We start from the raw sequence: 55847 nt of genomic DNA, 5'->3' as shown, positions 1-55847 counted from the left end.
ATCTGGAGCGCTTCTTCCACTACCGCAATCTCGACGTCAGCACGCTGAAGGAACTGTGCCGCCGCTGGCAGCCGGCGATCTACAAGGGTTTCCAGAAACGCGCCATGCATACGGCGCTGGCCGACATCCATGAATCGATCGACGAACTGAAGTACTACCGCGAGCACTTCCTGATTCCGGCGGCCTCGCAGGTGCCGGAAACGCCGGCCGCGGAATAATCCATCAGCCGTCGTTTCAGCTTCAACCCTGCCGGGGCGCGCGCACCGCGTTCTTCGGCCGGAACGCTTTCACCACGTCGGCGTTCGTTTCCACATACGGGCCGCCGATCAGGTCGATGCAGTAAGGCACCGCGGCGAAAATCCCCGGCGCCTTCACGGCGCGGCCAGCGTCTGCGTCACGCAAACCTTCCAGCGTTTCCTTGATCGACTTCGGCTGCCCTGGCAGGTTGATGATCAGCGCCGCGTGATCCGCGGTTTCGCGGATCACCGCCACCTGGCGCGACAGAATCGCGGTCGGCACGAAATTCAGGCTGATTTGCCGCATCTGCTCGCCGAAACCCGGCATTTCCTTGGTCGCCACCGCCAAAGTCGCTTCCGGCGTCACGTCGCGGCGCGATGGGCCGGTGCCGCCGGTGGTCAGCACCAGATCGCAACCCACTTCGTCGACCAGTTCGATCAGCGTGGCGGAAATGGTGGGCGCATCGTCCTGAATCAGGCGGGTGACCACCTGGAACGGCGAGGTCAGGGCGGCGCCGAGCCATTCCTGCAGCGCCGGAATGCCTTTATCCTCGTAGACGCCTGTCGACGCGCGATCGCTGATCGACACGAGGCCGATCACGATTTCGTCCGGATGATTACGTGTAGCCTTACGCGTCGCGGTCGTCATCGTCGTCTTCCAGCGCGTCTTCCGCTTCGGAATCGGTCTCGGCAGACGGGCCGTCGGCGTTCTTGATCCACTGGAACAACTCGCGGAAGTAGCGCGGCGGCTTGCTTTGCTGCGCTTCCTTGCGGGCGTTGCGGATCAGCGTGCGGCCCTGCTGCGGATCGGCGTTCGGGTGCTGGCGGATGAATTCGGTCAGCGCGGCGTCGTCGGCGAGCAGTTTCTCGCGGGTGCGCTCGATCCAGTGCAGCTTGGCCGTTTCCGCCTTGTTGACGCCGTTATAGGTGTCGAGCGCGGTGCGCAGGGCGGCGGTTTCCCCGTCCAGCAGCGAGCGCATCACGCGCCCGACGTACTGCACCTGGCGGCGCTTGCCTTCGTGATCGGTGATGCGGCGCGCTTCGCGCACGGCGTCGTCGAGCTTTTCGGGCATCGGCATGCGCTTGAGCGCGTCTTTCGGCAGGGCGATCAGCGCCGAGCCCAGTTCCTGCAGCTCGTGCATTTCGCGCTTGAGCTGGGACTTGCTGGGACGGTCGTAGCCGTTCTCGTCGACTTCCGGCTCGGCGGATTCGATGGGTTGAATGCGGGTTTTGCGTGTCATACCGATATTGTAGCGTGCCGCGCACGCCGGGCCCGCCGTGCTGCTGTGCACAAGTGCGCTCGCCGGCTCCGGCGGACGCGGCGAATGCCAGGTACGGCTTCGCAACCCTTGCTATGATCGCGGGATGCGTGACTACGCAAACGCGCACGCGAATGCACTTGCAAATGCGCACGCACGTGCGTGGCATGGGCGAACACACAGGGCCGCTCGGCCCCGAACAGGACGGCAACGACAATGGCAGCAGACATGGACGTCAAGCAGCGCTTTTTTCCGCATACCCAGGATGAACTGAAGGAAATCGCCTCGGACATCCTTCGTCACGCGAAGTCGCTCGGCGGCACCGACGCGGCGACCGAGATCTCCGAAGGCGACGGCCTGTCCGTCTCCGTGCGGCGCGGCGAAGTCGAGACGATCGAACACAACCGCGACAAGATGGTCGGCGTGACGGTGTTCATCGGTAACAAGCGCGGCAACGCGAGCACCTCGGATTTTTCGTCGCAGGCCTTGAAGGATACGGTTGCGGCGGCGTACAACATCGCCCGCTTCACCGCGGAAGACGACTGCGCGGGTCTCGCCGAAGCAGACTTGCTCGAAACCGCGCCGCGCGATCTCGATCTGTATCACCCGTGGAATCTGTCGGCCGACGAAGCGGTGGAAATCGCCCGCCGCTCGGAAGACGCCGCGTTCGCCACCGATCCGCAGATCAAGAACTCGGAAGGCGCGAGCGTCTCGGCGCAGCACTCGCAGTTCGTGCTGGCCACTTCGCGCGGCTTCCTTGCGGGTTATCCGTACTCGCGCCACTACATCGCCTGCGCGCCGATCGCCGGCAGCGCGCGCAACATGCAGCGCGACGACTGGTACACGTCGACCCGCAGCGCGGCCGACCTCGCCGATCCGGAAGCGGTGGGCCGCTACGCCGCGCAACGGGCGCTGTCGCGCATCGGCGCGCGCGGGCTCGACACGCGCAAGGTGCCGGTGCTGTTCGAAGCGCCGCTCGCCGCCGGCATTCTCGGCGCGTTCGTCCAGGCCACGAGCGGCGGCGCGCTGTACCGTAAGACCTCGTTCCTCGTCGATAGCCTCGGCAAGCCGGTGTTCGCGCCGCACGTCCAGGTGGTCGAAGATCCGCACGTCGCGCGTGCGATGGGCAGCGCGCCGTTCGACGAAGAAGGCGTGCGTACGAAACAGCGTTCGGTGGTGAAGGACGGCGTGGTGGAAGGCTACTTCCTGTCCACCTATTCGGCGCGCAAGCTCGGCATGCAGACAACCGGCAACGCCGGCGGTTCGCACAATCTGTCGCTGCGCAGCTCGAAGACGCGCCCGGGAGACGACTTCGAAGAAATGCTGAAGAAGCTCGGCACGGGCCTGTTGCTGACCGAACTGATGGGGCAGGGCGTGAACTACGTGACGGGCGACTATTCGCGCGGCGCGTCGGGCTTCTGGGTCGAGAACGGCAAGATCCAGTATCCGGTCGAGGAAATCACGGTGGCGAGCACCTTGCAGGAGATGTTCCGCCATATCGTCGCGATCGGCGCGGATACGATCACGCGCGGCACCAAGGAAACGGGCTCGGTGCTGATCGAACGGATGACGATCGCCGGGCAGTAAGCGGTTCGATCAAGCGCCGACCGGCTGCGCAGCAGGGCTGCACAACGGCGCTGCAAACAGAAACGCCACGCGAGCAACCGCGTGGCGTTTTTTTATGCGTGCGTGTTGAGTGACGGTGAATGACGAATGCGCGAAGCGCAGACCGTCATTCAGGCGCGCTGCAACACTCTCAAGTGCCCTTACGCTTATACGTCACGAACGCGTAATCGAAGTCATTCGGCGCGTCCGCGCGATGCGTTTCATGCGCGACTTCTTCCCACTCGCCTTCATCGAGCTCGGGGAACGTGGCGTCGCCTTCGAAGTCGGCGGAGATCTCGGTGATGATCAGCTTGTCCGCCTGACGCAAACCTTCCGCATACAACTGCGCGCCGCCGATCAGAAACGCCTCCGGCGCCTGATCCTGCGCGGCGAGCTTCAGCGCGTCTTCGAGCGTGGTGGCCGCGTCGCAGCCCTGAAAGCGCCGTGCGGCATCCCGTGTCACGACAATGTTGCGGCGTCCCGGCAACGGCCGGCCGATCGATTCATGCGTCTTGCGGCCCATGATGATGGGCGCGCCCATCGTGGTGCGCTTGAAGAACGCGAGGTCTTCGGGAAGTCGCCAGGGCAACTGGTTGTCGCGGCCGATCACGCCGTTATTGGCGCGAGCGACGATCAGGGTGAGCGTCGTCATCGAATGGAAAGGGGAACGTAACCAGGATGATTCTACCTGAGGTGCAACACGGTGCCGCGCGAGGCGCCCCATCATTCATGGGCAGCCTCGTCGGCGGCGCTCGGTTCAAACGACGCCTTCTCGTCAACGGCGCTCAGCTCCCGCAAGCCGTGGTGACCCATCAGCCGGTACAGCGTGACGCGCGAAATATTCAGATCGATCGCCGCCTCGTTCAGTCGGTGGCGATGCCGTAGCAGCGCTGCTTCGATCGCGCGCTTCTCGGCGGCCTCGCGCGCCTGCGAGAGGCTCATGGTCTCCTGCTCGGTGAACTGCGCGAGGTCGAGGTCTTCGGCGGAAATCAGCTTGTTTTCCGCCATCACGATCGCGCGGCGCACCCGGTTGATCAGTTCGCGGACATTGCCGGGCCAGCCGTAGTTGTACATTGCCTCGATCGCCGACGGCGTAAAGCCACGGATCTTGCGCGCGCTGTCGGTCTTGAACTTGTGCATGATGTGATGCGCAAGAATCTCGATGTCCTTGCCGCGGGCGCGCAGCGGCGGCTCGTCGACACGCAGCACGCACAGGCGGTGGAACAGGTCGGCGCGGAACCGTCCGTCGCGCATCGCGATCTCGAGATCCACGTGGGTCGCCGAAATGATTCGCACATCCACCGGGATCGATTCGCGGCCGCCGAGCCGGTCGATCTTGCCTTCCTGCAAAAAGCGCAGCAGGCTTGCCTGGCTTTCCATCGGCAGGTCGCCGATTTCGTCGAGCAGCAAGGTGCCGCCGTCCGCGGCCTCGACCCGGCCGATCTTGCGCTGGTTCGCGCCGGTGAACGCACCGCGTTCGTAACCGAATAGTTCGGATTGCAACAGATGGTGTGGAATCGCGCCGCAATTGATGGGGATGAAAGGCGCCTTGCGGCGCGGCGAGCGTTCGTGGATCGCCAACGCCGTGAGTTCCTTGCCGGTGCCGGATTCACCCGAGATGAACACGCTGGCGTCGGTGTTGGCGACTTTGCGAATCGTGCGGAAGAGTTGCTGCATCGCTTCGCAGGTCCCGACCATCTCTTCTTCGTCGTCGGCGGCGGGCGCGGCAGGCGGGATCTCGTCGGCATCGCACAACGTCACCATGCCGAATGCGTGACTGGCGAGGTAGTCGATCGTGGCGTTGGCCACCGGTGTCTTGACGTAGTCGAAGCAGTAGTGGCGGATCAGACGCCGCACGTTGACGTCGGTGAGGCGTTCCGCAGTGGCGAGCGCAATCCAGCCGATCTGCTGTTGACGCAGGCTCGTTTCGAACCCGCCAAGGTCGCGCGGCGCAAAGCTGGCCAGGTCGACGATGCCGGCGCATATCACGTCGGGCTTGAGCAGGCGCGAGACCTCATGCGCCGAGCGGGCTACCATCACGTGCCAGCCGCGGCTCTTCAGATGGGCGCTTAGCGCCTCGTCCGGCGAGCGTGCGACGTACAGCAGCGCCCGATCGGTCCGCGCGTGCAGCAGACCGCTCCCATTCGCTGCGACGGAGGCCTCGTGCAAGCATTCCGGAGCGGCCTCGTGAGGTCGCGCCAAAGAGACTTCCGACGGCCGCCCCACGAGGACTTCGGCTGCTCGTGTCGCAGAAACGTCTGACGCTCGGGCAATCGACAGATGAGCGCCGGAGGGCGGTGTAACGCTGCTCAGATGGGGTGATTCGCGCACGATCAACCTCGTATCGTTGGCACGTCAAAAAGTGTAGGGAAAGCGCAAGCCGATCACGAAGTTCGGCGTGTCGGGCGTGAGGCCGACAGATACCGAACCGTTGATCGTCAAGTGCTTGTTCACTACGTGATTCAAGCCGAAGGTCAGTGCGGCAGCGGTGGTCTCGCTGCCCGGCACTTTCGAATAGGTTCCGCCTGGCGCCTTGGTCTGCGACTCGGGTTCCAGCGCCATGGTGTACGAAATGCTCGCTGAGTCCTTGTCCGAGAACGCCAGCGCCACGCCGCCGCCGAACTGCACGACGTCGCCGATCTTGACCGTCGCCGGTTCGGTCTGGCCGATCACCGACGAGATGTCCGAGAACGAGCGGGCAATGTTGTAGGTGTACGAAACGCTGCCGAACAGCACGACCGGGTCGTAGGTCTTCAACACCGACAGGCCCGCCGTGATGTTCCAGAAGCCGGTGCCGGTGGGCAGCTTCGTGGGGGCGACGAGGTTGGTGTTGTTGGCATCGACCTGCGCCAGCTTGATGCCGAACGGCGACGAACCGGTCGGCGCCTTGATGCGCAGGCTGCCGACCAGGTCCGGCAGATTGTTGGTTTCCTTCAGGAACTGGTAGTAGATCCCGAAGTTGACGTCGCCAATATCGCTCGAATTTGCCGAGGCGTCCGAGACCGAATTTGCCGCACCGCCGGCTCCGCCGACGATGAAGTTGCTATGCCGGTAGATATAGGGCACGTCGACGTCGACGCTGATGCGGTCGGTCAGACCGTAGCGCGTGTCGAGGTCGGCCATCACCTGGTGCGACTTGGTCTCGCCGAGGTTGATGTTGCCGAGGAAAATCGCATCGAGCGCGAGGAAGCCGGACAGTTGCAACTGGCGGCGGTCGTAGTAGGTATCGTTGATACCCCAGTCGAGGGTCAGCTTGTGCTCGAACAGAGGCGTGTGCTGCTGGCTCTGCACCACCGCGTCTTCCGATTGGGTGCGCACCGGTTGCGCGGCCTTCTGCGTCTGGCCGATTGCACCGCTGCCGTCGGTCGCTGCCGGCAGGCCGCCGCCACTGCTGCCTTCCGGCACCGGCGGAGTGACCGGCACGCCTGTCGCGGTACCCGTGGCGCCCCCCGGCGCGGGGGTGCCCGGGTTCACCTGGGCAAGCGGCGGCAGCGGCACAGGCAGGCCGTCTGCGCCGGGTTGCTCGGCGACCGCGCCGTTGCCGGCCGGCTCACCGTAACCCGGTGCGCCGCGGCCGCGCTGCGACATTTCGAGGTTCGTGACCTGCCGTTCGAGTGAGATGATCTGCTTTTGCTGCTCGCTGACGACACGCATGAGCGTGTTCAGCCGTTCTTCGATCGATTGATCGGCGAGCGCCTGCGCGCCGGCCCCCTGCGATAGCGCGAAAAGCATGACGGCGGCTGGAATAGCCGCCAACGCCATGCGCGGCGCCCCAGTCTTTGAAAATCTGATCATTTTTGTTCCCCCGGTATTCTGACTGCGCGTCGCATGTCTCCTTGTGCATCACGCGGTCGTTTGGTACTTCGGTCTCCTACCTGGTCGGGCGGCGGCCCGTGTTATCTCCTTACGGTGTTTTGCAGGGCTTGTAGTACGCCAATCTGGCGCAGCATCGGGGCCGACATCTGCTGCGTCTGCAAATGCAGTTGCAACTGGTTGGCGACTTGCTGGTTATTGCCTGCGATCTGCAAGAGTTGGGCAATCATGCCGGCCTGTTGCGCGCTGGACGGCGCGATGGTTTGGGTGGCGATACCGCCCGGCGTCTGCAACGAAATCGAAATGCCGCCGTTGGCGAGACTGACGGAGGCTTTCACCGAGCCGTTCGCATTGCTTGCTGCGGCCGACGTTGCGTTGTTATAGGACCCGCCCGCGAGGCTGCCTGGCGAGGCGTCGAAATCGATCAGCGCCTGGTTCGTCCCGAGGTTGCCGTTGCCTGCCACCTGGGTAATCTGCGAGACGCCGTTGACGTTGACGTTCTGCCCGCCGGTCGCGCTGGCGTTGCGGTTGGCGCCGCTGCCCTCGCGCACGTTCGGGCCGGTCACCGAGGCCGCTGAATTGAACTTGACGTTCGGCTGGTTGGACGTGTTTGTACCGATCGCGAGCGAGCCCGAGGCGACAGCGGTGGCGCCGTTCGGCAACTGCCATTGCGACAGCAGGGTGATAACGGCGCCCGAAATGATGTCCCCAGCAATGCCTTTGCCGGTCTGGTTGGCAAGGATGGCGTCGTCGACAGGTTGCAGCTTGAGGGCGCCGACGTCTTCAAACACCGTAGATGTCTGCTCGGCAGCGTGTGCGACTGATGCGAGGCCGCACGTTGTGAAACACAACGCACAGCCTATGGTGAGTAAGTTTCGGTCCATGATGAGTCAGAACAACTCTGCCTTGATCAAACCGTATTCAACAAAGGGAGTCGCTGCCGTACCGTTTTCCAGCGCACGTTCGCGCAGCTTTAGCGCGAGCGACTCGTTGCCTTGCAAGAGCGGAGAATCCTCCATAAATGGCTTGCCGACGACCGCGAACACGAGGCCGTTCCATTTCTTGACGAAGTCGTCTTCCATGACGATGCGGTTGCCGAGCGCCGGGTCGGCAATGAAGACACGGCTGTCTTCCGCGTGCTTGACGATCACGAAGTGCTCGTAGCCGTCGCTGTTCATCAGCACGAGCACAGGAATCTGCAGGTGATAGAGCGCTTCAGGGGTGACGCGGAAACCGCGGCCACGCAGGCCGATCGTTTCGACGAACTTCTTCATGTCAAGCATCGAGAAGCCGTTCTTGACCACCACCTCTGGTGTCGAAAACACCATCATGCGTTGGATCATTTCGGGTTCGGGAATATCGATCCCGTAGCCGTACTTCAGCAACGTGGCCAGAGCGGCCGAGCCGCAGCTATAGTCGTAACGCTGCGAAACGATGTGGTTGTAGCGGATCTCGCGGATCGAGCGCACGTTCACGTCGAACGGCACGCCCGCTGCTGCGTTCATGGAAAGGGCACTCTGCGCGTGACCCGTTTGCGACAGCACGAGTCCAGCGAAGAGTGCCAGAAAAAAGCCAGGCGTTACCCTGCTCACCCCGAACATGGTCTATTCCCCCCTGGGGAGACAGCCGGTCAGTACGAAGGCTGACCGGCGTCTTCCTGCGATGCAGCTCTACTTACTGATGCGACACGCTGGCGACTGCAAGGCCGTTGTGTTGCAGGTTGCCTACACCCGACGCGATGTTCACACCGATGTTGCCGGTAGCATTGGCGAGAGCACCCGCGCCAAGCATCGACGAGCCGGTGAACTGGCCTTTGACACCTGCTTCCGCGGTCTGGCAGTTCTGGTCGCTTGCGATGACTTCGCCACCTTGCTTGCCGCCCTTGTTATGCTCCCAGCCCATCCCGCTGCTGCTGCTGTCTGTCGTAGCCGATGCTGCCAGGCTGTTGTTTTGCACGTTGCCCGCGCCCGAGGCCACGTTCACCCCGATATTGCCCGTCGCATTTGCCAGCGCGCCTGCGCCGACGGAAGCAACGAAGTTGAAGTCTCCCACTTTCGCCTTGCCGCTCGACGATTGAGTCGAGTAGATCTGTGCAGTGCCGAACACAGGGCCGACATCCATGTTCGACAGGGCGGCGTCGTTGGACTGGGCGTTGTCTACGCCGGTGGCGATGTTGACGCCAATGTTGCCGCTCGCGGTATCCAGCGCGTGATCGCCGATGCCGGCGGACATCGTCGTCGGCGTTTCGGTGTTGATGTGCTGGGTCACACTGCCCGTGACCGTGACGGAGCCCTTGCTGTCGTCGTAGTTATGGGTCCATCCGTAGGCGTGGCTGTTTGACGAGTAGCTGGCGCTGACCTTTTCGCCATGGCCGCTGCTGCTTTCCGTCGCCGTGCTCGCGCTGGCTGCTGCGGTGCTGCCCCACTCCACGCTGTAGCCGGCTGCCTGGCCAGCGAAGCCGCCGCCGTAGTTGTCCGAGGCGTGCGTGTTCAGGGCGGCGGCGAAGCCCGCTGCGACGCCGCCGAAGATGACGCCGGGGCCGCTGCCGAGACCAGCGATAAAGCCTGCTGCGATGAAGCCGTTCGCGGAGGCATGTGTGTTCACGTAGTCGTAGCCCTTATACGACGACGCGATACCCGCAGCGGAGCCGCCGCCTTGGCTAAACGAGGAGCTCGACGAGGCCGTGCTGGTTTGCGTGTTGGTCTTGTTATAGGCCCAGGCGTGGTCGCTATACGACTGGCTCACACCCCAGCCGCTGCCACTGCCGCTCGCATGATTCCAGCTATCCGTCGTGTTGACGGTTGTGGTCACGTTGCCGGAGACATAGCTCTGCGGAGGCGTTTTCATGTCGACGCCGCCGATGTTCACGCTTTGCGTGTTGTTGACCGTGGCGCCGGAACTGCTCGACACGTTAACCTTGCCGTGCAGCGTAATGAAGCCGAATTCGCCGATTTCGGTGTAGACGTTCGTTGCCGTAAAAAGCTCAGCCGGGTCGCAGCCGGCCGTGCATCCTTCTGCATAAGCCGAACTTGCTGCCATCGTTGACAAAACAGCCGCTGCAATGATTGTGCGCTTCATGATGACGCTCCGATAAAGAGTGTGGCTCGTTAGAAAAAGGTGCCCGCCGGGGGACGGAGCACAAAACTATTTGAACTGACGTTACCTGAGCCGGCTGTCTGGTTGATCTGGACGATCCCACTGACGTTTTTGAGCGCGTCCGCACCGATGGATACCTCGCGTGCGTCGTGGTTTTCGCCGGACCTTCCCAGGCCACCGCCTTTGGCGGTCGTAGCGGATAGCACCCCATCCGCTACGATCTCCCCTTCAATCGGCCCAGTTCCGATAACGGCGCTGTTCCGCTGAAGATTCCCTACACCCGCCGACTGATTCACTTCGATAAGGCCAGAGGTGTTTGAAAATGCATTACTACCGATCGTGCTCCTAGCGGCCGTCGTCCTGGCGTTCGTGGACGCGCTCTGCGAGCTTCCGATCAGGTTGAGAGGGACTTTGCCGTTGGTGAGCACGCCCTGGTTCGCTTGTACGTTATCGAGGCCTGATGCCTCGTTGATGGCGATAACCCCGGTGGCGCCGATGACCGCGCCGTTGCCGATCAGCGACTGCGCGTCGATCTGGGCCGGCACCGTTTGGGCATGGGCCGCGAAGCTCGCACAGCCAAGCAATGCCCAGGCGAGCAGGGGCCAGCGCGACTGTTTGCGTGACGGAAGGCGCTTGGCCGGCGCGCGTGAGGTTGTCATTTCATGGCTCCTAGAGCGGCGCCCAGGGGGGCGAGTGCACCGTTGACCGACTGGGCAATCGAGCTGCCGATTCCACCTGCGCCGCCGAAGCTGGCGCCTGCGCCGACCGGAACGTTGTTGCCGTTGCCCGCCAGCATGTGTGTAATACCGTTGGCGCCGACTAGCGCAGGCATATAGCCGTTGCCGGAGATGCCGGCGGTGCCGTGCGCGCCGTTCAGGTCGAGGTCGCTCGCCATCGTGCCGATCGCGCGATCGAAGGTCGCCCTCGGGAAGGTTTGAACCTGGACTGCGATCGGGTCCTGGCTCTTCGGCACCGGCACGAACGCATCGCGTGGCGTGATGTCGCGCTCGATGACGAGGTTGCCCGGCTGGCTCACCTGCTGCGCGGTGGCACTCGTCACGGCGCCGGCAGCGAGCACGCCGAGCAGCGCGGACAGCAAGGCTGCGCAGCGGTGGCGGCTGCCCGCCTTCTGGGTTGAAGCGTTCATGTCAGTTCCTTGCGGGCGGACGATCGGTCGGTGCGGTCTTCGGCAGCGAGCGGGTCGTTGCGCTAATTTCTCTGGTAGCTCGTGATGTTGCCTTGTGCGGAGCGGGCGACGTCGACGGGAACCGGCAACTGCGACGGCGGGGCGATTTCGTCCCACAGCGTCACGCCGTTGCCACCGGTGTTAAAGCCGCGCATCAGTTGCGGCGTCGCGGAGACCATCAACATGCCGCCGAAGCCGCCGCGTTGGTGGGACAGCGCCTGATCGTCCAGCACGAGATCGGTCACAGACGCGGCGTCGGCGGGAATGCTCAGCGCGTTGCCGGCCAGATCGTTGCGGGGCGCGGCGCTGTCGTTCGTGGCGGCCACGGTGTTGTCCACCGCGGCGACGCTCGCCGTATTCGTGACATCCGTGGCCGTCGGGTTCGGCGAGGCCACCGCTGCGAGCGTCGTGCTCGCGAGGGTGGCGGAACCGGCATCGGCGGTTTCGGCCATCGTGGCGGATTGAGGTTGTGCGGATTCCTGTGCATTGACGCCAGCGGACAGCACGGTCAAGGTCACCGCGGCGGCGCATAGTGCGGCGCAAGGTGCCATGATGCTCAGGTCGATGCGGAAAGCGAGTCGCATGATGTGTCTCCTTGGTGCACAGCATTTAGCGAAACATGTGCCATGAGTCGCAATCCATTGGTGCGTCTGGATGTGACCCGCATACCGCGGAGTAACAGGGAAGAAATCGGACAAAAACGTTTCAGCGCTGAAACGGCAGGCAGAAAATACCTGTAATTCGTTAAATCCGAAGGTATGAAGTACCTTGGGGTGAACGCCAGGAAAAGCGCTTCCACAATGCTTTTATTCATAAGCTGAATAACTATTCATCGGCCGCTTGGCCTTGCTGGACAAGGAGTCTCCGATTAAATTCGCATAATTGTTTTCCAAGCGGCGCGTGTATAGTAAGCTCTCGAAAACAGCTTCAGATTTAAAAAAGCCCGCTAACGGGCCGTCTCAAACACACACGCCGCTTTCTTGGGGATCAGCTGTCCGCACGGAATGGAATGGCCGTTCGGTTTTTGCTATATCGCGAATCCCGAACGAGTCAGCGTGTCTGAACTGAAGTTCAGGTGCGTGCGTCATCCTTAACGTTCGTTGACGAGAGGATCTGAATAATGGAACCCGCAACGCGGCAACTGATTTACGTTTCACGCGATCCGAGCGCGGAACTGAATACTCGCTTCCATCAGCGCGGCTGGCATGTCGAAGTCGTTGGGTCGGCGCGCGATGTGCGCCGTGCTGTTCGCGCCGGAATGGCGGCGGGCGGCCTGCTCGATCTGTCTAGCGATTTTCAGCCACACGAGATTGCCGCCTTCGAGTCCTGCCTTACCATGCCGAACGTCGGCTGGGTTGCGGCGACCACCCCCGGACAATTGCAGGACGCGGCCTTGCGCCGGCTCGTGCGGGACTATTGTTTCGACTATGTAACGGTGCCTTACTCGGGCGACAGGATCGTCGATTCGGTCGGCCATGCATACGGCATGATCTCGCTCGGCGAGCCGGCATCGAACGATGGGTCGCAAGGCGCGGAAGGCGAAATGGTCGGTTCGTGCGACGCGATGCTCGCGCTGTTCCGCTCGATCCGCAAAGTGGCCATGACCGACGCGCCGGTGTTTATCTCGGGCGAATCGGGCACAGGCAAGGAGTTGACCGCGGTCGCGATCCACGAACGCTCGGCGCGCCGCAATGCGCCTTTTGTGCCGATCAACTGCGGCGCGATTCCACCGCATCTGTTGCAATCCGAACTATTCGGCTATGAGCGCGGCGCGTTCACCGGCGCCAATCAGCGCAAGATCGGCCGCGTGGAAGCGGCCAACGGCGGCACACTGTTTCTCGACGAAATTGGCGATCTGCCGCTCGAAAGCCAGGCGAGCCTGCTGCGCTTCCTGCAGGAACGCAAGGTGGAGCGGCTCGGCGGCCACGGTTCAATCGACGTCGATGTGCGTATCATCTCGGCGACCCACGTAGATATGACGGCCGCGATGATCGAAGGGCGGTTCCGCTCCGACCTTTATCACCGTTTGTGCGTGCTGCAAATCGACGAACCACCGTTGCGTGCACGTGGTAAGGATATCGAACTGCTTGCGCGGCACATGCTGGAACGTTTCAAGAAAGATGCAAGCCGCCGTCTGCGCGGTTTCGCGCCCGACGCTATCGCGGCGCTGCATAACTACGGCTGGCCGGGTAACGTGCGCGAGTTGATCAATCGCGTGCGGCGCGCCATCGTGATGTCGGAAGGGCGCGCGATCACGGCCCGCGATCTCGAGTTGGCCGAGTATGTGGAGATCGTGCCCGTCTCGCTCGCGCAAGCGCGCGAAGCGGCCGAACGCCAGGCCATCGAACTCGCGCTGCTGCGTCATCGCGGTCGTCTCGGCGACGCCGCGCAGGAACTCGGCATTTCGCGCGTGACGCTGTATCGCCTGCTGTGCTCGCACGGCATGCGCCATATGGAAGGCGAACCGCTGGTCACGCCGCACGGCGAATTGCCGGCCTCGGTACCGCATCTCTGACGGGCTTGGTCGCCCACTTAGTTGCCCACTTAGCCACCGATATTTTCTCGGCGACGCACCTTGACCGGGCGCCGCCCGGCTGCGCTTGTTAAAATCGGGTTTTCCGCTCAATCTCCGTGGCGCATGCACCTGACCCAAGGGCGCGCTTCGTCGAAGGAACCCGCATGAAACAATACCTCGACCTCGTCCGCACGATTCTCGACACCGGCACGTGGCAGGAGAACCGCACCGGCATCCGCACCATCAGCATGCCGGGCGCCATGTTGCGCTTCGACCTCCAGCAGGGCTTTCCCGCCGTCACCACGAAAAAACTGGCGTTCAAATCGGCGGTGGGCGAGCTGGTCGGCTTTCTGCGCGCCTCGCGCAGCGCCGCGGATTTTCGCGACCTCGGCTGTAAGGTGTGGGACGCGAACGCCAACCAGAATCCGCAATGGCTCGCCAATCCGTATCGCCAGGGCCCGGATGATCTCGGCGACGTGTATGGCGTGCAGTGGCGCCAGTGGCCGGCCTACAAGGTGCTGGACGCAGGCGCGAGCGCGCAATTGGCCGACGCCACGGCGCGCGGCTTCCAGGTGGTGACGGAATTCGAGGAAGACGGCAGCCCCAAGGTGCTGCTGTACAAGGCGATCGACCAGTTGCGGCAGTGTCTCGACACGATCATGCAGAACCCGGCCGACCGGCGAATTTTGTTTCATGCCTGGAACCCCGCCGTGCTGGACCAGATCGCGCTGCCGGCTTGCCACCTGCTTTATCAGTTCCTGCCGAATGTTGCGCGGCGCGAAATTTCGCTGTGTTTGTACATTCGCAGCAACGATGTCGGCCTCGGCACGCCGTTCAATCTGACCGAAGGCGCGGCGTTGTTGCATCTGGTTGGCCGGCTGACGGGTTATACGCCGCGCTGGTTCACCTACTTCATCGGCGACGCGCACATCTACGAGAATCAGCTCGACATGCTGCAGCAACAGCTCACGCGCGAGCCGTATGAAAGCCCGGCTTTCGCGATCTCGGACCGTGTGCCGGACTACGCGAAAACCGGTGTGTATGAGCCGGAATGGCTCGAGAAGATCGAGCCGTCGGACTTCTCGCTGGTCGGCTACCGGCATCACGAGCCGCTCACGGCGCCGATGGCGGTCTGAACGCGCTCTGAGCGTCTGCTCGCAGCCCGCTCAAAGAAAAACCCCCGCGATGCGAATCGCGGGGGTTTTTTCTTGCCGCTTTCCGGCTATCGGGTTGTCAGCGCATCTAGCTGCGCGCGTAACCTTTAGCCTTTGTGATGCTCGTCACGATTGCCGCCGCTCGAATGCTGGTCGGCGTGCTGCGGTTGCGGCTGGGGGCGCGGCTGCTGCGCCTGCTGCGGACGCGGTTCAGGGCGCGGCTGCTGCACCTGTTGCGGTTGCGGTTGAGGGCGCGGCTGCTGTACCTGTTGCGGTTGCGGTTGAGGGCGCGGCTGCTGCACCTGTTGCGGTTGCGGTTGCGGGCGCGGCTCAGGGCGCGGCTGCTGTACCTGCTGTGGTTGCGGGCGCGGCTCAGGGCGCGGCTGCTGTACCTGCTGCGGTTGCGGGCGCGGCTCCGGACGTGGCTGCTGCACTTGCTGCGGTTGCGGTTCAGGACGCGGCTGCTGTACCTGTTGCGGCTGCGGACGATATTCCTGGCGCGGTTGCTGCTGCGCCTGCTGCATCTGTTGCGGCTGGGGCGCCTGCGGCTGGGCGCGCACTTCAGGTGCTCGCGGCGGCTGCGCTTCTGGCTGGCGCTGAACCTGTTGCTGCGGCCCAGGACGTGCCTCCGGCTGGCGAGCCTGTTCCTGCGGGGCACCATGCTGCTGCGCCTGCTGGGCCATCGGCGTATGCGGTTGCGTCCATGCAGGCTCGTGCCGTCCTTCCGCACCGGGTTGCTGACCGGCTTGCGCCGGTGCGCCGTGCTGTTGCGCGAAAGCGTTCGGGTTGGCGCCGTTCGCTTGCGGCGGACGGGGCACGCCATTGGACGGATGAGCTGCCTCGCCGGGTTGCTGATGCACGTTGGCCATTTGCGGCGGCATGCCTGGCCGCGCCTGCGGTTCGCCGCCACGTTGCGGTTGACCGTTGAGCGGCGCTTCGCCCGGTCGCTGACCGGCCTGTTGCATGCCATTAGGCGTACCCGGTGCACCCGGCGCTGCGCCCGGCGTCCGTCCGGCCATATGCGACTGCACGACCCGCACGTTCTGCGCCGGCATGACCCCCGGACCGCCTGCCATGTGAGCCGGCACCGAGGTTCGCACGATCGGCTCGCCCGCGCCCGGCACACGTCCGCCGCTCTGCGCAAAACGTTGCGCGAGACTGTCGTGGTACGCCGCCGGCACGGCCGGACTGCGCGTCGCGACGACCGGACGCGCCGTCACGCCGGCCGGCGGACGGTAATTCGCGTTACGCAGGCCCGGTCCAAAGCTTTCCTTCACCGGCGCGATCCCCGGACCGCCCGGATTGATCTGCGCGTTGCGCCACTGTTGCGGATCGACCTTCTGCGCGAAGCGGCCAACCGATTGACCGTGCACGAAGGCTGTCGCCGGCACCGCGGTCACGCCGCCCGGCGCGCGATAGTTGATGTACGTGTTGTGAATGTTGGTCACATTCACGTTCGTCACGTTGCGGTTGTAGTTGTTGACGACCGTGGTGTTGTTGACGCGGTTGTAGTAACCCGGGCTCCAATGATCGTGATCGCCCCAGTGCGGATGCCACGGTTCGCCTGGGCCCAGCGGGAACCACGCGACGCCGGCCGCGACGGCGCCGCCAATCGCGAGACTCACGCCCCAGTTGACTCCGTCGCCACCGCCGCCCACGAAGGCGACCAGCGCCGGTGCGTAGACGGGCGGTTCGCTTTCCACCACCGGTCCCGGCACCCATGCCCACGAGTCGTCATCGTAGGCCCAGCGGCCGTAGTGGTAGGGCGCGAAGCCCCACGGTGCGTCGTCGACCCAGGTCCAGCCCCACGGCGCTTGCCATACCCAATGGCCGTCGTGATAAGGCGCCCAGCCGGCGGGTGTCTCACGCGGCACCCACACTTCACCGTACTGCGGGCTGCTGCGCCACGTGCCGTTGGCGTCGAGATCCTGATAGCCGGGGATGTCGCGCGACACGTAGCGCGCCGATACTGAGCGGTCTTCCGCAGCGTCGCGGCTCGCCGCCCATTGATCGAAGCCGTCGAGGCCGGGCGCGCCGTTGTCGCCGACCTGTTGCAGGTTGGTGCCGGCAAAGCGGATCTGCTGGCCGGCCGCGACCGGCACCTGGCCGCTGTCGCCGTACACGGTCGCGCTGCCGCTGCGCACGGTGACGGTGGTGCTGCTGCCGTCCGGCGCTACGTCGACGCGATAGTCGCCAGGGCCGTTCAGGCCGAGCGCCAGATTCGGCGTGTCGATTTCATAGGAGGAGCCGGGCGCCAGTCCGCGCACCCGCGCCGACAACGTACCCTGAGCGACCTTCAACTGCGCGCTGTTGTCATCGAGATTGAGGATGTCGAGGCTGGTGGACTGGCCGAGGCGTACCGCGGTCGAACCGATGTGCAGTTCGGAGCGCGCATTCTGATCGTTCCACAACTGATCGCCGGTGGTAAGCGGGCGATTGATCTGTGCGTATGACCAGTCGGTCGCGCCGGCTGGTTCGGTGGTCACGGCGCCGGCGGTGTAGTTCAGACGCGCAACACGCCCAGGCGGATCGGTGTTCTGTGAAGCAGCCCCTGGCGGCGCCTGTTCGGCTTCCTGCGCGAGGGTGGCTTGCGCCGCGAACAGGAACGCCGCGGCGGCGATCAGCGTGTAACCGGTGATCCGGCGTTTCGATTGTTGCGGTGTGGTCACTGTTCTCATGATTTGGCTCCGACGGACGCGCATTGTGCAGCATCCGTGAGAACCACTCTACCCGTACGGATTGTTTCAAGGCCCCCACTTTTGTAAGGCTCCCTCACGAGCGTGTAACAAAAGGTCTCGATGGAGCGTTTCGTAAGCTGAATGCGCAAATTTTGTAATCACGTCAATCAGTTAAGCTTGTTTCAAGCGGCCAGGAACGCGTCGAAATGGCGGTGGCCTGCCGGGGTGATGCGCAAGATCCGTGGCCGCTCAGTGCGTTCGACCCAGCCATGCGCCGACCACGAATCGAGCAGCGCTGCGCCGAGCGCGCCGCCCAGGTGCGGACGCCGTTCGCTCCAGTCGGGACAGGTACAGGCGAAGCGGCGCCGGCGGCTCTTCTGGGCGGACATGTCGATGCCCCACTCGGCGAAGCGGGCGGCGCCGTCGGTAGTGGCTTCGAGCGACGAACCGTGCAGCGTCAGCAGACCGCGCTCGACCAGCCGCTCGAACACCCGTACCGACAGTTCGCCCGCCATATGGTCGTAGCAGGTGCGGGCGTAGCGCATGTCGACCGGCACGGTGCGCACCGGTCGCGGCACGGCCCGTTGCGGGGCGCTGACCTGCGCAACATTGGCGAGCGCTTCGATGGAGGCAGCGATATCCGGCGAGGCGATCCGGAAATAGCGATGCCGGCCGCGCACTTCGAGCGCGAGCAGGCCGCCGTCGGTCAGACGCGCCAGATGAGCACTGGCCGCCGACGGCGAGAGCCCGGCGATCATCGTCAGTTCACCGGCCGGGCGGGCGCTGCCGTCCATCAACGACCACAGCATGGCGGCGCGGCCAGGGTCGGCGAGCAGCGCACCGATGCGGCTCAAGCCGGGGAAGTGATTCTGTTCGTCGGTGAGGGTGGTGGGCATCAGGCGTCTCCGGTTGGCGGCGCGGGCAGGGCGCCATGCAGTCCACTGTATCTGGCTGCTGTATTCGATGTTTCAGATTAGCGTGAATCGTCGAATGCAGTGGCTACGAAAATCCGGCGGGAAGGGCAGGCTAGTGCGTGCTTCGATAAGACGCTGTTTCTGCGTTTCGGTGCGGCGATGCCGCTTTGGCGTCGCGTAAGCCCGTCAGGCTAGAATCGAACCCTGTCTTTGCAGGAACACGCCGTCATGAAATTTCTTCTTGCCGCCGCGGCCGCGGCCGCGGCCGCGGTTCTGCTGTTCAGCGCGTGCGCGCAGGGCGGTTCCGGCTCGAGTTCGGGTGCGGGCACCGGCAGTATCACGATGTACGGCACGATCGACGAAGGCGTGACGGTCCGCAAGTAAGTGCGAGGCGCACGCGGCAACATTTTCAGGTGGACGAGTGCGGTGACTGGCTGGAATTGATGCATCATTGGCATTCCTGCCACCTCCGGCCATGTGACGATCCAGGCATCGCCACTTTCGCCGTCCGAGGCCTACCGATGCCGCCACCCGCTGCTCCCTCCGCCGTTTCTTCCTTTGCCGCCACCCAAACCGGCTCCGGCCACGCCGACCCTCATAACCGGCGCGCCGCGCGCGTGCTGGCGGTCTGCCAGGCGCTCTACACTTCATCGGTCTCGATCGATCTGACCTTGACCGGTCTGGTCGGCTACACGCTTGCCGACGACAAGGCGCTCGCGACGCTGCCGTTTTCGCTGATTACCGTCGCCGCCGCACTCACCACCATCTTCGCGTCGTTCCTGATGGCGCGCATCGGACGGCGCGCGGGCTTCATGCTCGGCGCGGGTGTCGGCGCGCTGGGCGGGGCCGTCTCGGTGTGGGCGATCTTTCATCACAGCTTCTGGGCGTTCTGCGCCGGCACGGCGACCGTCGGTGTGTTCCAGGCGTTCGCGCAGTACTACCGGCTGGCGGCCGCGGATGCCGTCGGAATCGAAGGGAAAAGCCGCGCGATTTCGACGGTGCTCACCGGCGGCGTGGTGGCAGCCGTCTGCGGGCCACTTCTTGCCACATGGAGCAAGGACTGGCTCGCGCCGGTGGCGTTCGCCGGCTCCTATGCGCTTGTCACCGGCTTCGGGCTCGTATCGATCGCCATGCTGGCGCTGCTGTATCGCGACGCCGCACCGTCCGCGAGTGCGGCCGTGACGCACGAACCGGCGCGGCCGCTCGGCGAAATCGTACGGCAGCCGATCTTTGCCGCGGCGCTCGCCAATAACGCGCTCGGCTACGCCGTGATGATGTTCGTGATGACCGCGACGCCAATTGCGGCGGTCGCGTGCGGTCACACGATCGGCGACGGCGCGGCGATCATTCAATGGCACCTCGTCGGCATGTTCGCGCCGTCGCTGTTTTCCGCGCGGCTGATCCGGCGCTTCGGCGTGTTGCCGGTGATCGGTGCGGGGATCGTGCTGTCGGCGCTGTGCGGTGTGTTGGCGCTGCGCTCGACCGATCTGCCGCACTTCTACGCGGCGCTCGCATGTCTGGGCGTGGGGTGGAATTTCATGTTCGTCGGCGGCTCGACGCTGCTCACGCAATCGTACCGGCCGTCCGAGCGGGCCAAGACGCAGGCAACCAGCGAATTCACGACGTTTGCGTTTTCCGCGCTGGGCTCGCTGTTCGCCGGGCAATTGCTGGCGCGCTTCGGCTGGGCGACGATCAATGCCGCGATTTTTCCGCTGCTGGGGTTGGCGGCGTTGGCTACGCTCGGGTATGCGTGGTCGAACAAGCGGCAACTCGCCCAAGGGGTTTCTTGATGGCTGCACGTCATATCGTTTTCGCGGTCGCTCCCGACCTCGTGCTGCTCGATGCGTGCGGGCCGCTTGAGGCGTTCTGGCGCGCAGAGTTGACGATGGTGGCTGCGGCGGGTAAGTCTGGCAACGCTGCCGAGCCGGTCGCCTATCGCACGACGGTCGCGTCGATCGACGGCGGCGTGCTGCAAACCTTTCCTGGCCTGCCGGTCGTCACGCAACGGCTCGATTCGCTCGACGACCAGCCGATCGACACGCTGATCGTCCCCGGCGTCCCGATCGACGACCACTGCACATTACAGCCGGAACTCGTCGCGTGGATCAGGCGTCGTGCGCCGGAGGCGCGGCGCGTCTGCTCGGTCTGCACGGGCGCCTTCTATCTGGCTGCGGCGGGCCTGCTCGACGGCCGCCGGGCGACCACCCATTGGCGGGAAGCGCCGCATCTCGCGCGCCGCTTTCCCAACGTACAGGTCGACGCTGATCCGATCTTTATCCGCGACGTGGGCCATGGCGAAGAAAGGCGCGTCGTCTGGACATCGGCGGGCGTGACGGCGGGAATCGATCTGGCATTGGCGCTGATCGAAGAAGATGTCGGCCACGCGGTCGCGATGCAGGCGGCGCGGCGGCTGGTGGTGTTCATGAAGCGGCCCGGCGGCCAGTCGCAATTCAGCGCGGCGTTGGCAGCGCAGGCCTCGGCAGGCGGACCATTCGAGGCGTTGCATAGCTGGATGGCGGGCCATTTGCGCGACGACCTGTCGGTCGAGCGGCTGGCCGAGCGCGCGCAGATGAGTCCGCGGACTTTCGCCCGACGCTACGTCGACGAGGTTGGCCGCACGCCGGCTAAAACGGTGTCGGCACTGCGGCTGGAGGCGGCCGCGCGGGCGTTGGCGGAGTCGCGCCGGCCGCTGAAGCGGATTGCGCTCGATTGTGGCTTCGGCAGCGAGCAGAATTTGAGGCGCGCCTTTGTGCGGCGCTTCGGCGTATTGCCGCTGGAGTATCGGGAGCGTTTCGAGTCGGCGGTCGTGCCGCAGCGCGCGGCGGTTTCTGCGGTTGTGGCGGCGGGTTAAGCGGGTTCCTAAACGAAAGCTCGACGAAAGCATTGCGCTCGTCCAGGCCGACATTCGGCTACATAACCCCACCCAATCCGCGACGGGGTCAATATTGCGCTCGTATAATCGCCTCCTTTAAATGCGTCCGATTGACCGGAGTCAAGATGAGCACCCCTGCCTTAGCGCCCCTGGACCGTTCCGAAACCACCTTCCGCTTTCTCGCCGAGCCCAGCTCGGTCAACTTCGGCGGCAAGGTGCATGGCGGCGCGTTGATGAAGTGGATCGACGAGACCGCGTACGCGTGCTCGGCGGTGTGGTCGGGGCGCTACTGCGTGACGGTCAGCGTGGGCAATATCCGATTCCGTCGACCGATTCTCGTCGGCAACCTGGTTGAGCTGCGCGCGCGCGTCGTGGCGACGGGGCGTACCAGCATGCACATCCACGTGTCGGTGCAGGCAGGCGATCCGAAGGGCGGCGAGCTGCTGCAAACCACGGACTGCCTGGTGGTGATGGTCGCGGTCAACGAGAACGGCCACCCCGTGCCGGTGCCGGCGTTCGTACCGGAAACAGATGAACAGAAGCGCCTTGCCAGGTACGCGATGGACGTGAAGGAAGCGCTCGACGCGATCGTCGAACTGAAGCCGGAAGAAGTGGCGCAGGGGAAGGTTTAAGGGGCGCCTCGGTCGGCATCGGCACGCCTTGCGGGGACGTGCCGCCGCTTGCCAGGGGCATGCACAACAGGACGCGCGAACATTGCGTCCGCGCGGCCTGCTGTTTGCATTCACGTCAGCCAATCTGCCGGATCGGCCAAGCTCCGGCCGATCCCATCGGCGATCACCCCGCCGAATGCCCGACCATATCCTTCGGCTGCACCCATTCGTCGAACTGCTGCTCGGTGACATAGCCGAGCTTGAGCGCCGACGCCTTCAGCGTCGTACCTTCCTTGTGCGCCTTCTTCGCAATCTGCGCGGCCTTGTCGTAACCGATGTGCGGATTGAGCGCCGTTACCAGCATCAGCGATTCGTTGAGCAACGTATCGATGCGCTCGCGATTCGGTTCGATGCCCACAGCACAGTTGTCGTTGAAACTGTGCGCGCCGTCGGCGAGCAAACGGACCGATTGCAGCACGTTGTGCGCAATCATCGGCCGAAACACATTCAACTCGAAGTTGCCGCTCGCACCGCCGATATTCACCGCGACGTCGTTGCCGAACACTTGCGCGCACAGCATCGTCAAGGCTTCGGACTGGGTCGGATTGACCTTGCCCGGCATGATCGAACTGCCTGGTTCGTTCTCCGGAATCGACAGTTCGCCGAGGCCGCAACGCGGGCCGCTCGCGAGCCAACGGATGTCGTTGGCGATCTTGTTCAGGCTCGCCGCCACCGTCTTCAACGCGCCATGCGCGAACACCAGCGCATCGGCCGCGGCCATCACTTCGAATTTGTTGGGCGCGGAGACGAACGGCAAGCCGGTCAGTTTGCCGATTGCCGCCGCCACCTTGTCGGCGAACTGCGGATGCGCGTTCAAACCGGTGCCGACTGCCGTACCGCCCTGGGCGAGTTCGTACAGATGCGGCAGCGCCGATTCCACGTGACGGATGCCGTGATCGAGTTGTGCGACATAGCCTGAAAACTCCTGGCCGAGCGTCAGCGGCGTGGCGTCCTGCAGATGCGTGCGGCCGATCTTGACGACGTCCGCGAAGGCCTTCGCCTTGCCGTCGAGCGTCTCGCGCAGCGTCTTCAGCGCGGGCAGCAGATGCTTGACGATCGCGTAGGCGGCGGCCACGTGCATCGCCGTCGGAAACACGTCGTTCGACGACTGGCCGCGATTCACATCGTCGTTCGGATGCACCTTGCGCGCTTCGCCGCGCTCGCCGCCGAGCAGCTCGCTCGCGCGATTCGCGATCACCTCGTTGAGGTTCATGTTGGTCTGCGTGCCGGAGCCGGTTTGCCAGACCGCGAGCGGAAATTCTTCAGGGTGCTTGCCGTCGATGATCTCGTCGGCCGCCTGCATGATCGCCTTGGCCTTGTTCTCGTCGAGCACGCCCAGACCCTGGTTGACCTCGGCGGCGGCGCGCTTGATGACGGCCAGCGCGGTGATCAGTTCGGGCGATTGTTTTTCAGACGAAATGCGGAAATTCTGCAGCGAGCGCTGGGTCTGCGCGCCCCATAGACGAGCGTTCGGCACAGCGATTTCACCGAACGTGTCGCGCTCCATTCGTACGTCTTCAGTCATGGTTCAACTCCGCTTTTCAAAGTTCTGCGTTGACAGGCAATAAGGAGAATAGACCCGTTAGCGCGTTCCGGTAAAAACCCGCTTGGGGGTCGAAGATATAGGTGCGGCGCGCGCCGTCTTCGACGTCGGTCCAGACGAGCGGCGAGAGGGGCGCGCCGATCGAGCGCAGATAGGCGAGTTGCGCCGCGTCGGCGAGCGTGACCTGGTAGCTTGCTTCGGGCGCGATGGCACGTTCGAAGATCTGTGCAACCTGCTCGGCGAGCGCCGGGCTATGGATGACCAGCGTCTGCTCGGTGTTCAGATTGGCCGAGCGCGGATCGAGATTCATCGAGCCGATCACCAGAATCTTGCGGTCGATGACATAAGTCTTTGCGTGCAGGCTGGCTCGCGAGCTGGATCCGGCGAAACCGACACGCCGCGCCTTCTGCTGCGGTTTGAATTCATACAATTCCACGCCCTGTTGCAGCAGCGGCACGCGGAAGGGGCTATAGCCGGCTTGCACCGCTACCGCGTCGGTCGCCGCGAGCGAGTTGGTCAGCACGGCGATGCGTACGCCACGATGCGTCAGTTCGCCGGCTGCCTTGACGCCGCTCTCGTGCGGTACGAAGTAGGGCGAAATAATCAGAAAATCTTTCTGCGCGTCGTGCATCAGCTCGCCCAGTCGCTGCATTGGCGGACTGACGTAGTCCGGCGAGGGATGTTCGATTTTCTCCGGCAAGTCCGCTTTGAATTCGGCCGGCGCCCACGTCAAGCCAAGTTGATCCTGGGCAATCTGCGTGGCGAGCGGCGAAGCGTTCAGCGGTTTCGCGTTGTACGGGTCGGCGTTGGTGCGCCAGTGCTGGCGTAAATCGTCGCGCGTCTGGTCGAGTTCTTTCGCATCGAACTTCTGCTTGTTCAGCGCCCGCAGCGGATAGGCGATGCTGCTGTTCCAGTAGTCGTCGAAACTGGCGGAGACGTCGGCGACTACCGGGCCGGCGGCCAGCACGTCGAGGTCGCGGAACTGCAGCGTTTCGCTCGCACTGAAATATTCGTCGCCGAGATTGCGGCCGCCGACAATGGCCAACTGGTTGTCGGCGATCATCGACTTGTTGTGCATGCGGCGCGTGAAGTGGCCGATCTGCGTGAACACGTTCGTAGTGCGTTCGAATACGCCTTCCTGCGCGCTGCCGAATGGATTGAAAACGCGGATCTCGATGTTGTCGTGCGAGTTCAGACCCGCCATCGTTTGGTCGATGTCCTTGAAGTTCAGATCGTCGACCAGCATGCGCACTCTCACGCCGCGATCGGCTGCGTAGAGGGCGGCGCCGAGCAGCAGCTTGCCGGTGGTGTCCTCGTTGGCGATGTAGTACTGCATGTCGAGGGTTTTCGTCGCCGCACGTGCGAGCGCAATGCGCATCTGCAAGGCGTCGGTGCCGCTCGACAGTATCCGGAAACCGGACTGATTCGGATGCGCGGCTTCGAGCGGCGCGAGGGCCGTGTGAAGCGGCGTTGGTTGAGTGGCGGACAGTGCGTGGGTGACCGGACGGTCGAATGCGGTGGCGGGCGGCTTGGTCGCGCAAGCGGTCAGAAATGCCGTTGCGCAGCACAGCAGGAAGAAATGTCTCGTCGTCTCCCAAGGGGTCTTCCTGCGGGCCGTGCTGAACGCGCACGTGCGGTGCGGTGCAGTCTGATCCTGATTTTGATGCCACGACACGCCGGCTCTCCCTTGATTGCACGCTTCTCATGGCGGCAGCGCGCGTAGCGTGCTCACGCTGTCGAGAAATGCATTCTAAGGGGAATCAGGCGTGTGGGCTTTCGATCTTCCGTGTGACTGCGACGTGCATCGCGCGGGTGCGCGCGGTTTTGCCAGAGGGTGCATTTTATCGTTCGCGGTGTGTTTGCCGGGAAACGATGGTTGCGCCCGCAACCATCCGCGAAATGGCGGGTTAAGGTCGACCGCAGGCCGACCTCAGGCCGACCTCAGGCCGAAGGGGCCGGCGGCGTGCCGGGCATAACCGGCACGCGCCGCAAGCTCAGTTTGTGAAAGCGCAGCGTCATCAGAAGCGCAACGCTGGCAAGGCCGGCCGCGAGTCCCCACCACAAACCGCGCGCCCCCAGCCCGAAGTGAAATGCCATCACGTAACCGGTCGGAAAGCCGATGACCCAGTACCCGAACGTCGCCGCGATCATCGGCACGCGCGTGTCCCTCAGGCCGCGCAGACAGCCTGAGCCAACCGTCTGCATGCCGTCGACGATCTGGAAGATCGCGGCCACGCCGAGCAGCGAACTTGCCAACGTCACCGTGGCGGCGTTGGCTGGGTCGTCGAGATGCAGATACAGGCCGACGATCCAGTGCGGCGCGGCGATCAGCACGATGCCCGACAGCGTCATGAAGCCGACGCCGAGCGCGAGCGCGACGAAACCCGCGTGGCGTGCGGCAAGCGGCTGGCCGGCGCCGGACCAGTAGCCGATCCGCACATTGGCTGCCTGACCGATCGCGAGCGGCACCATGAAGGCCACCGAGGCGACGTTCAAGGCGATCTGATGCGCGGCCAGTTGCGATTCGCCGAGCAGGCCGACCATCAGGCCGGTGGCGAGGAACAGCGTCGATTCGACGCCATAGGTGATCGCGACCGGCCAGCCGATGCCGAACAACTCGCCCATTAGCGGCACGTTCGGCCGCGTCGCGACGACGAAATGCTTATAGCGTGGCCGCAGATGCAACAAGGCCATCAGCACGAGCGCGCTCAGCCAAACGGTGATCGAGGTGGCCGCCGCCGAACCGAGAAAGCCTAAGCGAGGCAGTCCGTGGACGCCGTGAATCAGCCCGTAGTTGAGAAAGCCGTTGACGAACACGCTGACGAGCGACACCCACAGGAGTCGCTTGGCCGCGCCGATGGCCGGCAGAAACGAGCGCATCAGGCCGACGCCGATCAGACTGCCGAGCGAGCCCCAGCGCAGCACCGCCGCGTATTCGCCGACGTTGTGCGCAAGCAGCGCGGGTTCGCCGAAGGCCAGCAGGATCGGCGTGGCGAACGACAGCAGGAAGAACGCAGGCACCGACAGCAGCACCGACAACACGAGGCCGGTCCAGTAGATATGCGGCACGCGACCTTCGTCCTGCGCGCCGCGCGCATGCGACACGCTCACGCTGACGGAGGTGAGCACGCCCTGCAGCAACGTGACCACGACGAAGAACAGGTTGGCGCCGAGGCCGCCGGCGGCGAGCGCGTCGGGGCCGAGCGAGCCGAGCAGGATCGTGTCGGTGACGCCCATCGCCATTTGCGACAGTTGCGCGATGGCGAGCGGCGCGGCGAGCCTGGCGGTGTCGGCGGCGTGGCGGGTCAGGGTCGGCGGCCGGGCGGCCACCCGGGTGAAGCCGGATTGAGTCATGGAGCGCTTGGAAGCGGAAGGGGCGACAGCGTGGCGGAGGGCGCAGCCCGGCCGATTCGCGGGGCTTGCGTGCTGCCGGTGAGGCGGCGAAATGCGGTGGCTCACCGGAGCGTAGGGCGGCTGTCAGCCGATTGTTTGTCTGTCGAAACTAACAGCTTATTGCTTAGGCGCGGGGATGTCGATGGAAGAGGCACGATTTTGGTGCGTGCGGTCCCCCGAGTTTTCGGACTTGGCGCGTCAAGCCTCGTGCACCGCGATGCGCGTATCGCCCAACAGCACGACCTGGCCCGCGCGGATTTTGCAGGTTTTACGCGTTTCGACCCGGCCGTCGACGGTCACCGCGCCGTCCGCGACCATCATTTTTGCCGACCCGCCGCTGTCCGCAAGCCCCGTTATCTTCAGGAGATTGTGCAGTTCGACGTAGTCACCGGTCAGTGTGAAATCGAGGTTGGGCATGGCGTTTGCGCCTTGAAGCAAAGGGTTCGCATGATAAGCCAGAAGCTTGCCCTGAATGAATAGTCCCCCGTGCTCCCGGACCGGATTCGGGCGATTGCAAGCAGATGTTATGTAGTTGTCAGAAAATGAAACGTTCCGTAACACGGGTCGCATATCACGAACTTCACTCGTAAAGTGCGGGTCTGTAGGAAAGCTTGCTGGATTTTTCCAGCGACGAATAGACCGGGCGAGGTGCGCATTGGATGAAGCGCACGTCAATGTGCCGCGCCGGATACGGCGCCCGCGTCACAACAACCTTAGAGAGGATTTAGCCATGACTCAGATTCGTACGCTCCTGATTGGTACCGCCCTGACTGCTTTTGCCGCTACCGCGGCGTTCGCGCAGACCGCGCAACCGGCCGCCGGTGTGAACGGCCAGGCACAGGTCCAGGCCCAAGGCGCCGATGTCGCACCCGCAGCACCGGCCGCGCAAGGTGTGCAGCCGGTGACGCCGGCGCCGACGCGTCTGACGGCATCGGGTTCGACCGATCCGCTGGTCCAGAAGCGCGACGCCAACGCACAGGCTAACGCCGAGTACAAGGCGTCGAAGAAGGCGTCCAAGGCGGAATTGGCGCAGCAGCAAAAGGCTGCCAAGTCGCAGTACAAGGAGCAGGTGCGCGACGCCAAGGTCAACCAGAAGGCTGACAAGCAGGCAGCCAACAACGAAATGAAGATAAATATGCAGGGTCAGGCTTCCGATCAGGACAACGGCGCCGACGTGAAGCACTAAGCCAGAGTTCTTCTGAAACACAAGGCGCTTCGACAACAAGCTTAGCCGTTGCCTCAGCCAACCTTGCTGCGGGGCTTCGTCAAAGTCTCGCAGTGCCCTCGCGAAGAAATGGCCCGGAGCGCGTAAGCGCCCGGGTCATTTCTTTTGGGGGCGGCAGGGAAAAAAGGGCCGCTTGTCTCTGATACTTGTATGGATATACAGTATGCGTCGCCGCGTCAATTCCACCTCAGGCCCGAATCCACTGTGCTCTCCGTCGCTGAATCTTCGCCACCGTCTGCTTCCGGTACCGATAACGATACCGATACCGCCTCCTGGCTCGCAAAGCTCAACGACGCGCAACGCGAAGCCGTCGAATACGGCGCCGACAGCCCCAACGCGCCGCCGGGCGCGCTGCTGGTGATCGCGGGGGCCGGCTCCGGCAAGACCAACACGCTGGCGCACCGGGTCGCCAATCTGGTGGTGAAGGGCGCCGATCCGCGCCGTATTCTGCTGCTCACTTTCTCACGCCGCGCCGCGCTCGAAATGACCCGCCGCGTCACGCGCATCGCTGGTGCGGCGCTCGGTACGCGGGCTGCGCTGGCGCAAGGGCTGACCTGGTCAGGGACCTTCCATAGCGTCGGCGCGCGGCTTTTGCGCGAATACGCCGACCTGATCGGCCTCGCGCCCGCCTTCACGATCAACGACCGCGAGGATTCCGCCGACCTGATGAATCTCGTGCGCCACGAGCTCGGTTTGTCGGCGAAAGAGCGGCGCTTCCCAGCCAAGGGGACCTGCTTTGCGATCTATTCGCGCGTGGTGAACACCGGCGCGTCGCTTGCCGACGTGCTCAACAGCGCGTTTCCGTGGTGCCGCGAGTGGGAAGCCGATCTGCGCATGCTGTTCGCCGCGTACGTCGAAGCCAAGCAGAAGCAGAGCGTGCTCGACTACGACGACCTGCTGCTCTACTGGTCGCATATGGCCGCGGAGCCGGCGATCGCGGCTGATCTGTCGGCGCGCTTCGATCACGTTCTGGTCGATGAGTATCAGGACACCAACCGCCTGCAGGCGTCGATCCTGCTCGCGCTGAAACCCGACGGCCGCGGCTTGACCGTGGTCGGCGACGACGCCCAGTCGATCTATTCGTTTCGCGGCGCGACCGTGCGCAACATCCTCGACTTCCCGGCGCACTTCAATCCGCCCGCGCGGCAGATCACGCTCGAGCGCAACTACCGCTCGACCGGGCCGATTCTGGCGGCGTCGAATGCGGTGATCGAGCTCGCCAGCGAGCGGTATACGAAGCATCTGTGGACTGACAAAGCATCGGCGCAGCGCCCGCGTCTGGTGACGGTCGCCGACGAAGCGGATCAGGCGCGCTATATCGTCGAACAGGTGCTCGAAGCGCGCGAGCAGGGCATGAAGCTCAAGTCACAGGCGGTGCTGTTCCGCGCCGCGCATCACAGCGCCGCGCTCGAGATCGAACTGACCCGGCGCAACATTCCGTTCGTGAAGTTCGGCGGCCTGAAGTTTCTCGATTCGGTGCACGTCAAGGATGTGCTCACCGTGCTGCGCTGGGCGGAGAATCCGCGCGACCGTGTCGCGGGTTTTCGCGTCGTGCAATTGCTCCCGGGCGTCGGCCCCGCCACCGCTGCTAAGGTGCTGGACGAGGTCGTGGCCCGGGTGGGCGCCGGCAATCCGGCCGATTTCACCCATAGCGCCGGTGGCGCGCTGGCCGCCTTTGCGCCGCCCGCTCGCGCGCAGGAGGACTGGCATCCGTTCGTCAAGCTGATGTCGAGCGTGTACGGCCGGCAGACGCCGTGGCCGGCGGAGTTCGAAATGGTGCGGCGCTGGTACGAGCCTCATCTCGAGCGCAACCATGAGGACGCGGCGATCCGTCATGCGGACGTGCTGCAGATGGAAAGCATCGCGGGCACCTATGCGTCGCGCGAACGCTTCCTGACTGAGCTGACACTCGATCCACCCGACGCGACGAGCGACGAATCCGGCGTGCCGCTGATCGACGAGGACTACCTGATCCTGTCAACGATTCATTCGGCGAAAGGGCAGGAGTGGCGCAACGTGTTCGTGCTGAATGGCGTCGACGGTTGCATTCCATCCGATCTCGGCACCGGCAGCGAAGAGGAAATCGACGAGGAACGCCGCCTGTTGTACGTGGCGATGACGCGCGCGAAGGAAGACCTGCATATCGTCGTGCCGCAGCGCTTTTACGTGCACAACCAGACCCATATGGGCGACCGTCACGTGTGGGCGTCGCGCACGCGGTTCATTCCGGCGCATCTGATGCCCTTGTTCGACGCCTACGCCTGGCCGCGCGTGCCGTTGCCGAGCGCGCCGACAGCGGCGGGACTGGCCGCGGCGGCGCAAGCGAAGATCGAGATTGGGGCGAAGCTCAGAAAGATGTGGGATTGAACCTGCTTTTACCGTGACTGCCGTTGTTGTTGCTGTTGCGGCACCGGCCGTGGCGGCACAAAGAAATTGCGCAGCCAGGCGGCGAGGCGTGAGAACACGTCATACGGTTCTTCGACGAAAATCTCCGGCTTCAGCAGGCGCAAATACTCCATGATCTGCTGCGCTTCCTGCTTCTGGAACGAGCCGTGCGAAATGCCCAGGCGCAGCAGTCCTCGCAGTTCGCCGAGCTTTTCGCGCGCAGTGCTGCCCACGCTCGTTTCGCACGCTACTTTGGCTTCGTAGACGCGCTGACGCAGCGATTCCACCAGACGCCAGGCCGGCGTCTGCATGACTTCCTCGAGCGCCTGGATGTCCTGCGCGGCGCTCTTGATCTGCGCCGCGAGAGGATCGATCAACGCCGCGTCGCCTTCCGCTTCCTTGACGATGGCAGCGGCCCAGTCGCGGCACTGCTTGGCGAGCTCTTCCGGCGTCCATTCCGAACGGGCTGCAAAGCCGAAACCGAATTCCCCCGCCTGCCTCATCAGGATCGCGACGACGTCCGGGAATTCCTTGTCCAGCGTGCGTTTCGCCCATGCGTACTGGCCGCCCTGCAACATCCGCTGAACCGCGTGTTCGGTTAGCGGCACCATGTTGTCGAGCAGCTTGGCGCGCAAAAAGTCCTCAAACGACGGCGTCGCGAACTGCGGATCGAGCTTCAGCGAAACCCGCAGAAATGCGTCGAAGTCCTTGCGTAGCGTCGCAATGGTCTCGTCTTTGAGTGTGAGGGTGATCTGACCCATGTGTTATCCCGTTTGGTCCTGCCGCGCTGCTTCGTCATGTCGGCGTTCGCGCACGGACCCCGTGAGACGCGACGCCTATGCCGGCGCGGTTGATTGCTGCCTGTTGCCGCGTAACCAGCGGGACGTATCCCGACGAGCGGACCTCGACATCTTATCGGCGGATTCAGGGAAAACTTAAGGGTGCGCGAGGCGCCGGCGGCGGCTTTAGAGGAATGCGTCGCCTGCGAGGGCAGCGCATGGCGGGCGCCACCCCAATCCCGAGCCCGCCGCGCCTGGCGCCTATGGCAATCTGGGCGCCGTTTGCACGCGATGTAGGCGTCGAACAGCGCCTATTTAAGCACAACGCCTTGCCAGACAAAAAAGACTGTCAGGCCGACCGCGATGGTCAGGAGCGGTCGGCGCGTCAGCGCGCTGACTACGATGGCGGCCAGCGCCCCGACCAGTTGCGGATTGCGCCAGGTCAGTTCGGCGCCGGCGCCGTGCGGCGAGACCGCCATCGGGACGATGATCGCCGTCAGCACGGTAACGGGCACGAAGCCGAGCGCGGTGCGCACGAGCGGCGGAAACACCAGCCGGTCGCCGAGCACGAAGACGGCGGCGCGGATCACCCACGTAATGGCGGCCATGCCGAGGATCAGAACGACGTAGTTCATCGCGACGCCTCCATGGTTTCCTTTGAGGTTTTCCGCGGGGCTTCCCGGTGGGGGCCCTGTGAGGTTTCGCGCGAAGTTGCTCGCGAGGATTCGCGATTTCCCCGCGCGCCTCGCCCAAATCGCGGCGCCGACAGCAAGACACCGATTGCCACACCCGCGAACACGGCGCCGAGCAGGCCGAGCTTGTACGGCCACGCCTGCCAGAAGAAAGCCAGCGTGCCCGCGGTCGCGGCCGCAGCGATATAGCGCAGCGCGACGAGCTGCGGCACGACGATCGCGATGAAAGTGGCGACCATCGCGAAATCGAGCCCGAGCGACTGCAGGCCCGGAAAGGCCGCGCCGAACAGCAGGCCGGCGACGGTCCAGATCTGCCAGTTCAGGTACATGGCCAGACCCGCGCCAAAGAAGTAGTGCGGGCCGACCGTGCCGGGCTCCCGATGCCGGTAATGTTCCCACGCGACCGCGAAGACTTCGTCGGTGAGCAGCGCGCCGAGCGCCCAGCGCCAGCGCGAGGGCAGGTGCGCGACGTGCGGCGCGAGCGTCGCGCTATACAGCACGTGACGCAGGTTGACGACGAGCGTGGTCGCCCAGATCACCGCAAAACTCGCGTGGCCGGCGATCAGGCCCAATGCGATGAATTGCGCGGAACCGGCGAACACGACGAGCGACATCAGTTGTCCATGCCACAGATGCAGCGGGCCGGACGCGACCAGGGTGCCGAAGATCACGCCGAAGGGCGCCGCGCCGACCATCATCGGGATGATGTCGCGCGCGCCGGCGGTGAATTCTTTTAAGTGGCCTGTGCTTGAGGGCTGGCCTGGGTTGGAATGGGTCAATCTTGCCTCCTTGATGCGCAAAGGATAGCGGGCAAGGCTGGGCGGGGGCTTGTACGTTCTTGCGGTGGATGGGGGCGAAGCGTGCGTCAACTGCCTTGCCAGCGCCCCGGCGGCACGCCGAACATGCGCCTGAAATGGCGCGTGAAATGGCTTTGATCCGTGAAACCGCTTGCCACGGCGACATCGGTCACCGAAACGCCCGCTCGCAATGGCGCGAGCGCGCGCTGCAAGCGCACCTGATTGCGCCACGCGTGCGGCGGCAATCCGGTGGTCTGCGTGAAAAGGCGCGCGGCGTGGAAGGGCGAGAGTCCCGCTGCCTGCGCGACCTCGGCCAGCGTGACAGCTTCGGCGAGGTCGCCGGTCAGGCGCTCCTGCATCGTCGCGACGCGGGCGTCGTCGGCGGCGAGGCGCCACGCTTCCGGCTGCGTTTGCGAGTAGCGGACCAGCAAGGTGGACAGCGCGTCAAGCATCGCGGCCTCGGCGGCGAGCGGATCGTCGCCGGCCTCCAGCAGACAGTGCGCGCGCGCCAGCCGCTGCGCCAGATCGGGATCGCGGATGACGCCCGGCGCGAACCACGGCAATGCTTGCGGCTTGCCGGCAACGTCGTTGGCAAGCTCGTGAATGAAATCCACCGGCGCATACATCACGCGATAGCGCCAGCCTGCCTCGACAGCCTTGGAGCCCGTGTGCAGTTCTCCCGGATTGATGATCGGCACGCTGCCCGCTTCGGCGACATAGTCCGAGCCGAGATACCGATAGCCCTCGGCGCCGGCGACGATCACCGGAATCGTGTACGCATCGTGCCAATGCGGCGAGAACTCGTGATCGTGATATTCCGCTGTGAGCAGATCCGCGCCGGGCAAAAGCGGCGTACGCCAGTAGCGGGCGGAATCCTGGAAACGATGGGCGGTCATGGTGAAAGTCTGGCGATCCTGCGGTCCGGTAGTACCGGCGATCCGGCATGACCAGTCAGTGTAGCGCGCCGTGGCCTTTGCGGTGACTCACGCGTGTATGTCTTTGCGCTGTGAGCTTTGCCGCGGGGCGGCGGTTACTTGACCGGAATTGTCGTGCCGGCCGGCATCGGCACGGCGCTCACGCTGTTCTTCGCACTGCCGCTGACGATGCGGTCGCTGTAAGTCATGTACACCAGCGTGTTGCGCTTCGCGTCGACCACCCGCACCACATGCAGCGATTTGAAGATCAGCGACATGCTGACCGAGAACACATCGGATTGCTGCTTCACGGGGCCGGTGAAATGAATGGCGCCCACTTGCCGACAAGCGATCGACGCCTCGGTCGGATCTTCGGCGATGCCCAGTGTCCCCTTGACGCCACCCGTGCGCGCCCGCGACACGTAGCAGGTCACGCCCTGGACGAGCGGATCGTCATAGGCCTCGACGACCACGCGATCGGAACCGGTAATGCGGAAGTTGGTATTGACGCTGCCGACTTCTTCGCTGTGGACCGAGGACAGGAGCAGGGCGGTAGTGACTGCAAGTGCGATGCGCAACACGGTGGGATTCATGGGAGGGCCGGGAATGAGTGCTTGGGTTGGGCGCGAGAGATCGGCGTCGATAAAGCGCCATCGTATAACGGCGTGTCCGCCAGAGGGTCAGTGCAAATGCTCTGGGGCATGCGCAATCTTCCGGCCGGAACGGACCGTCGCCCCCCGATTCAAGCCACCGGATCCGGCATTCAAATAGGCCAGACCAAAACAAAAAGGCCCGCACGAATGCGGGCCTTTCAAAATTTTGGCTCCTCGACCTGGGCTCGAACCAGGGACCTACGGATTAACAGTCCGGCGCTCTACCGACTGAGCTATCGAGGAACAGCAGTACAACTTGATCTACATAAAAAAGCCCGTATTGGTTAACGGGCTTTTGCAATTCTTGGCTCCTCGACCTGGGCTCGAACCAGGGACCTACGGATTAACAGTCCGGCGCTCTACCGACTGAGCTATCGAGGAACAGAACAACAAACAGCAGAGAAGCGAAATTGTAGGAGGTGACTAGGCGCCTGTCAATACCCTGCATTCATCTCGATTTGGTCCGAATGCAACAGCGGGGTGCAGGCCGCGCCGCTCAGCGTACGAGCAGGGCCAGCTTTTCCTTCACGTCCTTGAATTCGTCGGCTTCCGGCAGCGGCGCTTTGGTCTTGGTGATGCTCGGCCAGTTCTTCGCGAGATCGGCATTCAGCTCGGTGAAGTGCTGCTGGTCGCCCGGCACGTCTTCTTCGGCATAAATGGCGTTCACCGGGCATTCGGCCACGCACACGGCGCAGTCGATGCATTCGTCGGGGTCGATCGCGAGGAAGTTGGGACCTTCGCGAAAGCAGTCCACCGGGCACACATCGACGCAGTCGGTATAGCGGCACTTGATGCAGCTTTCGGTCACAACGTGAGTCATTCAGGCAGCTCCTGCATGCGGAATCAGGGGAGGCGAAACGCCAAAAACGCTATTGTAACGTAACGTCAAGAGCCGCATGCAGCATCGGGCAACGGCTTTTATACGTTTTTGTGATTAGTTTATGGCGTCCGGCGAGCGCCGCCCGCCGGCGTGCTGAATCCGGATGCATTCGGGTAACATGCGTCAGGTTGGCGCGCACGGGGCGCGCCGCACGCGCATGGGTTGACGCGGTTGGTCGAGCCAAGCCTTCCGTTTTTCCTGCAGTCCAGTTCGCACCATCATGATTATTACTTCGCTGCTCGACACCGATCTGTACAAGTTCACGATGATGCAAGTGGTGTTGCATCACTTTCCCGCGGCGAACGTCGAGTACCGGTTTCGCTGCCGCACGCCGAATGTCGACCTCGTGCCGTATATCGGCGAGATTCGCGACGAAGTGCGCAAGCTCTGCGATCTGCGCTTCACCGACGACGAACTCGACTACCTGCGGCGCATGCGCTTCATCAAGGGCGACTTCATCGAGTTTCTCGCGCTGTTCCATTTGAACGAGAAATACATTTCGATTTCGCCCTCGCCGAAGGGCAATGGTGAAATCGACATCGAGATCAAGGGGCCGTGGCTGCACACGATCCTGTTCGAGATCCCGATGCTTGCGATCGTCAACGAAGTCTACTTCCGCAACACCCAGCAGAAACCTGACTACAGCGAAGGGCGCGGCCGTCTCGTCGAGAAGATCAAGCTGCTCGGCGCGCGCCCGGAATTCGCCGACTGCAAGATCGCCGACTACGGCACGCGCCGCCGCTTCTCGAAGCAATGGCACGAAGAAGTGATCCTCACGCTGAAAGACGGCCTCGGCGAACAATTCGCCGGCACCAGCAACGTCTTCTACGCGATGAAGCACAGCCTCACGCCGCTCGGCACGATGGCGCATGAATACCTGCAGGCGTGTCAGGCGCTCGGTCCGCGGTTGCGCGATTCGCAGATCTTCGGCTTCGAGATGTGGGCGAAGGAGTATCGCGGCGACCTGGGTATCGCCCTGTCGGATGTGTACGGCATGGAGGCGTTCCTGCGCGACTTCGACATGTACTTCTGCAAGCTGTTCGACGGCGCGCGCCACGATTCCGGCGACCCGTTCGACTGGGGCGAGCGCCTGCTCAAGCACTACGAGGCGAACCGCTGCGACCCGCGCACCAAGATCCTCGTGTTCTCCGACGCGCTCGACATTCCCAAAGTGCTGCAACTGTACGAGCGTTTCCGCGGCCGCTGCAAGCTGGCATTCGGCGTAGGAACCAATCTGACAAACGACCTGGGCTACAACCCCTTGCAGATCGTCATCAAGATGGTTCGCTGCAACGGTCAGCCGGTGGCGAAGCTGTCGGATTCGCCGGGCAAGAACATGTGCGAAGACAAGGCCTATCTCGCGTATCTGCGTCAGGTGTTCGGCATTGCGCAGCCCGAGGAAGACGCTGCGAAGTAACGTGGCGTCTGCGCGGCGCGTGTGCGACTTATGCGCCGCTGTCTTGTGTCGATATCTTGCTGAGATCGTGTTCGCCGCGTGGTCGATACGTTGCCCCAGGCCGTTCGGCCAGGGTGTTCGCGCCCAGGGTGGCCGGTATAATTCCCGCCATATCGCACGGCTGTCGACACGAGGATTTCGCATATGGACACATCGATTGCCCGCCGCAACATCCTGGCGCGCATCCGCGCAGCGCAGGGGCGTGAGCCTGAACCGTCCGCTCCCGAGCGCGAGGCGGCTGCGGATTATCTGGCGCGCCATCCCGAGGGTCCGCGTCCGGAGATGCCGGCCGATCTGACCACGCGATTCATCGAAGAAGCGCAGAGAATGGCGACCACCGTCGATACCGTCGAATCGCTGGGCGACGTGCCTTCCGCCGCGCATCGCTACCTCACTGAACACGCTTTGCCGCTGCAGGCTATCGCATGGCAAACCCTGCAAGATCTGCAATGGGCCGAAGCCGGCCTCAACGTCGAATTCCGCAAACCTGAAGACGGCGACGTGGTCGGGCTCACTGGCTGCTTCTGTGCGACCGCCGAGACGGGCACGCTCGTTCTGTTGTCCGGACCGGAAACCTACGCATCGGCAGGTCTGTTGCCGGAAACGCATATTGCAATCGTGCCGGCTTCGCGCATCGTCTCGGGACATGAAGAGGCGTTCGGGCTGATCCGTAGCGAACGCGGTGAACTTCCGCGCGCCGTCAATTTTGTCTCCGGGCCATCGCGCACCGGCGATATCGAACAGACTATCGTGCTTGGCGCACATGGGCCGTATCGGGTGCATGTGATCGTCGTACGTGGCGCCTGAGCGCGGCACGCGTCGCTGTCTCCTTGCGGCGCGCACGGCTGCCCGCAGTTACAAGGACTTCAAGAATATGAAACGACATGCCGTAGGGGCGAGCATGGTGCTCGCCGCTGCATTGACGCTGGCAGGGTGGCCTCAACTGGCATCGGCGGCTACGATCGACGGCGCGAGCTTGTCGGCATTGTGGGGCTTGCCCTTTGCGGGCGTGCTGTTGTCTATCGCGGTGTTTCCGTTGGTCGCGCCGGCATTCTGGCATCACCATTTCGGCAAGATCGCGGCAGCGTGGGCGTTGCTCTTCCTGGTACCGTTTGCGCTTGCTTTCGGCACGGGCGCCGCATTCGGAACGCTGGTGCACGCGGTGCTCGAAGAATACATTCCGTTCATCGTGTTACTGACGGCGCTTTATACGGTCGCGGGAGGCATCTGCGTGCGCGGCAATCTGCATGGCACGCCGCGTCTGAATACCGCGATTCTCGCGCTCGGCACACTATTGGCCAGCATCATGGGCACGACCGGTGCGGCGATGCTGCTGATCCGCCCATTGCTGCGCGCTAACGACAATCGCAAGCACGTCGTTCATGTGGTGGTGTTCTTCATCTTTCTGGTCGCGAACGCGGGCGGCTCGTTGTCGCCGCTCGGCGACCCGCCGCTCTTTCTCGGCTTCCTGCAAGGCGTCAGTTTCTTCTGGACCACCACGCATCTGGCGTTGCCGATGCTGTTTGTCTGCGTCGTGCTGCTGGCCGCGTTCTATGCATTGGATTCGTACTATTTTCATCGGCGTGAAGAAGAGCGTTCGCGCTTTCTCGACCCGACGCCGGATTCGCCGCCGCTAGGCGTCGACGGCAGGATCAACTTCGTGCTTCTCGCTGCCGTGATTGCGCTGGTTCTGATGAGTGGGTTCTGGAAGTCAGACATCGTGTTCGACGTTTTCGGTACGCACGTCGCGTTGCAAAATGCCGTGCGCGATGTCGCGCTGATCGGCGTCACCTTGCTCTCGCTGGCACTGACGCCGCGCGCGGCACGCGCGGGTAATGACTTCAACTGGGCACCGATCGAAGAGGTCGCCAAACTGTTTGCCGGCATCTTCGTGACGATCGCGCCGGTCATCACGATCCTGCGTGCCGGTGAGGCGGGCGCGTTCGCCGGCATCGTCCATCTGGTCAACCCGTCCGGTCAGCCCCACGACCTGATGTACTTTTGGGCGACTGGCCTGCTATCGTCGTTTCTCGACAATGCGCCGACCTACCTGGTGTTCTTCAACCTGGCCGGCGGCGACGCGCAGACATTGATGACCACCGGTGCCACGACGCTCGCGGCGATCTCGGCCGGCGCGGTGTTCATGGGCGCCAACACGTATATCGGCAATGCACCGAACTTCATGGTGAAAGCGATCGCGGAGTCGCGCGGCATTCGCATGCCGAGCTTTTTTTCGTATCTCGGCTGGTCGGTTGTGGTGCTCATGCCGCTGTTTCTCGTCACCGGCTGGCTGTTTTTTTGACGCCTGATTTCACGCTTATCCTGACGCCGAGGTCGTTGGACTCGACGCGCTATCCGGAGAATTGCAATGCAGAAGATCCTCGTCGCCCGTCCGATCTTTCCCGATGTGATCGAACGGCTCAAACAGTATTTCGATGTCGACTGGCACCAGGGCGATGTGTTGCCCGCAGACGAGTTGACGCGACGTCTCGCGGATAAAGACGGCGCGCTGACCGCGGGCGATCCGGTCGGCGCGGCGGCGCTCGCAGCGGCGCCGCGTCTGCGCGTGGTGTCGAACATGGCAGTGGGCTACAACAACTTCGACATGGCTGCGTTCAACGCGGCGAACGTACTCGGCACCAACACGCCGGACGTGCTGAACGAATCGACCGCCGATTTCGGCTGGGCGCTGATGATGGCCGCGGCGCGCCGCATTGCCGAATCGGAGCACTGGCTGCGCGCCGGCAAATGGCAGAAGTGGGCCTATGACGGTTTTCTCGGCACCGACCTTTACGGTTCGACACTCGGCGTGATCGGCATGGGCCGGATTGGGCAGGCGCTGGCGCGTCGCGCGAAGGGTTTCAACATGCAGGTGATCTATCACAACCGTTCGCGAGTCGCGCCGGAGATCGAGGCGGAGTTGAACGCGGAATACGCGTCCAAACAGGACCTGCTGCAGCGCGCCGATCACGTGGTGCTCGTCTTGCCGTACACGAAGGAAAACCACCATACGATCGGCGCTGCCGAACTCGCGCAGATGAAGCCGACCGCAACGCTTACCAACATCGCACGCGGCGGCATCGTTGACGATGCGGCGCTGGTCGAAGCACTGCGTACGAAGCAGATCGCCGCCGCCGGTCTCGATGTCTACGAAGGCGAGCCGAATCTGAATCCGGATCTGCTGACCGTGCCGAATGTCGTACTGACGCCGCACATCGCCAGCGCGACCGAGGCAACGCGCCGCGCCATGGCAAACCTCGCCGCGGACAATCTGATCGCAGCGCTGGGTGAAGGCCCGCGCGCCGGCCGGCCACCGAATCCGATCAACCCCGAGGTCATCGGCAGGGCGCGTTCATGACAATGATTCTGGTGGCGGCCGTTGCCGTGCTGGCGGTCGCCTTGGTCATCGCGTTGGCATTGCTGATGCGCGGCCTTAGTCGCGCTGACGGAAGCGAGCAATTCGAGAATCTCAGCGAACGTATCGACACAGCGGCGGATGCGCAGTCGCATGCTTATGAGCGGCTCGAGCGGCAACTGCGCAATGACATCACCGAAACGGCGCGCGTCTCGCGTACCGAGCAGAGCAGCGGATTCGCACACTTTCAGCAAACGCTGGCATCGCAATTCAGCAGTATGACGACGGTGCAGGGCGGCAAGATCGATGGCTTCGCGCAGCAACTCGACGCAGTGCGCCACAGCCTGCAGCAGCAGGCCCAGCAGGCACGCGATGAGCAAGGGCGCACGCTCAAGCAGTTCGGCGACACGCTGACCCTGCAACTGGGTCAACTCACCGAGGCGAACGATCGCCGCTTCGCCGAAGTGCGTGCGACGATCGAGCAGCGGCTGAAAGACATCGAGGCCAACAACTCGACCAAGCTCGACGAGATGCGCCGCACCGTCGACGAAAAATTGCACGCCACGCTCGAACAACGCCTGGGCGAATCGTTCAAGCTGGTGTCGGACCGGCTGGAACAGGTGCATCGCGGTCTCGGTGAAATGCAGACGCTGGCTGCGGGTGTCGGCGATCTGAAGAAAGTGCTCACTAACGTCAAAACGCGTGGCACGTGGGGAGAAGTGCAGCTCGAAGCATTGCTCGAACAACTGCTCACGGCGGATCAATACGCAAAGAACGTCGCGACGGTACCGAAGAGCGCCGATCGCGTCGAGTTCGCAATCAAACTGCCGGGCCGCGCGGAGGTGGGTGGTCCAGCTACGCCGGTCTGGCTGCCGATCGACGCCAAGTTCCCGCGCGAAGACTACGAGCGGCTGATCGAGGCTCAGGAACGTGCCGATCCGGTTGCGGTGGAGGAGGCGTCGCGCGCGCTTGAAGCGCGGATTCGCGCCGAGGCGCGCACGATCGCAGAAAAGTACGTGTCGCCGCCGCACACCACCGATTTCGCGCTGCTATTTCTGCCGACCGAAGGCCTGTACGCAGAAGTCCTGCGTCGGCCGGGCCTGACGGACCTGCTGCAGCGCGACTATCGCGTGACGATTGCCGGCCCGACCACGCTGACCGCTTTGCTCAATAGTCTGCAAATGGGTTTCCGAACGCTAGCGATCGAGAAGCGGTCGAGCGAAGTGTGGCAAGTGCTCGGCGCGGTGAAAACAGAGTTCGGAAAATTCGGTGACGTGCTGGCCAGGACCAAGGCGCAGCTTGAAACCGTTACGCGTTCGATCGAAGCCGCGGAAACGCGCACCCGCGTCATGAACCGTAAGCTGCGTGACGTCGAGGCGTTGCCGGGGGAAGAGGCGAGCGGGTTGCTCGGCGATGCGCTGACGGGCGTGGATCCCGACGAACAGTAGAGTCTGACGGTTGGCCCAAACCCAAACTCAGGAGGCGGCTGCTGCGGCCAACTGTTCCAGCGCGTCGCCCGTCAGACGCACGACGCGCCAATCCGGCATCACTGTCGCGCCCAATTTTTCGTAGAAGCTAATGGCCTGCTTGTTCCAGTCGAGCACGGTCCATTCAAAGCGTCCGCACTGTCGCTCTACTGCCAGTGCCGCCAGCCTAGCCAGCATCGCGGCGCCTAGACCACTGCCGCGTTGACTCGGTTGCACGTAGACATCTTCGAGATACAGCCCGCGCTTGCCGGCGAAGCTCGAGTAATTGTGGAAGAACAGCGCATAGCCGACGATGCGTCCTTCGTTTTCCGCGACGAGCGCTTCGATCGAGGGCCGCGCGCCGAACAGGGCGTCGCGCAATCCGTCTTCGGTCGCGACAAATACGTGCGTGAGGCTTTCGAATTCGGCCAGCTCGTACGTCAGCGCGAAGATAGCGCTCGTATCCGCGGGTGTCGCGGTGCGGATCGTCGCGGGCATTACGCTTCTTCCGGCGCGTCGGTCAACTGGATTTCGATGCCGCCAAAGCGCGAGGCCACCCAGTTGTAGGCGTGGCACGCAATCCACAGCAGGATGAAGCCGAGAATCGCGTTCAGCAGCAGCGCGCTGAACACGGTGCTCAGTTCGACCGAGCCATAGCGGATGAACGCCACCAGCACGCCGAGCAGCACGATCGGCACCGAGAATGTCAGGTACACGAGGATAAGCGCTTTGGCCGTCTGTCCCGGTGCAATGAACGAGATCTGTTTTTTCATGTAAGTCAAACCCGTGTGTCGTAGTGGTAATGGGTAAAGCTGCAAATGCGGCTGAAAATGAGGCTGCCGGCGCGGCCGTAAAACGCCGCCGTGAAAGCGTGCAGTCAGGCGTCAGATCAGGCCGTCGAACAACATGATATCGACGTGCTCGCCCTCGCCAATATCGGCTTCATCGTGCCCGAGAACGATGAAACAATTTGCTTCGCTCATAGAACTCAAGACGCCGGAGCTTTGCGAGCCGGTCGGCGTGACACGCCATTGGCCCTGCGCATCCTGCTCGGCGACGCCGCGCTGGTATTCGGTGCGGCCGGCGCGCTTGCGGATGGCCTGGCGGCTGGCGGCGCGCAAAACCGGCAGCGCCTGCGGCGTCGCGCCGGACATCAGTAGCAACGCTTCGCGCACGATCTGGTAGAACGTCACCATCACGGCCACGGGGTTGCCCGGCAAGCCGAAGAATAACGCGGGTAGCCCGAGACCCGGATGTTCGCCGGACCAGACGCGGCCAAAAGCGAGCGGCCGGCCCGGACGCATCGCGAGACTCCAGAAGGCGACGTCGCCGAACGTCTGGAGCAATTGTTTGGTGAAATCCGCCTCGCCCACCGAGACGCCGCCCGACGTCAACACCACGTCGGCGCTGGCTGCGGCGCTGCGCAATGCGGCCTCGAGCGCCGCGGGTTCGTCGCGCACCACGCCCAGATCGAGCGTATCCATGTTCAGGCGCCGAAGCATCGCAAACAGCGTGTAGCGGTTGCTGTCGTACACCGAACCCGCGTCGAGCGGCTCGCCGAGCGAGCGCAATTCGTCGCCGGTTGAGAAAAACGCGACGCGCAAGCGCCGCCGCACGTTGACTTCGCCAATGCCGAGCGAAGCCAGCAACCCGAGGTCCGACGCACGCATGATGCGGCCGGCGCGTAGCGCGGCATGGCCGCGGGCGAGGTCTTCGCCGGCGAGGCGCCGATTGGCGCCGCCCCGCAAGGCGTTGGCCGCAAAACGGATCGAGGTGGAATCGGCGCTGCGCTCGACAAGCTCCTGCGGCACGACGGTGTCGCAGTCAGCCGGCATAGAGGCGCCCGTCATGACGCGTACGCATTGCGTCGTGTCCACGAGGCCCGGGAACGGATGACCGGCCAGCGCTTTGCCGACGATCGTCAAATCGATCGTGGATTCACTGGTTGCCAATGCCGCGCCGTTGAACGCGTAGCCGTCCATGGCCGAATTGTCGTGCGACGGGACGTCGATCGGCGAGACGATATCGGCCGCCAGCACGCGGCCGAGCGCATCGCGCAATGGCACGCGTTCGACCGCCGTGACGGGCGTGGCCCACTGACGGACGATCGCCTGGGCGGCCGAAACAGGTAGCGCATGAGGATCGTACTGCGCGACGCAGCGGGAAAATTCGTTAAGCGTGGTCATGAAGGGCTGGACGTCGCGATCGGCGGCGGAAGCGGCTGTTGCCGTGCGGCCGGAGCGGGATTTCAACCGGGGCCTCAACAACGCTCGAGGTCGGCGAGTTCTTGTAACGAATTGATATTGTAAAACGCGCGCTCGTCGGTAAAGGCGACTTCGACCGTCTTGTGGCGCGCGTACCACGCGCGGACCTTGCGCTCGCCGGCTTCGAGAAAGGCCTCCAGGTCGTCGGCGAGGCTCGTGCGCAGCAACGCGAACACGGGATGGAGCGAGACGTGGCCTTCGGCGTCGGTGGTCGTGACGGTGGCGATGTCGGCCTGATTCGAGTCGAGTGCTTGCGTGAGGCGGGCGGCGAGTTCGGCGGGCAGTCCAGGCGTGTCGCAGGGTGCGCTTAGTACGTACGCGGTGCCGGTCGCGCGCAGCCCGGCGAGCAGGCCCGCCAACGGTCCGGGAAAGCCGGGCAGGGTATCGGCAAGCACCCTGGCGCCGAACGGCGCGCCCAGCGCCGTGTAGGCCTCAGGGTGACGATTGGCGCTGATCAGGAGGGCGCCGGTTTGCGGTGCGAGTCGCTTCAGCACGTGAGCGGCGAGCGGCTCGCCGTGCAGCGTTTGCAGTCCCTTATCGACGCCGCCCATACGTATGCCGCGTCCGCCCGCCAGGACCAGACCGGTGATGTGTTCGCGAGCCGGGTTCATGGGCGCGGCCGCTTAGCCGCCGATGTACGACATTTCCACGCGGCGGGCGTCCTGCGCGCGGGGTGCGGCTGCATTGCTGCCGCGCAATTGCGAATAACGGTCGCTGCGGCCTTGCCAGATTTCGGCGACGGCGGTGGCGATATCGGCGTCGCTCGCGCCGCTGCGAAGCAACGCGCGCAGATCGTGACCGGACGAGGCGAACAGGCACAGATACAGCTTGCCCTCGGTCGACAGACGCGCTCGCGTACAACTCCCGCAAAACGCGCGTGTCACACTCGAAATCACGCCGATTTCGCCACCGCCATCCACGTAACCCCAGCGCTGGGCGGTTTCTGCCGCACTGTGCGCTTCGAGCGGCATTAGCGGGAAATGCTCGGCGATGCGCGTCACGACGTCGGCGGAAGGCAGCACCTCGGTCATGTTCCAGCCGTTCGACGTGCCCACGTCCATGTACTCGATAAAGCGCAGTACCGTGCCCGAGTCCTTAAAATGACGCGCCATTGGCACGATTTCGCCGTCGTTGGTGCCACGTTTGACGACCATGTTGACTTTCACCGGCGCGAGCCCCACCGCTTGCGCCGCGGCGATCCCGTCCAGCACGTCGGCGACCGCGAAGTCGGCGTCGTTCATGCGGCGAAACAGGGTGTCGTCGAGCGCGTCGAGACTCACCGTCACGCGGGTCAGGCCGGCGTCTTTCAGGCTGCGCGCCTTGCGCTCCAGCAGCGAGCCGTTGGTGGTCAGCGTCAGATCGAGTGGGCGGCCTTCCGGCGTGGCGAGTTGCGCGAGCCGTTCGATCAGGAATTCCAGATTTTTGCGCAGGAGCGGCTCGCCACCCGTAAGACGGATTTTCTCGACGCCATGTGCGACGAAGAGCCGCGCCAGCCGTTCGATTTCTTCGAAGCTGAGTAATGCGCTATGCGGCAAGAACGCGTAATCCTTGTCGAACACCGCGCGCGGCATGCAGTAGACGCAGCGGAAATTGCAGCGGTCCGTCACCGAGATGCGCAGATCGCGCAGCGGGCGCGCCAGCGTGTCGTGCAGCGCGCCGCTAGGCGCCTGCACGGGGCCGGTAATGACCGGCACCGCACTGAGATCGGCAACAGGGATGATGCGTCGGGACATGAATTGCTTCGCTTGATGCTTCGTTTCGGGCTGCTCAAGTGCTGCTGCGATTGGAACCTAGATCTTCATTCTAGCGGAAATGCATCCAGCGGCTGCCGGCCTCCAGACGCCGTCCGGGTATACGGGGAGTGGAATAAAGCCCGCAAGCGGACGGGTGCGCGGCGCCCATAAAACAAAAAGCCCGCCGGTGAGGGCGGGCTTTTTGCATGGTGGCGGTTCGCTTACTGCGGATGCTTACCGGTTTCCACCATTTGCATCGGCGCAGTTTCGACCGGCGGCAATGCCTTACGCTCGCGACCCACGCGAACCGGCTTGGCCGCTTGCGCAGCAGCTTCCTGCGCGGCCCGCAGCTTGTCGGCGTCGGTGTTCACCCAGACGAGACCGGCTTGTTCCAGCACCGGCTTCAGGGCTTCAGCCGACACACCGGTATAACGTGGCGCTTGCGGCGCTTGCGGCACAGCAATGGCAACGGGCGCCGTCTCGACTGCTGCCGGTTCAACGACCGCTGCAACGACCGGTTGTGCTTCGAAGATATCGGCTTGCCGTGCCGGCTGGGCGGCCGGTGCTTCGACCACTGCTGCCGGAGCGACGGTTTCCACTGGAGCCGGTGCGGCTTGCGCCTCAACTACCGGAGCAACTGCCGGCGTTTCGACCCGAGCTTCAACCGGGGCTTCAACCTGAGCTTCAAAGCGAGCGACCGGTTCGGCGAACGAAACCGTCTCGCTGACGGCCGGCGCAACTTGCGCGGCTTCGACCGGCGCGGCAACGGCTTGCGCCACCGGCGCTTCCACTGCCTGCTCGAACGCAACCGGCACCACCGGCGCTTCTGCGACCGGCACAACCGTTTCCGCCTTCGCAGCCTGCTCGACGGCCGGAGCCGGCGTTTCGGTTACAGCGTGCAATTCGCTGACGACAACGGTTTCCGTCGCGACAGCAGCGACAACCACTTCCACCGGCTTGACAGCAGTCGCTTCGTTGACTTCAGCCTTGTGCTCGACCGCTTGATGCGCGGTGCGCACCGGTGCGTCATCGGTCACATTGGTGTTGTCGCCTTCACCTTCCGCAACGTCCGCAGCCAGGTTGCCGTTCACGTCTTCTTCACGCTCACGACGACCACCACGACGGCCGCGACGGCGACGACGACGCTCTTCACCTTCACGCGCCACCGCTTCCTGATCGACCGGCATACCGTTTTCGCCCAAGGCGGTCTGGTTTTGCGCCAGTTCTTCAGCCGTTTGCGTGTCGTTCTGCGTCAATGCATCTGCGGCTTCCGGCTGCTGCTTGCGGCGTTCGCCACGTTCAGCGCGCTCGCCACGCTCACGGCGTTCACCGCGTTCCTGACGCTCGCCACGTTCGGCGCGCGGTGCGCCCTCGACGGTTTCCGCACGATCGGTGCCGCGATTGTCGCGGTCACGGTTTTCGCGGCCCTCGCGACCTTCACGCGGCTCACGAGCCTCGCGCGGTTCGCGGCCTTCACGGGCCTCACGCGGTTCACGCTGCTCACGATTAGCACGCGGCTCGCGCGATTCACGTGCTTCACGCGGCTCACGACCTTCGCGTGCTTCACGCGGTTCGCGTTCCTCGCGACGCTGCGACGGCTGCGGCCCCTGAGCCTGACGGCCGCCGGTCGTGCCTTCGCCACGGCCTGCTGCATCGCGGCCGCCTGCGCCGCTACGGCGGTTGCGGTTGCGATCGCCGCCGCGTTCGCCGGTGCGCTCACCGCGCTCCGTGCGTTCGCCGCGTTGCGGACGCGTCTGCTTTTCGGTCGTAGCCGGTGCGACAGGCGCTGGCGCGGCCGGCTGCATGCCGAACAGATTCTTCAACCAGCCGATAAAGCCGCCGCCGGCCGGAGTGACGGCCACCGGTGCCGGAGTTACCGCCGGACGGACCGGCGCGCTCGGGGCCGGCTTCTCGGGCGTAATGCCCTTGACCGCGGCTTCCTGCTTCGGCTTCACTTCCTCGGCGCGCTTGCTGTAACCGGTTTCCGATTCCAGTTCGCGGGCTGCTTCTTCGGCCATCTTCCACGAAGCGCGCGGCTCGTCGAGGCGTGCATCGTCGTGACGCAGGCGCTCGAGCTTGTAATGCGGCGTGTCGAGATGCTTGTTCGGGATCAGAACGACGTTGACCTTGAAACGCGATTCGATCTTGTTGATTTCGGCGCGCTTTTCGTTCAACAGGAAGGCGGTCACTTCGACCGGCACCTGGCAATGGATCGCCGCGGTGTTTTCCTTCATCGCTTCTTCTTGAATGATCCGCAGCACTTGCAGCGCGGACGATTCGGTATCGCGGATGTGGCCCGTGCCGTTACAGCGCGGGCAGGTCACATGGCTGCCTTCCGACAGAGCCGGGCGCAGACGTTGACGCGACAGTTCCATCAGGCCGAAGCGCGAGATCTTGCCCATCTGGACGCGTGCACGGTCGTGCTTCAACGCGTCTTTCAGGCGTTGCTCGACTTCGCGCTGGCTCTTGGCCGATTCCATGTCGATGAAGTCGATCACGATCAGGCCGCCCAGGTCGCGCAGGCGCAACTGGCGGGCCACTTCGTCGGCGGCTTCGAGGTTGGTGCGTGCAGCCGTTTCCTCGATGTCGGCGCCCTTGGTGGCGCGTGCCGAGTTCACGTCGATCGCGACCAGCGCTTCCGTGTGGTCGATCACGATAGCGCCGCCCGAAGGCAGTGGGACCGTGCGCGAGTACGCGGTTTCGATCTGGTGTTCGATCTGGAAGCGCGAGAAAAGCGGCACGTCGTCGTGATACCGCTTCACCTTGCTGACATTATCCGGCATCACGATATCCATGAAGGCGCGAGCCTGGTCATGGATTTCGGTGGTGTCGATCAGGATTTCGCCGATATCCGGCTGGAAATAGTCACGAATCGCGCGAATAACGAGGCTCGATTCGAGATAAATCAGCATCGGCTGGCCGCTCGAACCGCTTTGCGACGCAGCTTCGATGGCGCGCCACAGTTGCATCAGGTAGTTCAGGTCCCACTGCAGTTCTTCGGCGGAGCGGCCAATCCCGGCCGTGCGCGCGATGATGCTCATGCCTTCCGGCAATTGCAGTTGCGCCATGGTTTCGCGCAGTTCCTGGCGGTCGTCGCCTTCGATCCGGCGCGATACGCCACCGCCGCGCGGGTTGTTCGGCATCAGAACCAGATACCGGCCGGCGAGCGAGATGAAGGTGGTGAGGGCCGCGCCCTTGTTGCCGCGTTCTTCCTTTTCGACCTGAACGATCAGTTCCTGGCCTTCACGGAGGGCGTCCTGAATGCGCGCGGAGCGCATGTCGACGCCGTCACGGAAATACTGGCGGGCGACTTCCTTGAACGGCAAAAAGCCGTGGCGGTCTTCGCCGTAGTTGACGAAACAGGCTTCGAGCGACGGCTCGATGCGGGTGATGATGCCCTTGTAAATATTGCCTTTGCGTTGTTCGCGCCCGGCGGTTTCGATGTCGATATCGATGAGTTTTTGCCCATCGACGATGGCGACGCGCAGTTCTTCCTGCTGCGTCGCGTTGAACAACATTCGTTTCATTGAACGGCTCCAGGCGGCTTAGCTAGCCCTCAGCTGCGCGGTTGTCAGTCGCGAGAGCCACGAGGGCAGCGGCATGCCGCGCCTTATTGTGTTTTCACAAGCACGCTGGAGCGGGAAAAATGGCGGGAGAATTGCCTGAGAGGGCCCGGCCCCATTGAAAAATGGGCACGGTGCCGCAGGGCACATGCGAACACGGCTTCAAATAACGACCCGACACGCCGCGGGTTCTGCCAGCAGACCTTCATAAGCCTTTCGTCCACTCGCGCCGGTGCGCCAACTGGGCGCGTGACCGGAGGGCCGGAGGCTGCGGTCATGCCGCAGCGGGAAGTTCGCGCAGTCGGCGCGTCTTTTCTCGCTGGGGGTGTCTCGCCTCATTTTGACGTCGCCATGTCTTGTATTTTCTACAAGACGCCTCGGGCGCACGCCGTATTTTCGCAACTCGCAGCTTCCTACAGCAAGGCGTCAGACCGCCCGATACCGAAGCTGAAAGTTAAATTCTTTTTTACCAAAATTCCGTTACCGTCGAAGCCGACCTTGACCGAACGCGCCTGTGGGCGCCGTCCCTGCCGGGCACTGACTTCGTGCGTGCAACATGTTGCATCTCATTTTCAGGGTGAGCAACCAGACCCCGGCGCAAGTAAAATAACGGTTTATCGCTTGCGCCTGCGCAATCCGCCCGAATTCCGGACACTGCGCCGGCCGCCGCAGACTGCTGGGCAAATTATATTCATAATGAAAGAGTTAGGCAAAATATCCCAGAAATCGGTCGCAAGCGACCAGGTCTCGATGATCGAGATCGACGACAGTGCGGCCGGACAGCGCATTGATAACTTCCTTTTGCGCGTCTGTAAGGGCGTGCCAAAAAGCCATATTTACCGCATCCTGCGTAGCGGCGAGGTGCGTGTGAATAAGGGTCGGATAGACGCGCAGTACCGCCTCGAACTGGGCGATCTGGTGCGCGTGCCGCCCATCCGCGTCGCTCAACCGAACGAGGCGATCGCCCAGGCGCCGGTGCCGAGCGCCGATTTCAAAATTATTTTTGAAGACGAGCATATGCTCGTGATCGACAAACCGGCCGGTGTGGCGGTTCACGGTGGGAGCGGCGTCGCGTTCGGCGTGATCGAACAGATGCGCGAAGCCCGGCCCCAGGCGAAATTCCTCGAATTGGTGCATCGGCTGGACCGTGAAACGTCCGGCATCCTGATGCTCGCCAAAAAGCGCTCCGCGCTCGTCAATCTGCACGAGCAGATTCGCGAGAACAAGATGGATAAGCGCTACTATGCGTGCGTCCACGGCGAATGGGCGAGTGACTGGGGCCGCCGCCGCGCGGTCAAGGAGCCGCTGCATAAGTATTTGACTGCGGACGGCGAGAGGCGCGTGCGCGTCCAGGCCGACGGCCTCGCGTCGCACACGGTTTTCAATCTGATTGACCGCTGGCCGGAGTACGCGCTGCTCGAGGCGGAACTGAAGACCGGCCGCACGCATCAGATTCGCGTCCATTTGCAGCATCTGGAACTGCCGATCGTCGGCGATGCCAAATACGGCGACTTCGCGCTGAACAAGGCGCTGGCCCGCGCCAATGCGAAGCCTGGCCTGAAACGCATGTTCCTGCACGCATACCGCCTTAAGCTGACGCATCCGGCAACCGGCGCGCCCGTGCAGTTCGAGGCGCCGCTGCCGGCCGAATGCCGCAGTTTCGTGGCGCAGCTCAATGAATTACGTGAATTACGAAATGGGTCAAACCCGGAGACGACACCGCATGGCTAGAGAGCAATTTGATCTGATCGTCTTCGACTGGGACGGAACGCTGATGGATTCGACCGCGCACATCACGCGCAGCATCCAGTCGGCATGCCGCGATCTCGGTCTGCCGGTTCCCGCCGATGAGGCCGCCAGCTACGTGATCGGCCTCGGCCTGCGCGACGCGCTGCAAATCGCCGCGCCTACGCTCGCTCCGTCCGACTACCCGCGTCTGGCGGAGCGCTATCGCTTCCACTATTTAGTGAAGGACCAGACCACCGAGCTGTTCGTCGGCGTGCGCGAGATGCTGCAGGAATTGCGCGATCAGGGTTATCTGCTGGCGGTGGCGACCGGCAAGAGCCGCGTCGGGCTGAACCGCGCGCTCGACCAGTCGCGTCTGACGAGCCTGTTCGACGGCACCCGTTGTGCGGACGAAACCTTCTCGAAGCCGCATCCCGCGATGCTGCACGAGCTTACGCGTGAACTGGGGCAGGATCCGGCGCGCACGGTGATGGTGGGGGATACGACGCACGATCTGCAAATGGCGATCAATGCGGGCGTCGCGGGCATTGGTGTCACATACGGCGCGCATCCTGCCGGCTCGTTGACGGCTTTGTCGCCGAAATTCGTCGCCTCCAGCGTGACCGACCTGTCCGGCTGGCTGCGAGAGAACGCGTGAGTACGGGTATGACCGAGACGGCGACGGAAGCGGTTCGCATTTGCGCGTCCGAAGAACTGGTCGATGGCGGCGCCGGCGTGCGGCGCGCGGCCAGGCTCGGCGGTGGCGACGTCGTGATATTTTTTGTTCGCTATGATGGCCGTGCATACGGCTATTTGAATCGCTGCGCGCACGTGCCGATGGAACTCGACTGGGCCGAAGGGCAGTTCTTCGAATCGTCCGGTTTATACTTGATGTGCGCCACACATGGCGCGATTTACGCGCCAGATACGGGCAAATGCGTCGGCGGCCCGTGCCGAGGCGGCCGGTTGCGTCCCGTCCAGGTTGACGAGCGGGACACACCTGAAGGCCGTGCCGTGTTCTGGCTGCCGGACGGTGAACTGCGTCCGGCCACGCCCTGATTTTTCTCCTCTTCGACCTTTCCACTGCACCGCATGTCCGACAATTTGACTCCCGAACCGAAGGAACCGTCCCTGACAGGCCGTCCCCGCACGCCTGCCGATGAGCCGGGGTGGGAGCGCGCCGCGCTCGAGCGCATCGCGCTTGCGGCAATCACCGAGCAGCGCGCGGCACGCCGCTGGAAGATTTTCTTCCGATTTGTGTTCCTGATCGTCCTGCTGCTGGCGGTATGGGGCGCGTTCGAATTCTCGGGCGACAAGGTGACGGCCACAGGCCGGCATACGGCCATGATCACGCTTGACGGCGAAATCTCTGCTGATACGAACGCGAACGCGGAAGATGTCAACACTGCGCTTGAAAGTGCGTTCGGCGACGCCGGTACGGCAGGCGTGATCCTGCGCTGTAACAGCCCGGGCGGCAGCCCGGTGCAGGCCGGCATTATCTACAACGAGATCCGCCGGCTACGCGCCAAGTATCCGTCGATCCCGTTGTATGTCGTGGTCGGCGACATGTGCGCGTCGGGTGGCTATTACGCGGCCGCGGCGGCGGACAAGATTTACGTGGACAAGGCGAGCATCGTTGGTTCGATTGGCGTGCTGATGGATAGCTTCGGCTTCACGGGCTTGATGGATAAGCTGGGGATCCAGCGCCGCCTGCACACTTCGGGTGAGAACAAGGGCTTTTTCGACCCGTTCTCGCCGGAAACCCCGAAGATGGACGAACATGCGCAGGACATGCTTGATCAGATCCACGCGCAGTTCATCGACGCCGTGCGTGAAGGTCGCGGCAAGCGCCTGCACGAAACGCCGGACATGTTCTCGGGCCTTTTCTGGACGGGGCAGAAGAGCGTCGAACTGGGGCTTGCAGATGGTTTCGGCGACGCGGACTACGTCGCGCGCGACCTTTTCAAGGCGCCGGATATCGTCGACTACACGGTCAAGGAGAGCATTACGGACCGCGTAGCGCGCAAGTTCGGTGCGGCAGTCGGCAGTGGCGCCGTTCATGCGATGGCGCTTGGCGGGAAGATGAATTTGCGGTGATCTAATGCGGAAAAAGCCCCGTGCGGTTGAGTGTCGACCGCGCGGGGCTTTTTTGTTTTTGCCGCTAGTTAAACCGCGACCGATCGGCAAGCTGATCTGCTTGAGCCGCAGCAGCGGTCAGACGGCGAGGATCAGGAAAATTGCCGGCCGCTTGTGGAGATCGAGAGCCGGTTTCTTTTTCCAGTCGGCCACAGTGCGGCTGGCGATGGTTTCCGTTTCCAGCGTCAGATCGACGGCGACGCAGACCAACGTGGACGGCGCGCACGTCGCCAGCAACGTGTCGAGCAGTGGCTTATTCCGATAGGGCGTCTCGATAAAGATCTGCGTTTGTTTGGCTTTGCGCGACTGCTGTTCCAGGTCGCGCAGGCGCTTGGCCCGTTCGGTGGCGTCGACCGGCAGATAGCCGTGGAACGCAAAACTCTGGCCATTCAGACCGGAAGCCATCAACGCCAGCAGAATCGAACTCGGTCCGACAAACGGCACGACCTTCACGCCGCGCTCATGCGCACGGCGCACCAGCAGGGCGCCCGGATCGGCGACCGCCGGACAGCCGGCTTCGGACACGAGACCCGCATCCGTCCCCGCAAGCAAAGGCGCGAGCAGTTTGTCGATCTCGCCGGCCGGCGTGTTGACGTTCAGTTCGCGAATCTCGATTTCCTGGATCGGCTTTTCGGTGCCGACTTTTTTCAGGAAGGCGCGAGTGGTTTTCGCGTTTTCGCCGATGTAATAGCTGAGCGACGCCGCGCGGGCGCGCACCGGCGCGGGCAGGACGGCGTCGAGCGCGTCGGCATCGCCTTCGCCTAGTGTGTTCGGGATCAGATATAAGGTGCCGCTCATTGCGCCCCCAGGAGTGGATAGCCCACTGCGAGCAGCATGCGCGACAGTGCGATCAGCGGCAGTCCGACCAGTGCGGTCGGGTCGTCCGAGTGAATTGCTTCGAGCACGGCGATGCCGAGGCCCTCGGATTTGGCGCTGCCCGCCACGTCGTAGGGCGTTTCGGCACGCAGATAGGCGTCCAGCGCGGCGTCCGGCAGGTCGCGGAATTGCACGCGAGTGATGACGTCGACAGCTTGTGCCGCCCCCGAACGGCTGTCGAACAGGCACAGCGCACTATGAAACAGCACTTCGCGGCCGCGCATTGCCTGCAGTTGGGCGAGTGCCTTGTCGTGCGTGCCGGGCTTGCCGATCTGCAGGCCGTCGTAGGTGGCGACCTGATCCGAGCCGATGACGAGTGCGGCTTCACCGGCGCCGAGGTTGTTTGCCACCGCACGGGCTTTTGCCTCGGCGAGGCGCAGGGCCGTCACTTCGGGCGTTTCGCCGGTGAGCGGCGTTTCGTCGATCGCCGGCACGACGACTTCGAACGGAATCCGCAGGCGCTCAAGCAGCTCGCGGCGATAGGGTGAACTCGACGCCAGGATCAGGCGTGGCGGGCGATTGAGGGAATCTGGCATGTGCAACCAACGGCTAGAGAGGCGGGTCGTACGGGGTTGTGCGGGTAGCGCACGTGTACGGGCTTAAGTGTTTGACTCGAAAAGACAAAACGGATATGATTTCCGGCTTTTCATCGGTATGCTATTGCACAGGCGGGCCGCTGCTTAGGTAACGCGCTTGGGCATACTGAGCAACGCCGGGCAGCGCATGAGTTCCGCGGACTGCTTTGCAAACCGATTTACCCCCGGCGAAATCCTTGCCGACGCAGGAGCGCACATGACTCAACATCCTGGCAACCCTGCTGGTCTGTCCGACCCGCACGATATCGATCTGTTCGAATTTGCGCGGAGTGGGCGTCAGGCCGCGGGTGTCGTGCGCGTCTCGCAACTGCCGCGCATGTTAAACGAAGTCCCGGTTGAAGCGCCAGACCGCGATACCGCGTTCACCTGGCAAGCCGAAGGGGCGACGCAGCCGGAATTGCAGGACGACGGCACCGAGGGTCCGCAGCCTTATCTGAGGCTGGCGATTCACGGTGCTGCATGGCTCGAATGTCAGCGGTGCATGACACCGTATCTGCAGGCGTTCAATGTCGATGCAACTTACCGGATCGTCAGCACTGAGGCGGAAGCCGAAGAGTTTCCGCTCGATGAGGATGAAGTCGAAGTGATCGTGGGCTCGCGCCAGTTCGATCTCATCGACTTGATCGAAGAAGAGTTGCTGCTTTCCTTGCCGCTCGTGCCCAAGCACGAGGTGTGTCCCGAAGTGCACGAGAGCCTCGTCTCTGGTGTGGCTGGAGCAGAAGGCGAGGGCGACGAGGCTGCGCCGGACGAAGCTGGTGAGGGCGGTGAGCCCGAACGGCCTAATCCGTTTGCGGCGCTCGAAAGTCTCAAGCGCGGTGAGCCGGGCGACAAGAAGCACTGAACAGTTGCATGGGAGCGCGAAGCGGGCGCATTGGCCATTCGGTCAATGGCGGACACCGGGTCGGGCTGTGTTAGAATTCGGAAAATTTTTAGGAGTTAGTCATGGCAGTTCAACAAAATAAGAAGTCGCCGTCGAAGCGCGGCATGCACCGTTCGCACGATTTCCTGACGGCAGCGCCGCTGGCCGTGGAACCGAGCACGGGCGAAGTGCATCTGCGTCACCACGTTAGCCCGAACGGCTACTATCGCGGCAAGAAAGTCGTCAAGACGAAGAACGACTAATCGTTTCACTGCGTTGCGCCCCTTGGCGTTTCGCGTGGCGATCGGCTCGCTTGACATTTTCCCGGCTCGGCAAAAAGGCGGCATTCATCTGCCGCTTTTTTGTGTCGATCGCAGTTGGCGCTGTAGCGCTTACTGTGGTCCCATGCAGGGCGCCTGAAATTCGTCGCACTCCATGACAGTAAAGCTCACGATAGATTGCATGGGAGGCGACCACGGCCCGTCCGTGACCGTTCCCGCAGCCGTCAACTTCGTTCGTTCGCATCCCGATGCTGAGCTGCTGCTCGTCGGCATTGAA

Annotated in this window: 52 protein-coding genes, 2 tRNA genes and 1 pseudogene (2 of these 55 cut by a window edge); 22 read left to right on the top strand and 33 right to left on the bottom strand. The window is 63.6% G+C overall.

Annotation, left to right across the window (positions count from 1 at the left end; translation table 11 throughout):
• Nucleotides 1-218, top strand: partial view of an oligoribonuclease gene (gene orn, locus P3T25_RS16205; protein WP_429358373.1) — the end only. 400 nt of this gene lie to the left of the window's left edge; only the last 218 of its 618 coding nucleotides appear in the window; its start codon lies off the left edge, out of view; it ends in the stop codon at nucleotides 216-218.
• A 22-nt stretch (nucleotides 219-240) separates the two neighbouring features.
• On the opposite strand, the gene mog is transcribed toward orn, so the two are convergent.
• Together mog and yjgA are read right to left on the bottom strand one after the other, a co-directional pair.
• Nucleotides 241-885 carry a molybdopterin adenylyltransferase gene (gene mog, locus P3T25_RS16200; RefSeq protein WP_429358372.1) on the bottom strand — a complete coding sequence of 215 codons (645 nt, stop codon included), beginning with the start codon at nucleotides 883-885 and terminating at the stop codon, nucleotides 241-243.
• On the bottom strand, nucleotides 866-1477 hold the full coding sequence (gene yjgA, locus P3T25_RS16195; protein ID WP_429358371.1) for a ribosome biogenesis factor YjgA: 612 nt from the start codon (nucleotides 1475-1477) through the stop codon (nucleotides 866-868). Before yjgA ends, mog begins: the two co-directional genes overlap by 20 nt.
• A gap of 234 nt (nucleotides 1478-1711) precedes the next feature.
• Here yjgA and pmbA point away from each other — a divergent pair, with 234 nt between their 5' ends.
• Entirely contained in the window at nucleotides 1712-3082 is a 1371-nt protein-coding gene (gene pmbA, locus P3T25_RS16190) for a metalloprotease PmbA (protein ID WP_408195329.1), read from the top strand.
• A gap of 169 nt (nucleotides 3083-3251) precedes the next feature.
• On the opposite strand, the gene P3T25_RS16185 is transcribed toward pmbA, so the two are convergent.
• From P3T25_RS16185 to P3T25_RS16145, 9 genes are all read right to left on the bottom strand, one after another.
• Nucleotides 3252-3752: a dihydrofolate reductase gene (locus tag P3T25_RS16185; RefSeq protein ID WP_154560610.1), complete on the bottom strand. Its 501-nt coding sequence runs from the start codon at nucleotides 3750-3752 to the stop codon at nucleotides 3252-3254.
• A 71-nt stretch (nucleotides 3753-3823) separates the two neighbouring features.
• Complete coding sequence (locus P3T25_RS16180; protein WP_168435705.1) at nucleotides 3824-5431, bottom strand: sigma-54 dependent transcriptional regulator; 1608 nt, start codon at nucleotides 5429-5431, stop codon at nucleotides 3824-3826.
• A 24-nt stretch (nucleotides 5432-5455) separates the two neighbouring features.
• On the bottom strand, nucleotides 5456-6862 hold the full coding sequence (locus P3T25_RS16175; protein WP_154560666.1) for a hypothetical protein: 1407 nt from the start codon (nucleotides 6860-6862) through the stop codon (nucleotides 5456-5458).
• Nucleotides 6863-6996: 134 nt separating this feature from the next.
• On the bottom strand, nucleotides 6997-7797 hold the full coding sequence (locus tag P3T25_RS16170; RefSeq protein WP_429358370.1) for a peptidase C39: 801 nt from the start codon (nucleotides 7795-7797) through the stop codon (nucleotides 6997-6999).
• A 6-nt stretch (nucleotides 7798-7803) separates the two neighbouring features.
• Nucleotides 7804-8514 carry a C39 family peptidase gene (locus P3T25_RS16165; RefSeq protein ID WP_372342386.1) on the bottom strand — a complete coding sequence of 237 codons (711 nt, stop codon included), beginning with the start codon at nucleotides 8512-8514 and terminating at the stop codon, nucleotides 7804-7806.
• A 73-nt stretch (nucleotides 8515-8587) separates the two neighbouring features.
• Nucleotides 8588-9991 (bottom strand): hypothetical protein, encoded by a 1404-nt coding sequence (locus tag P3T25_RS16160; protein WP_429358369.1) that lies wholly within the window; start codon nucleotides 9989-9991, stop codon nucleotides 8588-8590.
• Between the two features lie 29 nt (nucleotides 9992-10020).
• Nucleotides 10021-10668, bottom strand: coding sequence for a hypothetical protein (locus P3T25_RS16155; protein ID WP_154560614.1), 648 nt, complete (start codon nucleotides 10666-10668; stop codon nucleotides 10021-10023).
• Nucleotides 10665-11156 carry a hypothetical protein gene (locus tag P3T25_RS16150; RefSeq protein WP_154560615.1) on the bottom strand — a complete coding sequence of 164 codons (492 nt, stop codon included), beginning with the start codon at nucleotides 11154-11156 and terminating at the stop codon, nucleotides 10665-10667. The genes P3T25_RS16155 and P3T25_RS16150 overlap by 4 nt, the downstream gene beginning before the upstream one ends.
• 62 nt (nucleotides 11157-11218) lie before the next feature.
• Nucleotides 11219-11779 carry a hypothetical protein gene (locus tag P3T25_RS16145; RefSeq protein ID WP_429358368.1) on the bottom strand — a complete coding sequence of 187 codons (561 nt, stop codon included), beginning with the start codon at nucleotides 11777-11779 and terminating at the stop codon, nucleotides 11219-11221.
• Between the two features lie 536 nt (nucleotides 11780-12315).
• Between P3T25_RS16145 and P3T25_RS16140 the strand changes: the two genes are divergently transcribed.
• Both P3T25_RS16140 and P3T25_RS16135 read left to right on the top strand, forming a co-directional pair.
• Nucleotides 12316-13710: a sigma-54 dependent transcriptional regulator gene (locus tag P3T25_RS16140; protein WP_097390052.1), complete on the top strand. Its 1395-nt coding sequence runs from the start codon at nucleotides 12316-12318 to the stop codon at nucleotides 13708-13710.
• A gap of 164 nt (nucleotides 13711-13874) precedes the next feature.
• The gene (locus tag P3T25_RS16135) at nucleotides 13875-14846 is read left to right on the top strand and encodes a thymidylate synthase (protein ID WP_154560617.1); all 972 of its coding nucleotides are present in this window, start codon (nucleotides 13875-13877) and stop codon (nucleotides 14844-14846) included.
• Nucleotides 14847-14971: 125 nt separating this feature from the next.
• On the opposite strand, the gene P3T25_RS16130 is transcribed toward P3T25_RS16135, so the two are convergent.
• Both P3T25_RS16130 and P3T25_RS16125 read right to left on the bottom strand, forming a co-directional pair.
• Nucleotides 14972-17542 (bottom strand): DUF6600 domain-containing protein, encoded by a 2571-nt coding sequence (locus P3T25_RS16130; protein WP_429358367.1) that lies wholly within the window; start codon nucleotides 17540-17542, stop codon nucleotides 14972-14974.
• 182 nt (nucleotides 17543-17724) lie between these two features.
• Nucleotides 17725-18438, bottom strand: coding sequence for an ArsR/SmtB family transcription factor (locus P3T25_RS16125; RefSeq protein WP_429358366.1), 714 nt, complete (start codon nucleotides 18436-18438; stop codon nucleotides 17725-17727).
• A gap of 246 nt (nucleotides 18439-18684) precedes the next feature.
• On the opposite strand from P3T25_RS16125, the gene P3T25_RS16120 reads away from it, so the two are divergent.
• The 4 genes from P3T25_RS16120 (at nucleotide 18685) to P3T25_RS16105 (ending at nucleotide 21960) form a co-directional block, all read left to right on the top strand.
• On the top strand, nucleotides 18685-18840 hold the full coding sequence (locus P3T25_RS16120) for a hypothetical protein (protein WP_429358365.1): 156 nt from the start codon (nucleotides 18685-18687) through the stop codon (nucleotides 18838-18840).
• A 137-nt stretch (nucleotides 18841-18977) separates the two neighbouring features.
• Nucleotides 18978-20246, top strand: coding sequence for an MFS transporter (locus P3T25_RS16115; protein WP_429358364.1), 1269 nt, complete (start codon nucleotides 18978-18980; stop codon nucleotides 20244-20246).
• Entirely contained in the window at nucleotides 20246-21307 is a 1062-nt protein-coding gene (locus tag P3T25_RS16110) for a GlxA family transcriptional regulator (RefSeq protein ID WP_429358363.1), read from the top strand. The genes P3T25_RS16115 and P3T25_RS16110 overlap by 1 nt, the downstream gene beginning before the upstream one ends.
• 146 nt (nucleotides 21308-21453) lie before the next feature.
• Nucleotides 21454-21960, top strand: coding sequence for an acyl-CoA thioesterase (locus P3T25_RS16105; protein WP_154560622.1), 507 nt, complete (start codon nucleotides 21454-21456; stop codon nucleotides 21958-21960).
• Between the two features lie 163 nt (nucleotides 21961-22123).
• Here the strand turns inward: P3T25_RS16105 and fumC are convergent, their stop codons facing one another.
• The 4 genes from fumC to P3T25_RS16085 form a co-directional block, all read right to left on the bottom strand.
• A complete protein-coding gene (fumC, locus tag P3T25_RS16100) occupies nucleotides 22124-23524 on the bottom strand; it encodes a class II fumarate hydratase (protein WP_154560623.1) in 1401 nt (466 codons plus the stop codon).
• A 16-nt stretch (nucleotides 23525-23540) separates the two neighbouring features.
• Entirely contained in the window at nucleotides 23541-25217 is a 1677-nt protein-coding gene (locus tag P3T25_RS16095; RefSeq protein WP_168435706.1) for a phospholipase D family protein, read from the bottom strand.
• A 266-nt stretch (nucleotides 25218-25483) separates the two neighbouring features.
• Nucleotides 25484-26896: an MATE family efflux transporter gene (locus P3T25_RS16090; RefSeq protein ID WP_429358362.1), complete on the bottom strand. Its 1413-nt coding sequence runs from the start codon at nucleotides 26894-26896 to the stop codon at nucleotides 25484-25486.
• Between the two features lie 237 nt (nucleotides 26897-27133).
• On the bottom strand, nucleotides 27134-27352 hold the full coding sequence (locus P3T25_RS16085; protein ID WP_011489423.1) for an RNA-binding S4 domain-containing protein: 219 nt from the start codon (nucleotides 27350-27352) through the stop codon (nucleotides 27134-27136).
• A gap of 313 nt (nucleotides 27353-27665) precedes the next feature.
• On the opposite strand from P3T25_RS16085, the gene P3T25_RS16080 reads away from it, so the two are divergent.
• Both P3T25_RS16080 and P3T25_RS16075 read left to right on the top strand, forming a co-directional pair.
• Entirely contained in the window at nucleotides 27666-28121 is a 456-nt protein-coding gene (locus P3T25_RS16080; protein ID WP_154560625.1) for a hypothetical protein, read from the top strand.
• 189 nt (nucleotides 28122-28310) lie between these two features.
• A complete protein-coding gene (locus P3T25_RS16075) occupies nucleotides 28311-30527 on the top strand; it encodes an ATP-dependent helicase (protein WP_429358361.1) in 2217 nt (738 codons plus the stop codon).
• An 8-nt stretch (nucleotides 30528-30535) separates the two neighbouring features.
• Here P3T25_RS16075 and P3T25_RS16070 read toward each other — a convergent pair whose 3' ends face one another.
• The 8 genes and pseudogenes from P3T25_RS16070 to fdxA all read right to left on the bottom strand — a co-directional run bounded on the left by P3T25_RS16070 (nucleotide 30536) and on the right by fdxA (nucleotide 35200).
• Nucleotides 30536-31306, bottom strand: a complete 771-nt coding sequence (locus P3T25_RS16070; RefSeq protein WP_154560627.1) for a DUF4088 family protein — start codon at nucleotides 31304-31306, stop codon at nucleotides 30536-30538.
• 329 nt (nucleotides 31307-31635) lie between these two features.
• The gene (locus P3T25_RS16065) at nucleotides 31636-31959 is read right to left on the bottom strand and encodes an AzlD domain-containing protein (RefSeq protein ID WP_154560628.1); all 324 of its coding nucleotides are present in this window, start codon (nucleotides 31957-31959) and stop codon (nucleotides 31636-31638) included.
• A gap of 80 nt (nucleotides 31960-32039) precedes the next feature.
• A pseudogene (locus P3T25_RS16060) lies at nucleotides 32040-32795 on the bottom strand (AzlC family ABC transporter permease); the annotation flags it as partial.
• Nucleotides 32796-32881: 86 nt separating this feature from the next.
• The gene (locus tag P3T25_RS16055) at nucleotides 32882-33709 is read right to left on the bottom strand and encodes an AraC family transcriptional regulator (RefSeq protein WP_429358360.1); all 828 of its coding nucleotides are present in this window, start codon (nucleotides 33707-33709) and stop codon (nucleotides 32882-32884) included.
• Between the two features lie 134 nt (nucleotides 33710-33843).
• Nucleotides 33844-34320, bottom strand: coding sequence for a CreA family protein (locus tag P3T25_RS16050; RefSeq protein WP_154560630.1), 477 nt, complete (start codon nucleotides 34318-34320; stop codon nucleotides 33844-33846).
• A 227-nt stretch (nucleotides 34321-34547) separates the two neighbouring features.
• Nucleotides 34548-34623, bottom strand: a tRNA-Asn gene (locus P3T25_RS16045).
• A gap of 62 nt (nucleotides 34624-34685) precedes the next feature.
• Nucleotides 34686-34761, bottom strand: a tRNA-Asn gene (locus tag P3T25_RS16040).
• A gap of 115 nt (nucleotides 34762-34876) precedes the next feature.
• Entirely contained in the window at nucleotides 34877-35200 is a 324-nt protein-coding gene (fdxA, locus tag P3T25_RS16035) for a ferredoxin FdxA (RefSeq protein ID WP_054036179.1), read from the bottom strand.
• Between the two features lie 280 nt (nucleotides 35201-35480).
• Here fdxA and pncB point away from each other — a divergent pair, with 280 nt between their 5' ends.
• The 5 genes from pncB to rmuC all read left to right on the top strand — a co-directional run bounded on the left by pncB (nucleotide 35481) and on the right by rmuC (nucleotide 41519).
• Complete coding sequence (gene pncB, locus P3T25_RS16030) at nucleotides 35481-36677, top strand: nicotinate phosphoribosyltransferase (RefSeq protein ID WP_154560631.1); 1197 nt, start codon at nucleotides 35481-35483, stop codon at nucleotides 36675-36677.
• A gap of 183 nt (nucleotides 36678-36860) precedes the next feature.
• Nucleotides 36861-37523 carry a LutC/YkgG family protein gene (locus P3T25_RS16025; RefSeq protein WP_154560632.1) on the top strand — a complete coding sequence of 221 codons (663 nt, stop codon included), beginning with the start codon at nucleotides 36861-36863 and terminating at the stop codon, nucleotides 37521-37523.
• Nucleotides 37524-37590: 67 nt separating this feature from the next.
• Nucleotides 37591-39018: a sodium:proton antiporter gene (locus P3T25_RS16020; protein ID WP_154560633.1), complete on the top strand. Its 1428-nt coding sequence runs from the start codon at nucleotides 37591-37593 to the stop codon at nucleotides 39016-39018.
• 66 nt (nucleotides 39019-39084) lie between these two features.
• Complete coding sequence (locus P3T25_RS16015; protein WP_154560634.1) at nucleotides 39085-40074, top strand: 2-hydroxyacid dehydrogenase; 990 nt, start codon at nucleotides 39085-39087, stop codon at nucleotides 40072-40074.
• A complete protein-coding gene (rmuC, locus tag P3T25_RS16010) occupies nucleotides 40071-41519 on the top strand; it encodes a DNA recombination protein RmuC (RefSeq protein WP_154560635.1) in 1449 nt (482 codons plus the stop codon). Before P3T25_RS16015 ends, rmuC begins: the two co-directional genes overlap by 4 nt.
• 27 nt (nucleotides 41520-41546) lie before the next feature.
• Here rmuC and P3T25_RS16005 read toward each other — a convergent pair whose 3' ends face one another.
• The 6 genes from P3T25_RS16005 to P3T25_RS15980 form a co-directional block, all read right to left on the bottom strand.
• Nucleotides 41547-42035, bottom strand: coding sequence for a GNAT family N-acetyltransferase (locus P3T25_RS16005; protein ID WP_154560636.1), 489 nt, complete (start codon nucleotides 42033-42035; stop codon nucleotides 41547-41549).
• A complete protein-coding gene (locus tag P3T25_RS16000; protein ID WP_054036190.1) occupies nucleotides 42035-42310 on the bottom strand; it encodes a hypothetical protein in 276 nt (91 codons plus the stop codon). Before P3T25_RS16000 ends, P3T25_RS16005 begins: the two co-directional genes overlap by 1 nt.
• A 111-nt stretch (nucleotides 42311-42421) precedes the next feature.
• Nucleotides 42422-43723 carry a molybdopterin molybdotransferase MoeA gene (gene moeA / locus P3T25_RS15995; protein ID WP_429358390.1) on the bottom strand — a complete coding sequence of 434 codons (1302 nt, stop codon included), beginning with the start codon at nucleotides 43721-43723 and terminating at the stop codon, nucleotides 42422-42424.
• A gap of 74 nt (nucleotides 43724-43797) precedes the next feature.
• Nucleotides 43798-44412: a molybdenum cofactor guanylyltransferase MobA gene (gene mobA, locus P3T25_RS15990; protein WP_429358359.1), complete on the bottom strand. Its 615-nt coding sequence runs from the start codon at nucleotides 44410-44412 to the stop codon at nucleotides 43798-43800.
• Nucleotides 44413-44424: 12 nt separating this feature from the next.
• Nucleotides 44425-45534, bottom strand: coding sequence for a GTP 3',8-cyclase MoaA (moaA, locus tag P3T25_RS15985; RefSeq protein ID WP_154560638.1), 1110 nt, complete (start codon nucleotides 45532-45534; stop codon nucleotides 44425-44427).
• 221 nt (nucleotides 45535-45755) lie between these two features.
• Nucleotides 45756-49061 carry an Rne/Rng family ribonuclease gene (locus P3T25_RS15980; protein ID WP_429358358.1) on the bottom strand — a complete coding sequence of 1102 codons (3306 nt, stop codon included), beginning with the start codon at nucleotides 49059-49061 and terminating at the stop codon, nucleotides 45756-45758.
• Nucleotides 49062-49793: 732 nt separating this feature from the next.
• Here P3T25_RS15980 and P3T25_RS15975 point away from each other — a divergent pair.
• The 4 genes from P3T25_RS15975 to P3T25_RS15960 are packed head-to-tail and all read left to right on the top strand — an operon-like array spanning nucleotide 49794 to nucleotide 52919.
• On the top strand, nucleotides 49794-50828 hold the full coding sequence (locus P3T25_RS15975) for an RluA family pseudouridine synthase (protein ID WP_171925412.1): 1035 nt from the start codon (nucleotides 49794-49796) through the stop codon (nucleotides 50826-50828).
• Nucleotides 50821-51480 carry an HAD-IIIA family hydrolase gene (locus P3T25_RS15970; RefSeq protein ID WP_154560640.1) on the top strand — a complete coding sequence of 220 codons (660 nt, stop codon included), beginning with the start codon at nucleotides 50821-50823 and terminating at the stop codon, nucleotides 51478-51480. The genes P3T25_RS15975 and P3T25_RS15970 overlap by 8 nt, the downstream gene beginning before the upstream one ends.
• An 8-nt stretch (nucleotides 51481-51488) precedes the next feature.
• Nucleotides 51489-51881, top strand: coding sequence for a Rieske (2Fe-2S) protein (locus tag P3T25_RS15965; protein ID WP_154560670.1), 393 nt, complete (start codon nucleotides 51489-51491; stop codon nucleotides 51879-51881).
• A gap of 33 nt (nucleotides 51882-51914) precedes the next feature.
• Entirely contained in the window at nucleotides 51915-52919 is a 1005-nt protein-coding gene (locus P3T25_RS15960; RefSeq protein ID WP_154560641.1) for a S49 family peptidase, read from the top strand.
• A gap of 117 nt (nucleotides 52920-53036) precedes the next feature.
• Here the strand turns inward: P3T25_RS15960 and P3T25_RS15955 are convergent, their stop codons facing one another.
• Nucleotides 53037-53756, bottom strand: coding sequence for an SAM-dependent methyltransferase (locus tag P3T25_RS15955; RefSeq protein ID WP_154560642.1), 720 nt, complete (start codon nucleotides 53754-53756; stop codon nucleotides 53037-53039).
• Nucleotides 53753-54370: a Maf-like protein gene (locus P3T25_RS15950; protein WP_154560643.1), complete on the bottom strand. Its 618-nt coding sequence runs from the start codon at nucleotides 54368-54370 to the stop codon at nucleotides 53753-53755. Before P3T25_RS15950 ends, P3T25_RS15955 begins: the two co-directional genes overlap by 4 nt.
• Nucleotides 54371-54626: 256 nt before the next feature.
• Between P3T25_RS15950 and P3T25_RS15945 the strand changes: the two genes are divergently transcribed.
• The 3 genes from P3T25_RS15945 to plsX all read left to right on the top strand — a co-directional run.
• Nucleotides 54627-55271, top strand: a complete 645-nt coding sequence (locus P3T25_RS15945) for a DUF177 domain-containing protein (protein ID WP_154560644.1) — start codon at nucleotides 54627-54629, stop codon at nucleotides 55269-55271.
• A gap of 101 nt (nucleotides 55272-55372) precedes the next feature.
• Nucleotides 55373-55552, top strand: a complete 180-nt coding sequence (rpmF, locus tag P3T25_RS15940; RefSeq protein ID WP_006051932.1) for a 50S ribosomal protein L32 — start codon at nucleotides 55373-55375, stop codon at nucleotides 55550-55552.
• Nucleotides 55553-55724: 172 nt separating this feature from the next.
• Nucleotides 55725-55847: the start of a phosphate acyltransferase PlsX gene (gene plsX, locus P3T25_RS15935; RefSeq protein ID WP_097390021.1), read on the top strand. It continues 984 nt past the right edge of the window; only the first 123 of its 1107 coding nucleotides appear in the window; it begins with the start codon at nucleotides 55725-55727; the stop codon falls past the right edge of the window.

The organism is Paraburkholderia sp. GAS32, from assembly GCF_050434225.1.
Classification (GTDB): domain Bacteria; phylum Pseudomonadota; class Gammaproteobacteria; order Burkholderiales; family Burkholderiaceae; genus Paraburkholderia; species Paraburkholderia madseniana.
This window is presented reverse-complemented; position numbering and strand designations above follow the sequence as displayed.

What these genes read in the sequence shown, in the direction of transcription:
- mog (WP_429358372.1), bottom strand. Translation starts at nt 885, where the DNA reads ATGACGACCGCGACGCGTAAGGCTACACGTAATCATCCGGACGAAATC.
- yjgA (WP_429358371.1), bottom strand. Translation starts at nt 1,477, where the DNA reads ATGACACGCAAAACCCGCATTCAACCCATCGAATCCGCCGAGCCGGAA.
- pmbA (WP_408195329.1), top strand. Translation starts at nt 1,712, where the DNA reads ATGGCAGCAGACATGGACGTCAAGCAGCGCTTTTTTCCGCATACCCAG.
- P3T25_RS16185 (WP_154560610.1), bottom strand. Translation starts at nt 3,752, where the DNA reads ATGACGACGCTCACCCTGATCGTCGCTCGCGCCAATAACGGCGTGATC.
- P3T25_RS16175 (WP_154560666.1), bottom strand. Translation starts at nt 6,862, where the DNA reads ATGGCGTTGGCGGCTATTCCAGCCGCCGTCATGCTTTTCGCGCTATCG.
- P3T25_RS16170 (WP_429358370.1), bottom strand. Translation starts at nt 7,797, where the DNA reads ATGGACCGAAACTTACTCACCATAGGCTGTGCGTTGTGTTTCACAACG.
- P3T25_RS16165 (WP_372342386.1), bottom strand. Translation starts at nt 8,514, where the DNA reads ATGTTCGGGGTGAGCAGGGTAACGCCTGGCTTTTTTCTGGCACTCTTC.
- P3T25_RS16160 (WP_429358369.1), bottom strand. Translation starts at nt 9,991, where the DNA reads ATGAAGCGCACAATCATTGCAGCGGCTGTTTTGTCAACGATGGCAGCA.
- P3T25_RS16155 (WP_154560614.1), bottom strand. Translation starts at nt 10,668, where the DNA reads ATGACAACCTCACGCGCGCCGGCCAAGCGCCTTCCGTCACGCAAACAG.
- P3T25_RS16150 (WP_154560615.1), bottom strand. Translation starts at nt 11,156, where the DNA reads ATGAACGCTTCAACCCAGAAGGCGGGCAGCCGCCACCGCTGCGCAGCC.
- P3T25_RS16145 (WP_429358368.1), bottom strand. Translation starts at nt 11,779, where the DNA reads ATGCGACTCGCTTTCCGCATCGACCTGAGCATCATGGCACCTTGCGCC.
- P3T25_RS16140 (WP_097390052.1), top strand. Translation starts at nt 12,316, where the DNA reads ATGGAACCCGCAACGCGGCAACTGATTTACGTTTCACGCGATCCGAGC.
- P3T25_RS16135 (WP_154560617.1), top strand. Translation starts at nt 13,875, where the DNA reads ATGAAACAATACCTCGACCTCGTCCGCACGATTCTCGACACCGGCACG.
- P3T25_RS16130 (WP_429358367.1), bottom strand. Translation starts at nt 17,542, where the DNA reads ATGAGAACAGTGACCACACCGCAACAATCGAAACGCCGGATCACCGGT.
- P3T25_RS16125 (WP_429358366.1), bottom strand. Translation starts at nt 18,438, where the DNA reads ATGCCCACCACCCTCACCGACGAACAGAATCACTTCCCCGGCTTGAGC.
- P3T25_RS16120 (WP_429358365.1), top strand. Translation starts at nt 18,685, where the DNA reads ATGAAATTTCTTCTTGCCGCCGCGGCCGCGGCCGCGGCCGCGGTTCTG.
- P3T25_RS16115 (WP_429358364.1), top strand. Translation starts at nt 18,978, where the DNA reads ATGCCGCCACCCGCTGCTCCCTCCGCCGTTTCTTCCTTTGCCGCCACC.
- P3T25_RS16110 (WP_429358363.1), top strand. Translation starts at nt 20,246, where the DNA reads ATGGCTGCACGTCATATCGTTTTCGCGGTCGCTCCCGACCTCGTGCTG.
- P3T25_RS16105 (WP_154560622.1), top strand. Translation starts at nt 21,454, where the DNA reads ATGAGCACCCCTGCCTTAGCGCCCCTGGACCGTTCCGAAACCACCTTC.
- fumC (WP_154560623.1), bottom strand. Translation starts at nt 23,524, where the DNA reads ATGACTGAAGACGTACGAATGGAGCGCGACACGTTCGGTGAAATCGCT.
- P3T25_RS16090 (WP_429358362.1), bottom strand. Translation starts at nt 26,896, where the DNA reads ATGACTCAATCCGGCTTCACCCGGGTGGCCGCCCGGCCGCCGACCCTG.
- P3T25_RS16085 (WP_011489423.1), bottom strand. Translation starts at nt 27,352, where the DNA reads ATGCCCAACCTCGATTTCACACTGACCGGTGACTACGTCGAACTGCAC.
- P3T25_RS16080 (WP_154560625.1), top strand. Translation starts at nt 27,666, where the DNA reads ATGACTCAGATTCGTACGCTCCTGATTGGTACCGCCCTGACTGCTTTT.
- P3T25_RS16075 (WP_429358361.1), top strand. Translation starts at nt 28,311, where the DNA reads ATGGATATACAGTATGCGTCGCCGCGTCAATTCCACCTCAGGCCCGAA.
- P3T25_RS16070 (WP_154560627.1), bottom strand. Translation starts at nt 31,306, where the DNA reads ATGGGTCAGATCACCCTCACACTCAAAGACGAGACCATTGCGACGCTA.
- P3T25_RS16065 (WP_154560628.1), bottom strand. Translation starts at nt 31,959, where the DNA reads ATGAACTACGTCGTTCTGATCCTCGGCATGGCCGCCATTACGTGGGTG.
- P3T25_RS16055 (WP_429358360.1), bottom strand. Translation starts at nt 33,709, where the DNA reads ATGACCGCCCATCGTTTCCAGGATTCCGCCCGCTACTGGCGTACGCCG.
- P3T25_RS16050 (WP_154560630.1), bottom strand. Translation starts at nt 34,320, where the DNA reads ATGAATCCCACCGTGTTGCGCATCGCACTTGCAGTCACTACCGCCCTG.
- fdxA (WP_054036179.1), bottom strand. Translation starts at nt 35,200, where the DNA reads ATGACTCACGTTGTGACCGAAAGCTGCATCAAGTGCCGCTATACCGAC.
- pncB (WP_154560631.1), top strand. Translation starts at nt 35,481, where the DNA reads ATGATTATTACTTCGCTGCTCGACACCGATCTGTACAAGTTCACGATG.
- P3T25_RS16025 (WP_154560632.1), top strand. Translation starts at nt 36,861, where the DNA reads ATGGACACATCGATTGCCCGCCGCAACATCCTGGCGCGCATCCGCGCA.
- P3T25_RS16020 (WP_154560633.1), top strand. Translation starts at nt 37,591, where the DNA reads ATGAAACGACATGCCGTAGGGGCGAGCATGGTGCTCGCCGCTGCATTG.
- P3T25_RS16015 (WP_154560634.1), top strand. Translation starts at nt 39,085, where the DNA reads ATGCAGAAGATCCTCGTCGCCCGTCCGATCTTTCCCGATGTGATCGAA.
- rmuC (WP_154560635.1), top strand. Translation starts at nt 40,071, where the DNA reads ATGACAATGATTCTGGTGGCGGCCGTTGCCGTGCTGGCGGTCGCCTTG.
- P3T25_RS16005 (WP_154560636.1), bottom strand. Translation starts at nt 42,035, where the DNA reads ATGCCCGCGACGATCCGCACCGCGACACCCGCGGATACGAGCGCTATC.
- P3T25_RS16000 (WP_054036190.1), bottom strand. Translation starts at nt 42,310, where the DNA reads ATGAAAAAACAGATCTCGTTCATTGCACCGGGACAGACGGCCAAAGCG.
- moeA (WP_429358390.1), bottom strand. Translation starts at nt 43,723, where the DNA reads ATGACCACGCTTAACGAATTTTCCCGCTGCGTCGCGCAGTACGATCCT.
- mobA (WP_429358359.1), bottom strand. Translation starts at nt 44,412, where the DNA reads ATGAACCCGGCTCGCGAACACATCACCGGTCTGGTCCTGGCGGGCGGA.
- moaA (WP_154560638.1), bottom strand. Translation starts at nt 45,534, where the DNA reads ATGTCCCGACGCATCATCCCTGTTGCCGATCTCAGTGCGGTGCCGGTC.
- P3T25_RS15980 (WP_429358358.1), bottom strand. Translation starts at nt 49,061, where the DNA reads ATGAAACGAATGTTGTTCAACGCGACGCAGCAGGAAGAACTGCGCGTC.
- P3T25_RS15975 (WP_171925412.1), top strand. Translation starts at nt 49,794, where the DNA reads ATGAAAGAGTTAGGCAAAATATCCCAGAAATCGGTCGCAAGCGACCAG.
- P3T25_RS15970 (WP_154560640.1), top strand. Translation starts at nt 50,821, where the DNA reads ATGGCTAGAGAGCAATTTGATCTGATCGTCTTCGACTGGGACGGAACG.
- P3T25_RS15965 (WP_154560670.1), top strand. Translation starts at nt 51,489, where the DNA reads ATGACCGAGACGGCGACGGAAGCGGTTCGCATTTGCGCGTCCGAAGAA.
- P3T25_RS15960 (WP_154560641.1), top strand. Translation starts at nt 51,915, where the DNA reads ATGTCCGACAATTTGACTCCCGAACCGAAGGAACCGTCCCTGACAGGC.
- P3T25_RS15955 (WP_154560642.1), bottom strand. Translation starts at nt 53,756, where the DNA reads ATGAGCGGCACCTTATATCTGATCCCGAACACACTAGGCGAAGGCGAT.
- P3T25_RS15950 (WP_154560643.1), bottom strand. Translation starts at nt 54,370, where the DNA reads ATGCCAGATTCCCTCAATCGCCCGCCACGCCTGATCCTGGCGTCGAGT.
- P3T25_RS15945 (WP_154560644.1), top strand. Translation starts at nt 54,627, where the DNA reads ATGACTCAACATCCTGGCAACCCTGCTGGTCTGTCCGACCCGCACGAT.
- rpmF (WP_006051932.1), top strand. Translation starts at nt 55,373, where the DNA reads ATGGCAGTTCAACAAAATAAGAAGTCGCCGTCGAAGCGCGGCATGCAC.